Source organism: Siphonobacter sp., assembly GCF_048595215.1.
GTDB lineage: Bacteria > Bacteroidota > Bacteroidia > Cytophagales > Spirosomataceae > Siphonobacter.
Map to the genome: position 1 here is coordinate 1 of NZ_JBMDWJ010000216.1, position 49,119 is coordinate 49,119.

The following is a 49,119-nucleotide window of genomic DNA, read 5'->3' on the forward strand; positions in this document are numbered from 1 at the left end:
GGATTTTTCAACGACCACTTTAGCCTCTTCTGATCCCGTAGCGGCTAGGCCTGCCAGTTTTTTGGTAAACGAAGGAGCCAGGTATTTACTGTTTACATAGATCAATGCCGGTGGTACCAAAATGGCCAGAACTGCCAGGATCAGGTGAGGCGTATCGTACTGTTGCCGATAAAACATATCTACCAAACCCGCCAACCAGGCAGAGGGGACAGCGTAGTACCACGTTCGAATGGTATGCTCCGCTTCCATCACTTCGCCGAAACGAATCATGCGAGGCATAATCTGATAGCCCGCCGTAAATAATATCGACATGGCAATCTGGATGTAACTGATGATGTCTTTGACTCGTTCCTGACTCGAAAAACGCACCACCAGCATATAGAGTAAGGTCGTTAGAAAAACGGCAATCAGAACGGCCTGTAGACTTAATAACACAAAAACGGGTACGATTACCCATCCATATTTAATGCCTACAAATACAGTCGGCAACAAAATAATGCTTAGCGTCAGCAGGGTAATATAACCCGTTAGGTGTACCAGTCGGGCCATCCAGACGGTACGGTCGCTTACGGGTCGAGGTAATAAAATCAGATTATCCGTTGTATCGAGTAACAATTCCGAATAATCGGTAATGAGGGTAAGGGCCACCCAGGCAATGACGTAGCCCAGTACGATGGTCAGAGCCAGCAGTAATGAAGGAGCGATGAATAGGAAGGAACCGATGAGTCCACCCAACAAAGCATTGATGCCGTACACCATCAGCAGCCGCTGACTGGACTCTTTTTCCTGGTAGCGTTTGCCTAGCGAAGCGTGATTCCGGCGGTTATCCATCGTAAACTTAACTTCCACGATGTTTCGCATCATCGCATAATCCACGCCAAGCATACGGAACAGCCCCTGGAGTCGATCCAGTAACCAAAGTATAGAAGAGGTCATAAGGGATCGGGTTATTGTAAGGCCTGTAAGAATTCGGAAGCCTTGCTTTGCGTGGTATCATCGCCGGTAAGTCCCTGGAAAATACGTTCAAGCGAACCCGAATGAGCTTGGGCTTTCAATTCTTCAAAGCTGCCGTTGGCAATCACCTGCCCCTGATTAATGATGACGATGCGATCGGAAATCTTTTCGACCACGTCCATGATGTGTGAGGAGTAGAAGATCGTTTTTCCAGCCGTTTTGAGCTGAGCCAGAATTTCCTTAACCAGGATCACGGCGTTGGCATCCAGTCCGGATAAGGGTTCATCCAGAAAGATGATTTCGGGATTATGGATGAGGCCGGAGATAAGCAGTACCTTCTGCCGCATGCCCTTGGAGAAGGTACTCATGCGACTGTTGATATGGTTGGACAGGCCGACCAAATGCAGTAGATCCTCCGCTTTTCGTTGAATCACGGCGTCGCTCATGCTGTACAAGCGACCAATGAAGGTGAGGTATTCCACGGGAGTCAGTACTTCGTAGAGAGCCGCATTTTCGGGTACGTATCCAACTTGCTTCTTGATTTCCATCGCCTCCGTCCGGATGTCCTGTCCGAGCACCCGTACTTCGCCGGTAAAACTGGGAATCATCCCCAGCAGAATTTTGATGGTCGTGGATTTTCCCGCCCCGTTGGGGCCAATGTAGCCGATGATCTCTCCGGCTTGTACTTCCAGATTAATGCCTTTTAGTACGAGCTGGCCGTCGCCGTAGGAGTTTTGCAGGTTTTCAATCGAGATAACGGTGGACATAGCGTGGGTTTTGGTTAGGTATTCGTTGGTTAAGCGTTCGTTTTCTATTTCGTTTCACTTGAGGGATGAGCCTTTTATCACAGTCGATGCCTACAAACAGAATACCTTTCGTCTTCCAATCCATCAGCCCCTACGGTACTACCTTTCGCCCGCCCACTTTTTCATACCTGAACTTACATCAAACTTCAAACCCGATATATCCCTTTTTATAGCAACCGGCGTTTCCATCGTAGGGACGGTCATTCCGTAGTTCGAGCGTTTCTTTTTTCCGCTTATGGTTACCAGAACGAACACCAGCATCAGGAAAGCCAGTACTGCCAGTAATACTTTCCAGAACGATACGGGCCGTTTACCGTCAATGCTTCCTGTTTGGCCATTAATGAGAAACTGGTACGTTTTCCCATTGTACTGGTAAGCACAAATCCAGAGCGGGAGAATCAGGTGTTTGAAGGTTTGGTTAGAATACTGCGTACGCACGCTCAGGTTTCGGTACGTATCGTCGGATAACAAGTCCGCACAAGCCGATTCAATGCGTTGATCCACCTGTTCTTTCGCCACCGCAAAGCCTTCTTGCGGATCGACTTTATATACCTCCGATTCCCAACCCAGCAGTACTTTAGGCTCGTAATTAACGACCTGATCCAGCAGAAAAGGATACACGCCCTGGATGGTTTGCTGGGGTAATTGCCGCGAAGCCAGAATCAGGACATCGTCAAAAAACTGGTCGTAGGTGCCATTGTGGTACCACCAGCGGGTGCGGCGTACCTGCTGCGTTCGAACGTTTCCGTTCGGATCGCGTACGCGTTCGGTCTCGTAGTAGTAGGTACCCGCGTCTCCCTCCCATTCCGAATGCGTCTGCACATCGTAAGTCCAGAAGGGAATGTAGATGCCGTGCAGTGTATCAAGGCGGGCCAGATTTTTCAGGTCATTCGGTGCCCAGATGCTCTGACCGATCCATTTTTTAAAGGATTCCGAAGCCTGATTCCGGGAGATTCGAAACGGTACAATCCCCTGCGGCTCAAACAGCCGGGTTTTCGTAGCTTCGGGGTTAACGTTTTGCGAACCACAAAAACCGCAGCTAATCGTTGGCGTGTCGTAATTGACCACTGTTTTGGCTCCGCACCGCTGGCAGGAAAATAACCGCCGTTCCACCGTATGCTCCGTATCCGTACGGGCCCGGTTGAAGTCCAATTCTTCAATCCGATCGTTGGCCAGGGTCAGTTTTTCGGTATAGCCGCAGTGCTTGCAGGCCATGGCTTCTTTTTCGGCACTGTACTGTAACTGGGCACCGCAACTGGGGCAAGGGCAATGAAGAATATCGTCTAGTTCGCGTTCCATAGGGGAAAATGAGTGTTTCGTGCACGTTTCAGACGTTTCTAACCCGCCACTAATCCGAACACTCAACGTATTTATCTTCCCGAAAAAACGCATTTTTTCGAAATCCTTTTAACAGTCAACCTAATTTTCCCGGATTCTGTCAAGTCCTGCATCCGTTCGTATGAATGCATGGGGTATAAAAAGGCAGGATTGTGGACCTTTGAAAGCAAGAAAGCAACACTGGAAAGCGTAGCAAGCGTGCAGGATCAAAATTTTAAGTAGAAAAAAGGCTGAGATTGCTCAGGAATACTACCTTGCCAGTCAAGCTTCATAATTTTACTAACTGGAAATGCTATGTCAGAAAATAAAGGTTTAGGCCGTAAGATTTTAAACATCTTTTTTGAGGAAGCTCCCGAAGCGGCGAAAGGAACACCGGTAGCTCCGGCCACGCCTTCGCAACCCGTTCCAGCTCCAATTCCGAAATCCGTGACACCCAGTGGTACTACCGATGCTAAGTTCATCGATCACTTTGCTTCCGTACTAGAAAAGAATAATCTGCCCGGCCCCGATTATTTCGAATTTCGGGCTACGCTGAAAAATCTGACCAACCTCGGACTGAGCGAAGAACAACAATTTCAGGCGGCCTGGGCCAGTTTCAAAGCCCTCAGTGGCGGTACCGATCCTTCCGGACTGGTCACCACGGCCAATCAATACCTGAGCGTCCTGCAAAAAGATCGGGAGGCTTTTTTAAAGAGTGTCGATCTGGCGGTTACCGAAAAAGTAGGCGGCTTACAGAACGAACAAAAAACGCTGGAACAGCAAAACGAAGCCCTAGCCAAACAGATTCTCGATATTCAGAATCAGATCAACGCCAATAAGGAACGGCTAACCCGGATCAGCGGCGAAGTGGACGAGCAGAGTGGAAAACTCACGCAAAACCGGGCGAACTACGAAGCGACCTTCCAGCAATTTACCGAGCAGATTAAAAACGATACGCTAAAAATTGGTCAGTATCTAAAATCATAACCTCAAAAACGCTACACATTCATGGCTGATTTCTCACAATTGGGCGGTGGTACCGATGATGCCGCCAAAAAATCATTCTGGAGTCGTCCGGAGGGAGTCGTCGGTTTTGTTTTCCTGATTGCCCTGGCCGGATTTGGACTGGTATATTTCAACCGCGTGGTTGAGTTTCTAATCAAAGTGACGGAAAATACCTTGTACCTCGCGGCTCTACTGGCGGTGCTGGGCGTACTGATTTTTCTTTTTACCAGTAAAGACGTTCGTACGGCGGTTTTCTTCCTTTACAAAACCATGATGCGTAAAATCACGGGTCTGGTGATTCAGCTCGACCCCATTGCCATCATGAAAATCTACGTGCAGGATCTGAAAGATAAACGCCGGAAAATGCAGGGTCAGATTGATCAGCTGGCGGGACAACTGGTGAAGCTGAACCGGAAAATCAACGAAAACAACGAAGCCATCAAGCAGAAGTTTGCGGAAGCGAACAAGGCTCAAAGTCTGGCCGATAAGCCTGGGATGAAGGAGGCTGCTTCGCTGGCGACGATTGAAGGAGCGGGTTTACAGGAAATGAACGAGAAACTGCTGCCCCTGCAACGCAACATGAAAACTGTATTGGCCTTTATGGAAAAGGTCAATACAAGTGCGGATTACATCATTAAGGAAACGGAAATCAAAGTAAAGCTGAAAGAAGCTGAATACCAGATTGTCAAGGAAAGTTCGAACGCCCTACGGACGGCGGTGAGTATCTTTAAAGGGAATCCGGACAAGAAGTTTTACTTTGATGAATCCATGGAATACATTCAGGACGACATGAGCCAGAAACTCGGCGAAATGAAACGGGCTATGGACCTGTCGATGGACTTCATCAATTCGGTGGATATTCAGAACGGCGTTCTGTCCGACAAAGTTCAGGCCATGCTGGAAGCCTATAACAAAGGTGACTTCAAGCTGATCCAGTTGGACTCTCCCACCCCAAGTTCGCCCAGTAACCGACCGATTAATCCTCCCAAGGATGAAGGCTACCGGAGCCTGCTGGAATAATTTTCATTACCCATACAACCGATTCTAAATTTCAACTTATCCCTTTATTCTTATGCAACGACTCACCGTAACGGGCCGACTGCTCATTACCGCCCTTATCCTGGCTGCCATTTACTTTGGCTTTAAGTACGTAGGCGGAGTTGATTTACTCAAATCGCTTCGCAAGGAAAATACGGAGGAAACCACCAGCCGCTCCTCGAATGAAGGTTCCGAAAGTGCCTCCTCCGAAGGAGTTGACGAAGAGCGTACTTCTACGACTTCTTCCTCGGCTACGCAATCCAATAAGCCCGGTTTCGATTACGAAGCTCCGGTACCCCAGGGTGGTACACTGAAGGGCGTAGTAGAATTGGGAGCCAGCGGATTTAACTCCTTCATTATTCGGATAGACGATCAGAAAAACTGGAAACTCGAAAAAGCTGAGTTTGGCAATAGTTTAGTCATTGAAAACATGGCGACTGATGACGACGTACGGGCCGGCCTGAAAAAGTACATCGGCGGGATGCTCGACTTCGGCGTGGGTGGCCGTGATATTCACTTTGTGGTGAGTTCAGGAGCCGTCAAGGCGGACGTGACGCAACGCATCATCCGCGTATTGAAATCGCTCAATTACTTTGTGAACACCGTCTCAGCGGAACAGGAAGGTAGACTGGCCCTAAGAAGTGTGCTCCCAACGGAATTTTATGACTCCGCTTTTGTGGTAGACATTGGCTCAGGGAACACGAAAATCTCCTGGAAAGAAGGAAATAAAACATCGGCTCTGGAAAGCTACGGTTCCAAGTATTTTCAGGAAGGTAAAAGCGATAATACGGTTTACAACGAAGTGAAAGCCAAAGCCAAGCAAATACCGAGCAGCCACCGCAAAACCTGCTTTATCATTGGTGGAGTGCCGTTCGAGCTAGCGAAAGCCGTTCGCAAGGGCAAAGAACGGTATACCGTACTGGATGCTGCCGACGCTTACAAACTCGACAATGCCAAAACTCGGGCGGGTTTGAATATTTACAAAGCCATTGCGGATGGTACGGGTTGTGAAAAATTCGTATTCGACTGGGATGCCAACTTTACGATCGGCTTCCTGCTGGATTTGCCGAAGTAGTTTGAAATACGTTTGAGGTAGGTTTGATCGTTTCAAAAGGTTTGAAGAGCCTTGAGGTTTGAAGAGCCTTGAGGTTCGAAGGAACGTTTAAAATGGTTTAACTTGCTCAGGTGGCCAGGGGTTTGACTCCTGGCTATTCGTATTAAACCCCTCTGGGGTTTTAAGATGGGCTTGAAATTTACGTTACTAGTAGCCTAGTAGTTAGCCCATTACCCTTCTGAGGATCCAACTTTCAAACCTGTTCAAACGTTAAACACTATTTATTCAAACTTCTTTAAACCTGCTCAAACCCAATACCCGTTCAAACGTTAAATACTATTCAAACTTCTTTAAACCTGCTCAAACCATTCAAACCTCCTAAACCCCCTTCCACTTCCTATCCATGACGCTTCAGGATTTGTTCCGATCCGTTTCTCAGCAGCCGGGACCTTTTGCCCTGGTATTGATGTGTATTCCGTTGCTGGCCTTACTGGTCAACCTCTGGTCGGGGCGAACGCCGGAGGAGATTTTGCGGTGGAAGTATGCGTATACCGTACTGGTCTATGCGGCGGCAATTCCGGGCGTGTTTGCCTTTACGCTAAACATTTACCTCTTTCTTTTCGAACGGCAGAGCGTCTGGACGATGAACCTGATTACGCAAGTCTTACCGATGATTAGCATGGGAGCTATCCTCTGGATGATCCGGCAGAAAATTCCGTTTTCGTACATTCCTGGTTTCTGTAAACTGTCAGGATTTCTAACCCTCATTGCTGCATTGATCGGGATTCTATTTTTCCTGGATCGGCTGCATTTTTATGCCGTTACGTACGTTCCGTTTGCCTACTTGCTGATAGGCTTTGTGGGGGTACTACTCCTCATCCGCTTCGCCTGGAGTCGTTTATTTTAGCAACAAAAAAGCCCCGAAAGAGCATTCTTTCGGGGCTTTTTAATGATAGTATGAAAATGGAACCTTTACAGTTTCGCCAGTAATTCCGCTTTTTTCGCCGTGAATTCTTCTTCCGTTAGAATACCGGCGGCTTTCAGATCGCCCAGTTGTTTGAGTAAGCCCATAATGTCTTCCTTCGACTGATTCGGTTGAGCGGGCTGCGAAGCAGGAGCTACCGCTCCGGCCATCATGCCCCCCAGGTTCATCCCTACGATACTGGCCGCCGTTCCCGAGTTTTCCGCTGCTTTTTCAATCGACATCCCCGCCTGAAACTGCTGGAACCGGGCCATATCCCCGACCATATTCATCTGCGTGGTTTTGTCTAGGAAGGCCTCTACTTCGGGTGGTAGAGAGGTGTTTTCGATGTAGAACTTGACAATCTGGAGACCGTACTGATCGAAATCGTTCCCCAGTAAGGGTAGCAGCTTTTCGCCGAGTTCGGTATAGTTACGGGCCAGATCCAGTACCGAAACATTGGCTTCGGCAATGGCATCGGAGAATTTGGAGAAGATCGCTGAACGCAACTGTTCTTCAATATCGCCGACCCGTACCTGCGGATTGGTACCGGAAAATTCCTTGAGAAACTTTTTCGCTTCGTTGACCCGGAACGTATACGTACCAAAAGCCCGAATCCGTACCTGCTTGAATTCAGCATCACGAACGATGATCGGGTTGGCCGTACCCCACTTCAGGTTAGTAAACTGTTTCGTGTTCACAAAGTACACGTCCACCTTGAAGGGCGATTCGAAACCGTATTTCCAGGAACGCAGTGTCGTCAGAATGGGCATGTTGGCCGTGGTCAGCTCGTGTCGCCCGGGCTGGAACACGTCGGCAATCTGACCCTCATTCATGAAAATGGCTACCTGACTTTCGCGTACGGTCAGTTGAGCCCCATATTTGATGTCATTGCCCTTGTCGGGAAATTTCCAGATGATGGTATCCGACGTATCGTCGACCCATTCAATGACATTGATAAATTCATTTCGGATGAAATCAAAAATACCCATAGTGCACAAAAGAAGGTTTAAACTCAGTGAATCAAAGCTATTAAAAGTTGAGGCTTTCCACCAGCCTTGGAAGTGATTTCTGCGGATTTTTTAATTTCGTAAAATCCTTCCTTCATGGATTCATTTTCTTTTCTTTCTAAAACTTCATCACCGAAATACTGGCCTTTTATAAAGAATTTAATGCGAATGCAGGTTGCTGATTTTCAGTATTTTAGTTTTATCTTTTGCAATTTTCCAAGAAATAAAATAAGGTTTTCCATTGGAAGATTTGTCAATATTGTCAATCTGACACATCTTGCATTATATTTCTCTGCTAACACATGCTTCTTCTAGGAATTGACGTAGGTACCTCTTCGATTAAAGTCTCGGTTGTAGACGCCGATAGTCAGCAGGTTGTGGCTTCAGCTTCATATCCTGATCTCGAAAATCCCATCTCTACGCCCCAGCCGGGCTTTGCCGAACAGGACCCGGCCATGTGGTGGAATTGCGTCCAACAGGCGATTCTGAAAGCCAATGCCACGGGAGCTTATAACCCAAAAGACATCGGGGCCATCGGTATTGCCTATCAAATGCACGGGCTGGTTGTCGTGGATCGTAACGAACAGGTACTCCGGCCTTCTATCATTTGGTGCGATAGCCGGGCTGTTTCCTACGGAGAAGCTGCCTTTCAAAAAATAGGCTCGGAAAAAGCTCTGAGTCATTTGCTCAATTCACCCGGTAATTTTACGGCGGCCAAGCTAGCCTGGGTGAAAGCCAATGAACCGAAAATTTACGGTAGTATTTACCAGATTATGCTGCCCGGCGATTACATCGCGATGATGCTGACGGGTTCCATTACAACCTCTAACTCGGCCTTATCGGAAGGTATTTTCTGGGATTTCCAGTCGAATCAGGTTTCCGAAGATGTTCTGGATGCCTTTGGCTTTCCCAAAACGATCTTACCCGAACTGCATCCTTTGTTCTCGGTACACGGGGAAGTAAAAAGCTCCATTGCCGATTTACTGGGTCTGAAAGCAGGCATTCCGGTTACGTACAAATCAGGCGACCAACCGAACAATGCTCTTTCTCTAAACGTACTCGATCCCGGTGAATTTGCGGCGACGGCGGGGACTTCCGGCGTGGTATATGCGGTAACTGATCAGGTTAAATACGATCCTCAGAACCGGGTTAATACCTTCGCTCACGTCAACCACCAGCGGGATGACCAGACGCGACTAGGTATTCTGCTGTGCATCAACGGTACGGGAATTCTGAACCGCTGGGTACGCGATCAGTTTGGCTCCGGTCTAACCTACAGCCAGCTCAACGAACTAGCTGCTACCGTGCCAGCGGGCAGTCAGGGGGTACAGATCCTTCCTTTTGGGAATGGAGCTGAACGCGTACTGGAAAATCGTACGGTTTCCAGTACCATTTCCGGGCTGGACTTCAACTGCCACACGCGAAGTCACGTGTTCCGGGCGGCTCAGGAAGGCATTGCCTTTTCGCTTAAATACGGGATGGATATCATGGCTACCATGGGTAGCCCGGCGAAGGTAGTACGGGCGGGCAAAGCCAACATGTTCCTGAGTGATGTCTTTACGGAATCGTTCGTGAACGTTACGCAAACGCCCGTGGAACTGTACGATACTGACGGTTCTAAAGGAGCGGCTCTCGGAGCAGGCGTGGGTCTGGGTTACTTCCAGGCTCCTAAAGAAGCGTTCAGTCGTTTAACGAAAGTCGCTACGGTAGAGCCGAACGCATCGCAGGCGGATCAGTATCAGGAATTTTATGCGAACTGGCTTTCGCTGTTGAAAAAATATTTGCAGTAGCTATTGGCGAATCATTCGCCGCATTGAAACCATACACTCATTCATTACTCACTTTTTAAACGCTTTTACAATGGCCGTTTTACTAGGCGAAAAGGAATATTTCCCGGGCATCGGGGAAATCAAGTACGAAGGTCCGGAATCCATGAATCCGCTAGCCTTCCGTTGGTACGATGAAAACCGTATCGTAGCGGGAAAAACGCTGAAAGAGCATTTCAAGTTTGGTATGGCGTACTGGCATACCCTCAGTGGCGACGGTTCTGATCCCTTTGGCTCGGCTACGCACCTGCACCCCTGGGATCAGGCAGCGGACCCCATCCAACGCCTGAAAGATAAAGCGGATGCTGCTTTTGAATTTCTTACCAAACTGGGCCTGCCCTATTTCTGCTTCCACGACGTAGACGTAGCGGATTACACGCCTAATGTTGAAGAATTCGAGGCTCGCCTGCAAGCCTGGGTTGATTACGTGAAACCTAAAATGGAACAGTCAGGTGCTAAACTGCTTTGGGGTACGGCCAACCTGTTCTCACACGTTCGTTATATGAACGGTGCCGCTACTAACCCTGATTTTGCCGTATTGGCTCACGGTGGTGCTCAGGTAAAAGCGGCTATCGACGCAACGATTGCTCTGGGGGGTGAAAACTACGTATTCTGGGGTGGTCGTGAAGGATACATGACCCTGCTTAATACGGATATGAAACGCGAGCAGGAACACCTGGCTCGTTTCCTGCACGTAGCGAAAGATTATGCTCGTAGTAAAGGCTTTAAAGGAACGTTTTTCATCGAACCTAAGCCGATGGAACCCACCAAGCACCAGTACGATTACGATGCGGCTACGGTGATCGGTTTCCTGCGTCAGTACGGTCTGATGGACGATTTCAAACTGAACCTGGAAGTAAACCACGCTACGCTGGCGGGTCATACCTTCGCTCACGAATTGCAAGTGGCCGTAGATGCCGGTCTGCTGGGCAGCATTGATGCGAACCGGGGTGATTACCAAAACGGATGGGATACGGATCAATTCCCGAACGATATTTACGAACTGACGGAATCTCTGCTGGTGATTCTGGAAGGCGGCGGATTGCAGGGTGGTGGGGTGAACTTCGATGCCAAGCGTCGTCGGAACTCTACGGACCCCGCTGATCTGTTCTATGCTCACATCGGAGCCATGGACGTATTTGCCAAAGCCATGATCATCGCTGATCAAATCCTGACTTCTTCGGAGTACAAGCAGATTCGTGCGGATCGCTATGCTAGCTTCGACTCAGGCAAAGGCAAGGAATTCGAAAACGGTACACTTGGTCTGGCGGATCTGCGTGATCTGGCGATTGAACTGGGCGAACCAGAAGTTCGTTCAGGCCGCCAGGAATACCTGGAGAATCTAATCAACCGTTACATTCTGTAAGGATCGATCTTCTATACGAAAAAAGCCACCTGTAAAGGTGGCTTTTTTCGTATAGGTTAATTCATTCTACGGTTTATACTTGATCGGACTGGCGGCTTTGCTCGCGGTCCCGATTTTGATCTTGATTTTGTCCCTGGCGACGGGTCATGTCATCTTGTTGCAGGTTTTCCTGATCCATGCCTTGTTGACGGCCACCTGATTGTCCAGACTGTTGCGATTGTTGGTTGCCTTGGTTGCGATCCTGTTGCTGCTGGCCACCTTGTTGGTTGCCCTGCTGCGAGTTTGATTGATTCATCATGATTTAAATAATTGAGGTTTTGTTGCATAGTAGACGATTACTCGTCAATAGTAATTATCAAACATTCATGCCACAGCATTTTTCCATGAAAAAATATATCTTTTCATGGAAAGAAGACCTCAATCTTTCCAGTTTTTGTTCGGCACTACTCAATCTTCCTCAGGTTGTTATACAAAAAAAGAGCCCGAATCATTCGGGCTCTTTTCTATAATCGGATTATACTAGAGGAATATCACGTTCGGGGCGAGCTTGGTCGCCAGCGAGTTCGTCGTCTTCTGGATAGCGTTCTTCCAGATCCTTGTATCTCCGATCATGGGTTGCATTCGCATCGTTCAAAAAAGCCTGCGTTTTATTGGCATCTTCGCCGTAGGCAGGCTCTTCAGTAGTTTCCTCCGTATTCCGTTCAATAGTGTCGGCATCCTGTTCTGGATCATAAGGGCCACCCACTGGTTTTTCGATGGGTTGCGTAATCGTGCTATTACGACCCGCTTCGGCTGAAGAACCTTGGTTGTTTACTAAGTTTGTATCTCTAGTCGCTGAGCCCAGGCTGGTACCCGCGTGTTTTTCGTTATGGCGATTAAACATGATAGTATTGTTTAGTGGTTATGGATATGCCTGATAGGTAAAAAAAGCAGTGCCACCCCTTTTCCATCGCCGTATTTTTGTCGCATGTTATACGAATTAGTAGTTGCTCATTACCAGGAAAATCTCAACTGGCTACGGAAAGTACCGTCCGCCATTCACCGAACGCTGTATCACAAAGATTCAGCTCATACGCAGCCTGCCGGGATTCTTCTGCCTAACAAAGGCCGAGAGGCTCACACCTACCTGCATCATATCGTTGAACGGTACGATTCTCTGGCTGAAATCACGGTTTTTAGCCAGGGAAAGCCCTTTGACCACGCCTACGACTTTCACGCGACCCTCCGAAAACTGACCAGTAATTCAGAACCCATCCGACCTTTTGAATGGTTGGGACACCTGATTGATACGGACGATTGGGAGGGCCTGCGGCTCTTTCAAACCTGGAGTAAAAACGAGGATGGTCGCGGGCTGGACTTAAAAGGATTTCACCAAAAAGTATTGGGTACGGATGGCCCGGAACGGTATACCTTCGTACTGGGGGCTCAATTCATCATTCATCGGGAAATTATTCAACAAAAGCCGAAAAGTTTTTACCAGAATGCCCTCGAAGTATCCATTCATTTCCCGGATGCGGCCCATTGTTATGAGCGAAGCTGGGACAAAGTCTTTGACGTTCAGGGAATTCCCGAGGAAGTACTCCAGGGAAGGGAGACGGTTTATCTGAAGCCGATGAAAAATCAGGGAATCATTTCATGAACAAACCCCGGCAGTACTCGTGTCTACCGGGGTTTGTTTTTACTTCTTCGGAAAAGACTCCAGTACCATTTTAATAAATCCATCCAAAGCTTTCTGATCAATCCAACGGGCAACTACTACCAGCTCGTGTTCGGGATCGACGTAAATAATGTTTGTTCCGTTGCCCACGTGCGTGAACGCCGTAACTGGAGCACTGGGCAGATATTTGCCCTCCGTATTCAGAAACCAGTTCATGTAACCGTAGGTGGGCTGAGCAGTCGTGGGCGTGCGGGCCTGACTTATCCAGTTTTCCGAGAGGAGCTGCCGATCCTTCCAGCGGCCTTTGTGCAGGGTCAGTAGGCCGAAGCGAGCCATATCGTAGGCGTTGATGAACATGCCCCCACCCCAGTGACCGCCACCGCTTACGGACTGTACGGGCTGACCGTCGAGTACGATCCAGGCATTTCGGTAACCCGTCCACCGCCAGGTATTGGATGCACCAATGGGATCCATGATCTGAGTCTTGAGCACTTCAGGTAGCGGTTTACGCCATACACTCGTAGCCGCCAGAGCTAAGGCATTGACCCGAACATCATTGTATTCGTAGACACTGCCTGGTGCATGTCGTTTCCGGTTTAGCCACTCGGAGACCTGAGCGGCCGGGCGGTCGGCCCACTCGGGCTTGCCCCAGAGCGTACCTTCCCAATCGCTCGTCTGCCGAAGCAGATGGTCCCAGGTAATCGTACGGTTGTGAGGCGTATCAAAGGGCCGCAGTAATTCCGGTTGACCCAGTTCGTCCGCGGGTCGTAACAGAGGTTGTCCGTAAACTTCAATGGGAGGTACGTAAGGAGCTACGGTGTCGTGTACATTACGAATCAGTCCCTGATCGACGGCCAAACCAACGACAGTAGAAAGGAAGCTTTTCGTAACACTGTGCGTCATATCGCAACGCAGCGGCTCACCCCAGTTTCCGATCAGGTATCCTTTATGGATAATCAGTCCGGTAGGTTCCCCCCGTTCGGCAAAGGGTCCAATTGCAAACCCGTACGGTTCTTTCCCAAAGCTTTGGTAATGGGATTGTTCCATGCTACGGGGATTTTTACTTTCATTAGCCTTCGCAAACGCTATAGCTTCCTGCATTTGGGCCGCATCCAGTCCCAATTCCTGCGGCGTTCGGTGTTCCCACTGCTGAGCCGTCGGGAAATACGGAGCTTCGGAGGTTTTCTTTTTCTGGGCAAAAGCAGCCCCCATGCTTAAGCAGAGCAGAGCCAATAGAAGTCGGAACATACGCTTGTTTATATTTACGGACGAAACTACTCCTCGTCCTTTCTATTGCAGCAGGTTTAAGATTAATAATGAAAAAGCGTAGATCAATTCGTCACCTCAGAAGTTGAACTCTATTTAGATGATTCCTCCGGGAAAGAGAGTAATAAGAACCCTTCTTACGGAAGTATTGGGTAATTTTTTATTACTGCTTCACTGAAAACCCAGAAAAAAGCTCTATACTTGAGCCATAGTAAGCGTCCGCCATACGCTTCACGATTGACCGCCACTACTCGTGAGAAAAGGCATGTAGCTTTGTGCTACTTGCTCCCGATATCGTAAGGTATTGGGAGTTTTATTTCCAATACTCTCTCCTTCCTACTTTTTTACGCTGAATATTGTCTTCTGCCTCAGGTAGTAGGCTTTTTTTTGTCAGAAGTACTGCTTTGCCTAAAAGAGATTAATCTAAGTCTTTCGTTGAGAGCACTGGCCTGTAAGATTCGTTAGAAACGTTTATTCTCCCCATAAGGTACGGTCTGGCGACAAAAAATAAGGCTTCTTCTGAAGAATCAGAGGAAGCCTTACCTGAATACATATAGGTAGGTGGATAAGAAAACTCGTACTAAAACAAACACACTACTTGCTCAACAAGGTCTCTCTGGCTGAAAGTTTATGAATCATTTCAATCATTCCTGAATAATCCATTCCTGAATAATCTTAGAGAACCAAGGCTACTGCCACTAAAAGCTCTCCTTACCTGAAAAGATAGATTTCTATACAGCTCTTCTGTAATCAAGACGCAACAAATGTAACGGTTGTAAATATACGACACAAGACTTAATTCTATTAAAAATGAACCCTAATTTTTTAGGGTATTTCGTTGATAATTGGAAGGGAAAGTGTTCTTTTCAACTTCAAACCGTTAAGACTGGGCAAGCCAGTAGTAAGCAAAATCAGGTTTGTATTTTATGACCTGATCTAGACTCTGGTACAGCTTTCATAACGATAGAATCCGTTTATATTCGTCGTTGAATTCCGTCTGATACATCCTTGAACTTATATGTTTCCGCCCTTACGAACCGTCAGTAAAGCGTCCCTTTGCTCTATTCTTTTCGCCCTTTTGCTACTGGCAGATTCCTGTAGCAGAAAGCCTCTGGTTACACCCACGAACGACCGTACGCTGCCCCTGCAAGCTTATCTGGGGCTTCCTTCCCGACAGTCGGGTAATCTACCCAATGATAGTTCGGAGTACCTGCTCTACAAACCGGCGTTTGTTGTTTCTTATCTGCCTGAAAAAGGCATTGCTCGTTGGGTAAGCTGGCATCTACAAAAGAGTGATTTAGGTACTACCGATCGTCAGGATGATTTCAGACCTGACGAGGATTTACCCCGTAACTTTCCCCCGATCAAACCTACTGATTATACCAATAGTGGATTTGACCGTGGCCATTTGTGTCCATCGGGCGATCGAACGGCTACGCAAACCGCCAACTCCGCTACGTTTGTCATGTCGAACATGATTCCTCAGGCCCCTAGTTTAAACCGGGGCATCTGGAATGATTTAGAGGAGTATTGCCGGACCAAAATAAAACTAGGCTACGAGGCCTACCTCTACGCGGGTGGGTATGGAGCGGGTGGTAAAGGCTCTAACGGATCAGCCACGACGATTGCCAAAGGGAAAGTAAGCGTGCCTGGTCGCTGCTGGAAAGTGATTCTGATTATGCCGGAAGGCGAAAATGATTACGCTCGCCTGGAAAAGGAGTCGGTCGAAGTAATTGCCGTTGATATGCCCAATTCTCAGGACGTCGCCGGTACGGGTTGGCGACGCTGGCAGCTATCGGTTCGGCAACTGGAAGAACTAACGGGCCTTGATTTCTTTTCGGCCCTTCCCCGTTCCACCCAGGACCGAATTGAAAATCATACGCCAACCTTTTGAATTTAAGATTAACGTATCATTTCATTGAAATTCATTGGTATTACGCAGGTAGGGTAACTTACGCTTCGTAATACCAGTGGGCATTACCGTTTCAGTGAGAAAGCAAAAATCCCTCTTAACCACCTGACGAGCAAGTAACTAAGAGGGATGACCAGTACCCAGAGCCGGAGTCGAACCGGCATGTCCGTGAAGACAATGGTGTTTGAGACCATCGCGTCTACCGATTCCGCCATCTGGGCAACTCGCGTATTCGCGTTTGGGAGTGCAAGTATACACCTTGGAAAGGCCCTTTGGCAAGTTTTCCAGAGAAAACTTTTTGCTTTTTTTTAGAACCAGCTGACGTCCAAACGTTTAAAATGGCTTGCGGTTTCGGCTTTATTCGTATCGCAGGGCTTCAATTGGGTCGAGGCGGGAGGCTTTCCAAGCGGGATAAAATCCGGAGAGTAAACCGACGATGACACAGACGACAATACCAATGATCATCCAACCCCAGGGAACAATGAAACTGGCAGTACCCTGACTGATCAGTTGTGAGACCACGTTACCAAATACCAGAGCCAGTACCAGTCCGGCCAGTCCACCCAGTACGCAGATGACAATGGCTTCAATTAAAAACTGCTGACGAATGCGTTTGGGCGTTGCTCCAAGCGATTTACGTATACCAATTTCCTGGGTACGTTCGGTAACCGATACCAGCATAATGTTCATTAGGGCAATACTGGCACCCAGCAAGGTAATAAAGCCAATCCCAACACCGCCCAGGGTCAGTTGCTCGTTGATTTCCTTGAAATTCTGGGATACAGCATCAGCCCGTTCGACCTGAAAGGAATCTTCCTGCGTAATGGCATCTTTCCGGATGAGTCGCATCAGGCCTCGGGCTTCGTCCATGAGCAGCTCCACCCGGTTCAGGCCCGGTACGCTGGTGGTGATGCCAAAGGACAAACTGCGAGTACCTGCCAATTGGCGAGCCGTTTCAATGGGAATAAACACCTGACGATCGTCCCCGCCACCGGTGAGATTACCCTTTCGTTCCAGCAAACCGACAATCCTGAATTTCGAACCGAGTACACTAATTTCTTTTCCGACCGGCTTGGTCGTCCCAAACAAATTCGTGGCAATCTCCGCTCCCAGAATGGCTACATTGGTTGAGTTAGAAATATCGTTCGCCGAAAAATTACGTCCATCCTGAATCTTGTAACTCTTCACCGCAAAGAAATTTTCATCCACGCCCGTAACCGACACGTTTGGATTACTCTTCTTGCTTTCATACTTGATTTGGGCGGTTCCCGTAACTATGGTCGATAGGGATACCGTGGCACCAAAACCAAAGCGTTGCTTGTACTCCTGGGCTTCCCGGTACAGAATAGGGCCAAACACTTTTCGACGGCGTCCACCGATCCGAATGCCCATTTCTTCCCCCTCCGTTATATCAAACGTGTTCGCTCCCAGTCCGGCAAAGCTATTATCAATACTACTTTGAATGCCATCAATCGCCGTCAGGATTCCTACCAAACTACTGATTCCAACGGCAATGATGAGCGAGGTCAGTACGGTCCGGAGCAAATTAGTCCGAATCGAACGCAGGCCTTCGCGTATGTTCTCAAGAAAATCCATGAATTAATGGTAAGTAATCGCGTTGAAGTTCCTCGTACTGGTCCGCAATTTTAGCAATGTTGATTCTGAAAAAATTGATTAAATTGAGGATTCAACTTTTCATCAATCATCCTGTTTTGGACGATTAAAATTTCACTAAACAGATCAATACGGCTGATACTAACGTTACTTTCAAACTACTGATCAAAGTTCGTGGCTGTTTTTGAAAATTACTGCACCAATGAAACGACTAATCCTTCCGTTTATCCTTTTCCTGCTGGTTTGCGGTTCAGTACGGGCCTCTCAAATCCTGATTCCGATGGACGAGTCCCAGAAAAATCACCTGAAAGCCTATGGACTGACCTATTGGGTTCTGAAAAGCTACGAAACGGAAGTAGAGTGGCTCCTAAACTACCGAGGCGGCAGTTTCCTGTTTCCCGAAAACCAGAAATTTCAGAATGAACTGGTCATTCGGGGCATTTCCTACGAAGTCATTTCGGACGGACAGGCTCAGCAGATCCGGCAGGAACTGCAGCAGCCCGACGTGAATATGGACGTTGTCAAACTACAGAAAGCTCCAAAAATTGCCGTATACAGTCCAAAGGTTAGTCAGCCCTGGGACGACGCCGTAACGCTGGTACTGACTTATGCTGAAATTCCTTACGAGACGGTTTACGACGACGAGGTCATGAGCGGAAAATTGCCGACCTACGACTGGCTACACCTGCACCACGAAGATTTTACGGGCCAGATGGGCAAATTCTGGCAGCACCGGAATTACCCCTACTACCAAACCCAGAAACGGGAAGGTCAGCAAACCGCCAGTAAGTACGGCTTACAAACGATTCCTCAACTGAAATTTAACGTAGCTAAAAAGATTCAGGAATTTGTATCCGGTGGGGGCTATATGTTTGCCATGTGTAACGCTACGGATACCTACGATGTGGCTTTGGCTGCTAATGGAGTCGATTTTGTGGATGCATTTTATGATGGTACACCGGCGGACCCGAACATCAACCAGAAACTGGATTTTTCTCAAACGTTCGCATTTAAGGATTTTAAAGTGATCCTGGACCCGTACCAGATTGAATTTTCAACCATCGATAGTCAGCCCGATGAACGCCGCCTGATGGAATCGAACGATTACTTCCAGTTGTTTCAGTTCTCCGCCAAATGGGACGCGGTACCCACGATGCTTACGCAAAACCACGAAACGACCATCAAAGGATTCATGGGCCAAACGACGGCTTTCAAGAAAGAATTTATTAAACCCGAAGTACAGGTCCTGGGCGAAAATCGTTCGGTTGGCGAGGCTCGCTACATCCACGGTACGTACGGCAAAGGGTTTTGGACCTTTTACGGCGGTCACGATCCGGAGGATTACCGGCACGAAGTGGGCGAAGAACCCACGGACTTGAACCTCCATCCGACTTCACCCGGCTATCGACTCATTTTGAATAACATTCTGTTCCCGGCGGCCAAGAAGAAAAAGATGAAAACCTAGTCGTCTGGCACAAAAAAGGTACGGATGCTCACCGTACCTTTTTTTTGTGCTATTCTTTCCCTACTATTTCTCCCGACCAAACCAGGCTTTCACATCGTGCTGGGCTTCGAATTTGGCCTGTTGTGCCTTAGGTAATTTTGCGAAGAAATCGATCCCCGTTTTCTTTTCCACTTCATCAATCGAGGTGGTAAAATCCTGCATATTGACGTTTACCCAACCTTTATTCCCAATCAGAAACGCAATAGCTTCCTCCCGCTTCGGATCATAAATGAGCTTGTAGTAATATTCCGGTACGGCGATGTCGGTACTCTTGCCAATAGTCGGCAATCCTTTGCGTAGTACGGGTCCCGTTACAATCACTAGATCACCACGTTTCTTCGTCCAGCTGCGTACCCGTTGCTCGATATGGCTCCAGATACCCGTATTGAAGTCATGGGCCTGCGGCGACATATTACTCATGTAAAAGCTTTCATTTTTCAGCTTCTGATCGTAGTTGAAATCTCCCGCCGGAGCCAGATGTCCACGATCGTAACCCGTATTGGTGTAATCGTTCGGCAAAGCCGTTTTCGTTTCCACCAGCGGATCGGGCTGAAAACTATCCGCCCGGCGGGCATTTCCTTTCTTATTCAACAGAAAATGAACCACCCACGCGGCTTGTTCGTACGATTCCTCGTAATCAAGAATGTAGCCTCTCCGGCGAATAATCTGGGCGTTTTTGTCGTAAGCGGGCAGGTAGTCCTCCAGGCTTCCCAAAGAAGTAGAAGCCGAACCCGTATTCTCCTGGCTGTCGCTGGCTTCTGAATCATAGGACTCATCCGACGAGCGTTTCCGACGAGCGGCTCTTTCTTCGTTTGACTCAGCCGTAGAAGAACGTCTGGGTTTCTTAATGCCGACCAGCTCGTATAAATCCGCCTTGATCATTTCGAGCGGATGCGGCTTATTACAATACCTCAGAACCAGACCGATTCCGATTAAAAACAAAAGAAAAACAAGGCGATTATTACGCATCCCTCTGGTACGTGGCATCATGAATGGGTAAAAAGTGTAATTAAAAACGACGCAAAGATGAGTTGATTTTATGGGGTTCGAGTAAAAATAAGAGATAAAATGCAGGCAAGTTTTTTTAGTCAGGGCTCGTACTATCTTCGCAGAAACCCTTTACTCCATTCTATGACGCTCGAAGCCATTCAGGAGGCCAGTCAGGCCATCCGCAATCAATTCCCTGATTTTCATCCCAAGGTAGGGATCATTTTAGGTACGGGCCTGGGCCATCTGGCCAGTGAAGTTCAGGTTCTGGGAGCGATCCCTTATGATCAGATTCCGCACTTTCCTTTGTCCACTGTCGAGTCGCATTCGGGTAAGCTACTACTAGGTACGCTGGCGGGTCAATCCGTCGTTTGTTTACAGGGACGCTTTCATTATTACGAGGGGTATTCCATGCAGCAGGTTACCTTTCCGGTTCGGGTAATGCACGCCCTGGGCATTCGGCATTTGCTCGTTTCCAATGCGGCGGGTGGCTTGAACCCGGCCTTCCGTACCAGCGATCTGATGATCATCGACGACCACATCGCTCTGTTCTTACCCGAAAGTCCGTTGCGGGGTTTCAACCCACCGGAGTTTGGTCCCCGTTTCCCGGATATGAGTGCTCCTTACGATGCCGCGTGGATTCAGCAGGCGAAAACGATTCTCAATGACCTCGGCCTGCCGCCGCATGCGGGTGTGTATACCAGCGTACAGGGACCGCAACTCGAAAGCAAAGCCGAGTACCGTCTGTTGCGTCAACTGGGATCGGATGCCGTGGGTATGAGTACCGTACCCGAAGTACTGGTGGCCCGACAGATGGGCATGCGGGTATTCGCCTGCTCCGTAATCACGGATTTGTGTATTCCGGAAACGTTGAAAGAAGCCAAACTCTCCGAAATACTGGCCGCCGCGGCGAAAGCAGAACCGCATTTGAGTCAGCTTTTCAAACGGTTGATTGAACAGATGGACTGATTTGCAAAAATTAAGGTTTTGTCATTCCAACGCTGGTGGTTTGGATGGGGTCATTTGTAGACTGGAAAAGTTCTGTAGCCCAGTAAGCTCGCCTATACGTTAGAAACGCTCACGCAAGCTTTTTAAAGGGACAAACTTTAAGCCGGACTTCTGTACTCAACCATACAAACCTTTTTACGCATGAAAAACTGGTTCGGATTACTGATCTTATCTATCCTGTTTCTGGGTTGCCAATCCAAGGAGAATTTACCGAAAGAAACATATACCATATTACCTAATCATTACATCGATCTTTGGGGGCCCGATACCCTCCGGGGTAGCTCGTTTTTTATCCTTGAGAAAGCTCCTACCTACGTAGCGTATTACAACGCTGACGATTACGATTTAAAGAATTGCTACGATTGTGGTTCTCCGGTTATTGCTTTTGAATTTGATCCGAGTCTTTTGTCCTTTCGTTATAGTACCACCCGTGAGTTAAAAGCTGCTAAGGTTATTTCAGGTTGGAATGGCGGGATCAGTGGTCCCCGCGGATTTCGGGTTCAAACTGGCACCATCACCGGCCAAAAGCAAGGTCCCCATCAATGGATCATTTCTATGGATCTGCCTGCGGATTCATCTATTTACTTCAAAGGTTTCAAGAAAACGGCTGTATATAAGGTACGGTAATATCGCGTATAGAGGCTTAAAAAGTAAGTGGAGTCCCGCTCATCCGAACACTCTGTGTATATTTGACTCAAAGCCTTTGGCTTTCGTCTTATATCTCTAGCCTCTATGAACCGAAGAACTTTTCTGGAAAGCACGTCCAAAGCTTCCCTGGCCTTCTCGGCTACGCCCCTGCTTTCGTCCTTTATCCGTACCGAAAAGTACAAGACTGCTCTCATCGGCTCGGGCTGGTGGGGGATGAATATTCTGCGTTGTGCCGTTCAGGCGGGGCAGTCGAAAGTGGTAGCTCTGTGCGATGTCGATACACGGCAGATTAAATCCGCCCAGCAGGAACTCAGCAAACTGACCAGCGATCAGCCCAAGGTCTACCGCGATTACCGCGAAATGCTGGCGAAGGAAAAACCAGAAATTGTGATTGTCGCCACCCCTGACCACTGGCATCCGCTGTGCTGCATTGCGGCGATCGAATCCGGGGCTCACGTGTACGTGGAGAAACCTATCGGACATACGCTAATGGAGGGCCGGGCGATGATTAATGCCGCCCGTAAGCACAACCGTATCGTACAGGTGGGTACGCACCGGCGGGTTTCGCCGCACAACGTTTCCGGAATGGATTTTCTGAAATCCGGTAAGGCCGGCAAGGTGGGTATGGTACGGGCCTTCGTGCATTACGGCGGTGGTCCCGGCGAGAAAACGCCCGCCCAGGAGCCGCCGAAAGAACTCGACTGGGATTTCTGGTGCGGACCCGCCCCACTCGGCGAGTATCACGCCAGTATGCATCCGAAAGGGTTCCGGTTACACCTCGATTACGCCAACGGACAATTGGGCGACTGGGGTATCCACTGGCTCGACCAGATTCTTTGGTGGAGCGAAGATCCCTTCCCCAAACAGGTGTACTCCACGGGAGGCCGGGCCATTCGTCGCGACGACACCAATGCTCCCGATCATCAGGTAGCCGTCTGGAAATTTGATGATTTTACGGTGGAATGGGAACACCGCCTCTTCGCCGGTAACGAAGCCGAAAAGGCCAATGTAGGCTGCTATTTCTACGGTACGGAAGGCACCTTCCACATGGGCTGGACAGATGGCTGGACGTTTTATCCATCGAACAAAAACAAGCCCGTCATCCATCAGGACCCTTCCCTCGATTTACCCGATCAGCAGAATATTGCCGGACTCTGGCGTAATTTCCTCGATTGTATTTCCACGGGTAAACGTCCCGTTTGCGACATCGAAATCGGGCATCGCTCTACCAATATGGCCCTACTCGGTATGCTTTCCTATAAACTAGGCCGCAGTATCAACTGGGACGGCCAGAAAGAACTCGTCCTCAACGACGACGAAGCCAATAAACTACTCCGCCGCGATTACCGGGGGCAGTGGCAGTATCCTTCGGTTTAGTTGAGGGTTTTTAGTTGTTGGTTGTTTGTAGGGAGTCTTCGGTAGGCGTTAGCATTGTAAGCCTCAATAGCCCCCCTACAAATAACCAACCATTCCTATCGGTACAAGACCACTCACCAACAACTAAAAACCATCCACCAACAACTAAAATCACATTTCCCACTCATCTATCCAGCGTTGCAGGGCTCCTTTCAGTTCGCGTAAAGCGTGAAAGTCTTTCGCCTGCTCGGCCTGATGAATGCCTGCTTCATAAATCGCTTTGGCTTTGTCTTCCTCACCCGCCTCGGCCCAGAATTGTCCGGCATGGTAATACGTGGGAACGTATCCAGGGAAATCCCGTACTAATTTATCGTACCCCTCGCCTGCTTTCTGAGGGTCGGACTTCTGGTATTCGAGCGTTAAGGCATACCAGTTAAAGGGATCATTCGGTTCTTCTTCACAAAACGCCAATAATTGTTCGAGTCGATTCATACAATCTTTCTTATAAATTAGTATGCTTGCATACGTTTATTCAAAAACAATTTTAACTTCGCATTCGATAGAATCGTGTTTGTTTCCTATCAAAACCTCTTTTATTACAAATAAGCTATGAAAATTCTGGTTTGTCTCAGTATCGTTCCGGATACGACAGCGAAAATATCGTTCACCGACGGTGACACCAAGCTGAATAAAACCGGCGTTCAATTTATTGCCGGACCTTACGACGATTACGCCCTGAGCCGGGCCGTTGATTTAAAAGAACAACTAGGCGGTACGGTAACCGTACTTAATGTAGGCGATGCCGACGGCGAACCCATCATTCGGAAGGCTCTCGCGGTTGGAGCCGACGACGCCATCCGCGTAAATGCCGAACCCCGGGACGCCTATTTTGTGGCTGAACAAATTGCCGCCATCGCCCAGCGTGAATCTTATGATCTGATTCTTATGGGTCGCGAATCCATTGATTTCAACGGTGGTCAGGTACACGGCATTGTCGGCGAAATGCTGGGTTTGCCCTCCTATTCGCCCGTCATGAAACTGGAAATTACGGGCAATACAGCCCAGCTTACCCGCGAGATTGAAGGTGGTAAGGAAATGCTGGAAGCTCCCCTCCCGCTGGTACTCGGTTGTCAGGAGCCGATTGCCGAATGGAAAATTCCCAATATGCGGGGCATTATGACGGCCCGTACCAAACCCCTCAACGTAGTGGAGCCCACGGGTCAGGATTCCCTGACGCAGGCCACCCGTTTCGAACTACCCCCAGCCAAAGGAGCCGTAAAAATGATTCCGGCGGCAGAAGCCGAAACGCTCATTACCTTACTTCGTACGGAAGCGAAGGTGCTGTAATTGGTTTTTTGGTTGATTGTTATTGGTTGTTCGTTGGAGTATTCGGTTTAGACGATCTTAATTACTTACAGTGATGTCATGTTCAATAGGCTGCAAGACCAGGAACTACTATTCTCCACCAGTGAATACCCAAATGGTTATCCATCAACAACTAAAAATCAACAACAACCAACTAAACCTATCCTAAACGCTAAATATTCATCCCTATGTCCGTCCTCATTTTTGCTGAACTAGATCAGGGCGAGGTCAAAGTGGCCTCCCTGGAAGCGTTATACTACGGGGCTAACGTAGCCCAGCAATTGCAGACCACAGCTACGGCTCTGGTCATTGGTACCACATCAGCAGACTTAGCTTCGCTGGGTCAGTATGGCGTTACGAAAGTGCTGCACGTCAGCGATGAAAAGCTCAATGCAGCGAATGCCCTGGCGTATGCCAGTGTACTGGCCGCTGCCGTCGAGGCCGAACAGGCGGCCGTCATTGTCATTGCTAAATCGTCGTTAGGAGATACGCTGGCGGCTCGTTCGGCGGGTAAACTCAAAGCGGGGTTGGTATCAAACGTTACCGAATTCCCCGACACGAGTAATGGATTCTGGGTAAAACATAGCATTTACACGGGGAAAGCCTTTGCCATTACCGAAATGCGGGAGGGCCGAAAAATCCTGACGCTTAAGAAAAACGTCGTTTCCCCCGAATTAAGTCAGGCTACGGCCAGCGTCGAAAAGTTTAGCCCTTCGGTTCCGGAAACTGATTTTGTAGCTAAAGTCATTCAAACCGAAAAGGCAACCGGTGAGATTTCGCTTTCGGATGCGGACATTATCGTTTCCGGAGGTCGCGGGATGAAAGGGCCCGAGCATTGGAAACCCCTCGAAGAATTAGCCGAAGCTTTGCATGCAGCAACCGGCTGTTCCAAACCGGTATCTGATCTGGACTGGCGGCCGCACCACGAGCATATTGGGCAAACGGGTCTGAAAGTCAGCCCGAACGTCTACATTGCCTGCGGTATTTCCGGAGCCATCCAGCACCTGGCCGGGGTCAATGGTTCGAAAGTAATTGTCGTGATTAATAAGGATCCGGAAGCCCCTTTCTTCAAAGCTGCCGATTATGGCATCGTGGGTGACGTTTTTGACATACTCCCCCGCCTGACAAAAGCGGCCCGAGAACAATTGGTATAGTCTTTTCGTTAGCATTCTGGTAGTCCTTTTAGGGCTTTGTCGGGTAATAAGGCTCGTCCGGTTTCCAAAACTCGACGGGTCTTCTTACTTTTGCCTACCTTTCTAAATAGAGGTCGTATACCAGTGGAAAAAATCAAGTTAGAGATTTTAGGTCTTTCTCCGAGTCAGTCACAGACCGGATCATTTGCGTTGATATTGGGCGAAGAATTCGGAAACCGCCGATTACCCATCATCATCGGTATGTTTGAAGCTCAGGCGATCGCCATAGAAATTGAGAAAATTACGCCTAACCGACCCATGACGCACGATTTGTTCAAGTCGTTTGCTCAGGGCTTTCACTATAAAGTCACGGAAATTGTCATTTCGGATTTGCGGGAAGGTATTTTCTTTGCTCAGATTGTTTGCACCGATGGACTGAAAGAACGCGTAATCGACGCCCGCCCTTCGGATGCCATTGCCATTGGCCTGCGATTCAACGTTCCCATTTATACCTTCGAAAACTTACTGTCAGAAGCGGGCATCGTAGCCAACGAAGGCAGTAGCACTGAACGTTCTTCTGAATCAGCGGCTCCTTCCAGTACCGGTAGCAGCAAATCTAAGCCCTTCCCCGATCAACTGAAGGATAACTCCATGGAAGATTTGCAGCGTATGCTTGATCAGGCCCTCAGCAACGAGGAGTACGAAAAAGCCGCTCAGATTCGGGATGAAATCAGTCGGCGTAACTAATAGCAGTAAAGGATACTTTCTTTATGCTTCGCGGGTTCCGTTAAAAACCCTTAAATTCTCTGTTTCGCTGCTCTTCGTATTCGGAAAGCTCTATTTTTGTACTGATTGTTTCGTATGGCCACTACTCAACGACGAAAGAAATACTTACCCAATCTGACCGTTACTGTCAGTCTCACGATTGCCCTGTTTCTAATGGGCTTATGTGGTTTATTGACGGTGATGGGACGAAAGTTGTCAGAGGTAGTCAAGCAGAATATCGAAGTTCAGGTATACCTGAATAAGGATCTGACCAATGATCAGGCGGAACAAATTCGGCGAACCATCGTGGCAAAGCCTTACGTAGCTACCCGCGAGGGAAAACCTCAGGTAACGTACGTTTCCAAGGAAGAAGCCGCTGAAAAGTTTATTAAAGATACGGGCGAAAACTTCAAGGATTTCCTCGGCGAAAACCCACTACGGGACGGCGTTTTTATCAAAATTCAGGAAGATTACTTTTCTGAAGCCGGCCTGAAACAAATCAAGCAGGACCTGCAGAAAATTCCGGGGGTATTTGAAGCTACCTACGTAGAGAACTTTGTTGAAGATGTGAATAAAAACATCACCAAAATCTACCTCGTACTCTCCGTCTTTGTGGTTTTATTGCTGATTATCATTGTCGTACTTGTCAATAATACCATTAAATTAGCCTTGTATTCTCAGCGTTTTACCATTCGCAGTATGCAGTTGGTTGGGGCTACCAACGGATTTATCCGGAAGCCCTTTCTGTACCGAGGCATCGTCCAGGGGCTGTTAAGTGCCCTTTTTGCCTGCGGCTTACTGGCGGTCATTGTCAATCTGGGTTTCAAATACATTGATGGCATTTACCTACTCCTGGGTGACTGGAAAAAGCTAGCTACCTTAGCCGTATCACTAGCCTTTATAGGAATGCTCATTGGCTTTATCAGTACCTTTCAATCGGTGGAACGGTATTTACGTTCTTCCGTAGATCGGTTGTATTGAGTGATTTTTCATACGTCTGGCCCGCGTGGCTCATAACTAATTTTAACTTATGGCAACAGAAACGAAAGTAGCTCCCAGTGTGAATCCTTACACGACTCCCGCTACGCCCGTAAGCCCCGCTCAGGCCATGCCTTTTCACCGGAGCAATTACCTGTGGATGATCATTGGCGTAGTGACCATTCTGGTCGGCTTTTTGATCATGAATATGGATAAAGAGCCTTTTGGTTTTGGTTTTATGGGCCTGACCCTCGGGCCTCTGGTTGTAGTAGTCGGTTATATCATTGAGTTTTACGCTATTCTGCAGAAACCTAAAGCTTAAGTTTTTCTTAGAATTAACTTTCCAGTACTAGGAGCCCAGTGTTCCTAGTACTTTTCTTTAGTATCTTTCCGCCCTTTCCCATCAATCAACCTGTTCATGTCCATTCTTCACGCCATTATTCTGGCCATTATTGAAGGTCTTACTGAATTTCTTCCCATTTCTTCAACCGGACACATGATTCTGTACTCTTCCTTCGCCGGAATTGCTTCAGAGCCGTTCGTGAAACTCTTTACCGTAGCCATTCAGTTTGGGGCCATTTTATCGGTACTGGTGTTGTATATCAAGCGTTTTTTCCGGAGTATTCAATTTTATATCAAGCTTTTCGTCGCCTTTATTCCCGCGGCCGTATTTGGACTTTTACTGAGTGATGTCATTGACAGCCTACTAGAAAGTGCCATGGGGGTAGCCGTTTCCTTACTCATTGGTGGGATCATTCTGCTGTTCGTGGACAAATGGTTTGATCGGCCCCGCATCGATGATTCGGAAGATATTGATCTTTGGAATGCTTTTAAAATTGGTCTTTTCCAGTGTATCGCCATGATTCCGGGCGTATCCCGTTCGGGGGCCTCCATCGTGGGCGGTATGAGTCAGGGCATTAGTCGGAAAGCCGCCGCCGAGTTTTCATTTTTTCTGGCAGTACCTACCATGTTTGCCGCTACCGGTAAGAAAATGCTGGATTATTTCATGGATGGCAATACCCTGACCACCGAACAGTGGCAGTTATTTGCCATCGGAAACGTGGTTGCCTTTATCGTCGCCATGCTGGCCATTCGCTTTTTCATTAGCTTTTTAACGAAGTACGGCTTTAAAGTTTTCGGCTGGTACCGAATCATTATGGGATTAATCATCATTGGCTTACTGCTGAGCGGTATGCAAATGGAAGTAGTGTAACAATGACGAATGAACCAACAGAACCGGTTGCTGATCCCGGCGAAGTCCTATTGATTGATAAGCCTCTGGGCTGGACTTCCTTTGCGGTCGTGAAGAAGCTGAAGTGGGCAGCCCAATACAAGAAAATCGGTCACGCCGGTACACTCGATCCCCTGGCTACGGGCCTGCTGATCTGCTGTACTGGAAAAATGACCAAACAGATTGAAAGCTATCAGGCGGCCGAAAAAGAATATACGGGTACGTTTGTGCTGGGCAAAACCACGCCTTCGGTGGATTTAGAAACACCATTCGACGCGGAATATCCCATTGAACACATTACAGCCCAGATCCTGGAATCGGCTCAGCAGGCATTGACCGGAGCCATTTCCCAAACCCCTCCGATCTTTTCTGCGGTTAAAGTGGATGGGAAACGAGCTTATGAGCTGGCTCGTAGCGGACAGGAAGCAGAAATTAAATCCAAAATTATTACTGTATCGACCTTTGAAATTGATCAGAGCCGATTTCCTGAACTGGATTTTCGGATTGTCTGTTCCAAAGGCACGTATATCCGTAGCCTGGTCCGGGATTTCGGCGTACTCTGTCAGTCTGGAGCATATTTAAAAAGTCTGCGTCGTACCCGCATCGGGGATTTCAACGTCGCGGACGCGGTCTCCCTCGAGCAGTTCGTGGAGACGCACCGCCCCGGTAGCACGTTGTACGAACCCCGCATCAGACCCCTTTAGAATCTATGCAAGTACATCATGGGATTGAGCACTTTCGGAGACTTTCGAACGCCGTAGTGACAAGTGGGACATTCGATGGCGTGCATCTGGGCCATCAGAAAATATTACAGCGATTGATCGAGTCAGCCCGACAGTCGCAGGGCGAATCGGTGGTCCTTACGTTCTGGCCCCATCCCCGCACGGTCGTTGCGGCCGACAGTGCCGATCTGAAGTTGCTGAATACGCTCGAAGAGAAGATTGAATCGCTGGCGGCGTCGGGTATCGATCACTTAGTCGTGATTCCCTTTAATCGGGATTTTTCGCTACTCACCTCGGACCAATTCATTCGTAACATCCTCATTGATACCATCGGTACCAAACGTCTCGTCATTGGGTACGACCACCGCTTTGGGCGGAATCGCGAAGGGGGTTTCGACTACTTACAGGCTCACGCTCATGACTACGGATTTACGGTCGAGGAAATCCCTAGCCAGGATGTGGAGCACTTGGCCGTTAGTTCAACTCGCATTCGACAGGCCTTGCTCACAGGCGACGTAAGTACCGCCGCCAACTTCCTGGGACGCCCCTATACGCTAAGCGGTACGGTTGTTAAAGGGCGGCAGCTGGGTAGGCAACTGGGCTATCCCACGGCCAATCTGGAATTACCCGAATCCTATAAACTAGTACCCGCGGATGGTGTATATGCCGTTCGCGTACGCTGGAGAAACGACTGGTACGGCGGCATGCTCAGCATCGGTACAAATCCAACCGTAGAAGGAACGATTCGAACAATCGAGGTGAATATTTTCGATTTTGATCAGGAAATTTACGGGGAAAAGCTTACGCTTGAATTCGTAGCCTGGTTACGGGGGCAGGTGAAGTACGAAGGCCTGGAACCCCTCATTACTCAAATCGGACAGGATAAGGTTGATTCGCTGGCGATTTTACACACCCATTCCTATACCAAGTAAGGTTTAAAAGACGACGCCGTAACGCTATCTTTACACTCAGATTTCAAAAGCCAATCGCCCGAACGTTCCTAACGTTCGGGCGATTGGCTTTTTTGCTAGTATTGAATGGCTTAAGTCTACTAGTCTACCAGCTTTACGTAACTACCCAGCCACTTGATTTCGGATTGGATCTGCCGAAAAATCTTTTGCACCTTGTCGTCTTTCGCGTGTCCTTCGAATTCCATCAGGAACCAGAAGCCAAATCGATCACCCTGCCGACTGGGATGACTCGCCAGTTTCGTTAGGTTGATGTCGTACACCTCAAACTCCCGCAGGAATCGGGAAAGCGTACCCGATTTATCTGAATTCGGGAACTGTACAATTACCGTCGTTTTATCATTTCCCGAAGGCATGGTATCGAATTCTTTGGCCAGAATCAAAAAACGGGTACGGTTGACGATAGAATCCTGGATGTTATTAAACAAAACGGGTACGCCATAAATCTTTCCGGCAATATCCGAGCAGATCGCAGCGGCGTAAGGATCTTCCGATGCCATTTTGGCAGCTTTGGATGTTGATTCCACCGGGATAATCTCTACTGAATACCCGCTGAAATAGTCATCTAGGAATCGCTTACACTGCCGGAACCCAATATCCTTGGAATAAATCCGCTGAATTTCGCTCAGCTTTTCGGCCTTCGTAGCGAATGCAAAGTGAATCGGCTTAACGATTTCGGCCGCAATACGCACGTCTTTTTCGTTGAGGTTATCAACGGTTTCAAAGACTAAGCCTTCCTGATTGTTTTCAATGGGAACGATGCCAAATTTCGCCCGTCCCGTCTCTACGGATTCGAATACGGAACGAATCGTGGGCAGAGCATCATACTCACTCATGGCCCCGAAGCGGGATTCGGCGGCCTGGTGGGTAAAACTTCCTTCGGGACCCAGGTACGCAATTCGCTCGGGTAATTCGATATTACGAGCAACGGCAAAAATTTCCTGGAAAATGGCTTCGATGGCATCCGAACGCAGCAAGCCATCGGATTGATGGGCCAGCCGGTCTACAATAGCCTTCTCCCGCTCGGGGCGGTAAATCAGGGCCTGCGATGATCGTTTGAGTTCACCAACCTGCTGCACAACGTTCATCCGGGCATTCATCAGAACCAGCAACTGATTGTCGATGGCATCAATCTGATTCCGTAATTCTTCTAAAGTCACAGTACATGAGGGTTTATTCGGTCTTACTTCAAGCCACGTAGCTTCCGGGAAATGTCAAGCTGCCGTTTCGTTAGGATTTTTTCCTTGAACAAATTCGTCCAGGGTTTCCGATACGTTGCCGGATCGTATTTAACCGCTCGCATCGTATAGCGTAACCGCGGCCAGAACTTCGTCTCGAAATCTACGGTATCGGGCAATAACCAGTAAAATTCGGCCATCGTTTTCTTAAACCGTTCCGAAAACTGGTAGCCGGTTTCGCGGTCCAGATGTTCGTACATGTTAATACGGTTCAATAAAAAGTGAGCTTCCCAGCGGTGATCAGTATTGCTTTGTCCCCCGCTATGCTTGCGGTATACGGACATCACTTCATCCATATAACCAGCCGGGCCGCGTTGCGTCATCAGAATATTCAGGGGAATATCGCCACTCTTCGATTCTACCATCCAGGCGGGTAGCTTAGGTAGAAACGTTTTCCGCAGGACGATACTGGCCGTAGCCATAAACCAGGTCTCTTTATTACCGATGAGGTCATCGACCGTTACGACCTTCTTCTGCGTATGGTCATTGAGCAGGTACGCCGGGGCACTCCCATCCTGGTAACGAACTTCCGCGTTATGGAAACTCATCGAAAACTGCGGGTGCTGATCCAGAAATTCTACCTGTTTCTGCAGCTTCAGCGGATTGATCCAGAAGTCGTCTCCTTCGCACAGAGCCAAGTATTCGCCCTGACAGGCATCGTACGTATCAATAAAATTGTAGATCGCTCCGCGATTGGTCTGATTCAGTAACAGCCGGATTTTATCCGGATAGCGTTGCTGATATTCCTTTAATACCTCCTGCGTATTGTCTTTGGAGGCATCGTCGCCTACTACGATTTCAAACTCAAAGTTGGTTTTCTGAGCTAAGAAACTATCCAGAGCCTCCGCAATAAAAGGGCCATGGTTGTAGGTGATGCAATAAACACTAAGCTTGGGCTTCATAGAAAAAAAGTCATGAGTAAACAGAATCAGCGACTCTGAAACTCATTGCGAAGAAGGCTCATACCCATCACATCCGTAAACTGACCATTCTTGAACAAGGCCTTTCGGTACAGACCTTCCTGCTGAAAACCGAAGGATTCGTATAAGCGAATGGCCCGATCATTCTCGGGAAGTACGGTCAGATAGATCCGATGCAAATTCAAATCATTGAATCCATGACGAAGGATCTCCTCCGTAGCCAATCGTCCAATGCCTTTCGACTGATGATTTTTTTCACCAATCATAATGCTGTACTCCGCCTGCTGGTTAACCCGGTCTATTTGGGTTAACTGAACGGTACCTATCAACGTGGCGTCGTCCACAATGGCCAGTCGTACGGCCTGATCACGGTGCTGCTGATAATAAGCAAACCAGTTCCGGTCGGCCTCCAGGCCAATGTACCGAAACTGGTTTGTTAGATACTGCATTACCTCCGGATCGTTTCGCCAGCGATTGATGGACGGAACGTCTTCGATGATGATTTCTCTGAACTGAATCATTATTTATTTTCAGCCACTACGTACACACTGCTGCACAGATCTGGATATACCATACCCAGTTGGAAACAGCCTTCCATGTATTTGTCATCGATGATACCCGCTTCGAGGGCTTTATCCAATTGGAAGTTTGCCAAGCCTTTGAAGAAGATACCACCCCGGTGTACGACGCTTAAGCCCGCTTCCAGTACATCTTTTTCCAGGGTATCCAGTGAGTACGTAATGCGGTGACCGTGCTTCACGTCAGCGGGCGTCAATGCGGCATTGTGCGTCAGGAAGCCCATTTTCACGGCAATCTGACGAGAGCCTGCGTTGGCGTTAGGTACAATCAGGAACAAACGTCCCGTAGGAGTCAGGAACTGACGTACACGAGCCATGATTTCAACCGGATTAATCAGGTGTTCCAGTACGTGCATGATAAAAATGGCATCGTACTTCTCATCCGATTCAAATGTTTCAAAAAGTCCGTTGATGAACTTTACTTTATCGCCTACCCGACCTTTGGTAATTGCCAGAAACTCCTCAGCGGCGTCTACTACCGTCAGATCATCGAAACGCTTGGCAAGAATGCTGGTAAACTCGCCGTACATGCAACCCAATTCCAAGGCCTTTCCTTCCCGCATGAATGGTTCCAGGGTACGCATCATATAATGACGCATCCGGCGGTCAAATTCATAATCGTCGTAATCGGCAGTGATTTTATTCAGGTTTTCGTACTCAGCCTGCAGCGTCTGATCCATAATCGTTGGTTGAATTGTTTAAATGAGAAACCCTTTCCAGCAGTTGCTGGAAAGGGATTGGGTTTATTTTACTTCCGTATGTTGATCCGTCGGTCTTTCCAGGAAAGGTACTTACGGATGATTCACTTCTGAATTGGCCTGCAATTTAATGCAATTAACCTTGTCCTGGAATATATAAACGTTTTTCTGGTACCTGATACCACTCATCCAGGTCGGCAGGTACGCGGGAGTTATAGCCCAGCAACTGTTTCACCAGCGGTGAGAAGGTAGCCGTACGCTCGTAGCCAAAGTAGCGTGAGTAGTCAAACTGAGGTTTGAAGAAAGGCTTAGTAAACATCGGCGTCAAACCACGACGAATCTGATCGGTCTGGTTCGTACCGGCCGCGTGCCATACGTTCGAGTTGAACAAAACGATACTACCTTTTTTCGCTACCGCCTGTTCAGCTACCGCGAAGAATTGTTCATCCGTAGGCTTTTCGGCGTATTTATGGGAGCCGCTCATGAACCAGGTCGCTCCGTTTTCGGGCGTAAAGTCGTCGAGCATCACCAGCATATTCAGCATCAGATGCAAATCGCCGCTCCAGGTACGAATATCGCGGTGCACATTTCCTACGTACGAAGAAGTTTCGGCTTTAAAGTTCATAACCCCCCCGAACGAGTTAAGGATGTATGGACCGTTATCGAAATAAGCCGTCATGTACTCGTGCAGAGGCATCTGCTCAAGGAACTTCATGAACGCACCTTCAAAAACTACCAAATGGTGCGAGGTTCCGGCCGTGCGGTTTACAACGCCATTTTTAATCTGAATCTGACGGCACTCTTCCGTCGCTATATCCTGAGCTTTGATGAGCTCTTCACGGAAGTCATCTTCCAGTACTTCATTAAAAATTACCCAGCCCTTGGTGTCCATTTCTGACCGAAAGGTGTCCAGGTCCATAAGCTTGGGTTCTGTAGCTAATGCATTGTCCATGACAGATTGGATTTGGTTTTCGCAAAGATAAACGGGATCAATTGTTGAAGGGGTGCCACAAAGTCATCCCATTAAAAAATAATTATCAGTTTTTTAATGACCTGCTGAGTATAAAGACTCTGCTTCGGCCGGTTCCTAGTACCAATCTCCGCGAATTTTAGCTCGTTCATGCTTGCTACTAAACTTGAATGCAATGCGGTTTGTTTCGGAAAAACAAAAACGCCTGATGAGGAGGTTCTCATCAGGCGTTGAACATCGGTTAGGCTACTTCCAATATTTCCTCGACATCATCTTTTTCGATAATGAGATTATCAATGATGAACCGCTGACGGTCGGGCGTGTTTTTACCCATGTAATAGCTCAACAGTTTCGGAATCGTCGATTCTTTTTCCAGGATCACAGGTTCCAAACGCATGTCTTCGCCAATGAACTTGCCAAATTCATCGGGAGAAATTTCACCTAGGCCTTTAAATCGGGTGATTTCCACCTTACGTCCATTCGTAGAAAGCCGGGCTATCGCTTTCTGCTTCTCGTCTTCCGAGTAACAGTAAATGGTATCCTCGTGCTTTTTCGGATTCCGTACCCGGAACAAGGGCGTTTCCAAAATGTACAGGTGACCATTCCGTACAATGTCAGGGAAGAATTGCAGGAAGAATGTCAGCAGCAACAAGCGGATGTGCATCCCATCTACGTCGGCATCGGTAGCAATGACGATTCGGTTGAAGCGAAGCGTATCCAGACCGGCTTCGATGTCTAACGCGTGTTGCAGCAGATTAAACTCTTCGTTCTCGTACACAATCTTCTTAGTCAATCCGAAGCAGTTCAGCGGCTTTCCGCGAAGACTGAATACGGCCTGTGTCTGTACATTTCGGGACTTCGTAATGGAACCCGATGCAGAATCCCCCTCCGTAATGAACAGGGTCGTTTCCAGACGATCTTCGGCTTTGGCATCCGGCAGGTGAATGCGGCAGTCGCGTAGTTTCTTGTTATGAACGCTAGCTTTTTTAGCCCGGTCGTTCGCTAGCTTTTTGATTCCGGCAATTTCCTTCCGTTCGCGTTCCGACTGCTCGATGCGTTTTTTCATCGCCTCGGCAACCGCCGGATTTTTATGGAGGAAGTTGTCTAATTCCGTTTTCAAAAAGTCAACGACGTGTCCGCGTACGGTTGGCGAACTGGTATCCGGCGACATATTCGTCGAACCCAGTTTGGTTTTCGTCTGCGATTCGAATACGGGTTCCTGTACCCGCAGGGAGACGGCCGCGGAGATACTGGCCCGGATGTCTTCGGGAGCGTAATCTTTCTTGAAAAATTCGCGGGCAGTCTTGACTACGGCTTCTTTAAAAGCCGCCAGGTGCGTACCTCCCATGGTCGTATTCTGACCGTTGACAAACGAATAATATTCCTCGCCGTACTGATTGCCGTGCGTCATGGCAATCTCAATGTCATTTCCTTTCAGGTGAATGATGGGATAACGAATACTATCTGGATCCGTCTTACGTTCGAGCAAATCCAGCAGGCCCCGCTGGGCTATGTACTTTTGGCCGTTAAACTGGATCGTAAGCCCAGCATTGAGGTACGCATAGTTCCAGATCTGGTTTTCCAGATACTGCGGAATGAAGTGGTAATTTTTAAATACCGTATTATCCGGCTCAAACACTACGTGCGTACCGTTGCGTTCCTTGGTTTCAATCGTTCCTTTGGACTGACGGACGAGTTCACCCTTCGAAAACTCAGCCCACTTCGCCTGACCATCCCGTACCGACTGGACCCGGAAAAAGGCCGAAAGAGCGTTCACGGCTTTCGTACCAACCCCGTTCAATCCTACTGATTTCTGGAAGGCTCCGGAATCGTATTTACCACCCGTATTAATTTTAGAAACCACGTCGACAACCTTCCCCAATGGAATGCCCCGACCGTAGTCACGTACTTCCACACGGTGTTCGGCAATTTTCACTTCAATGGTTTTGCCAAATCCCATGACGTGTTCGTCAATACAGTTGTCAATGACTTCTTTTACAAGTACGTAAATCCCGTCATCCGCCGAAGAACCATCTCCCAGCTTCCCAATATACATCCCCGGACGCAGACGAATATGCTCTTTCCAGTCCAGCGAACGAATGCTATCTTCGGTGTAATCTGTTAATTTTTGTTCTGCCATGAGTCAATTTTTCAAGCATTCAATCGTTCATCAAAAATAAGATTTGTTCAATTTCCATCATAGGAAAAATCGTATTTTAGGCAAATGTTAATTCTATGAATGGTAGCTGAATTTAGGAATTTAGTGCTTTACTTTGTGGGCTTGAAGTGATTTTCGATCATCGCTTCAATGGAAACTAGTTAGATATCAGGTAAATTTCCGAGTCCAACCCTTCCGGGAAAAAATCAATTTTAACCAAAAGAGAATCGAAATGTTGCCCTTTGTTCGGCCTAGCGTCTTTAGAACTTTTCTTTTTGTCCCACTCCTTCAATCTGCATCAACTCTGAAACTAACACTTATTTCTGGCTTTTTGCTGTTCACTCAGCTGGTGTGGGCTCAGATCCCTCAGTTACCCTTTCCTCCGACTAGTTTACCTGCTAATATTCCCATGTCGCAGCCTACCATGGCCACGCCGGGAAATACGAATCAGGTAGACAATACTCAACAGCGGCAATACATTCAGGATCAGCGATCTAAAGCACGTGAAGATTCCGTGCGTCTACTCCGAGCTAATACCGAAGAGCCCGGTACGAAAGAACAAAAACTCAAGATTTTTGGTGCCGATATTTTCTCAAATAAAAGCCTGGATATTGCTCCGATTACTAACATTCCTACACCTAAAGGTTACATCTTAGGTGCTGGAGACCAGTTGATCATTAATGTCTACGGGGATTTGTATCGGGACATTAATATTCAGAAAACTATCACCCCTGAAGGAATTTTACAACTTGACCAGGTGGGCCCCATCTTCGTCAACGGCCTGACTATTGAAGCCGCTACCGAGCGGATTCGTGCGAAACTTGCCCGTATCTATCCCATTGGCCGCGGCATGGACATGAGTATCCGAATTGGTAATATCCGAAGCATTCGGGTTAACTTCATCGGAGAAGTAGTTAATCCGGGTACGTATAACCTACCCTCCCTGGCTACGGTCATGAACGCCTTGTATTTTTCGGGTGGTCCGACGGCTTCAGGATCTTTTCGTACCATCAACCTGATTCGCCGCAACCGTTCTGGTCAGGATACCGTATTCCGGACCATCGATTTGTACAAATACCTGACGAAAGGTTTACGGATGAGCGACATCAGTCTGAAAGATGACGATGTCATTCAGATCCCTCCCTACCGTTCACGGGTAGAATTAACGGCAGGCGTGAAAAAGACGGGCTATTTTGAACTATTACCCGGCGAAAAACTGGGTGACCTGATTGCGTATGCGGGGGGCTTGGTAGAAGATGCGTATCGTCCGACGATTACCATTCAACGCATTACGCCCAATGGCCGGAAGTTCATCGATGTACGCGAAGAAGAAATGAATACGTTTGAGGTAATGAATGGTGACCGGGTGGGCATCAATCGCGTACCCGAACGGGAAGAAAACATGGTAGTGATCAATGGAGCCGTATACATGCCCGGATCCTATCCACTGGATCGTAACCCAACGGTAAAAGACCTGATTCGTCGGGCCGAAGGACCTAAACGTGATGCGTTCCTAGGCCGTGCGGCCATCCACCGTCAGAAGGATGATCTGACGGAAGAATTGATTCCGGTAAACTTGACTCGCATTCTGAACGGAAAGGATTCTAATGTAGTGCTTAAACCTCTGGATCGGGTGGAAGTAGCTAGCGTAACCCAATTGCGGGAAGGCATGACGGTGCGGATTTTAGGTGAAGTTAATACCCCCAAAGGTGACTCAGCGGAGAACAATGGCTACTATCCTTGGTTCGAAGGAATGACCGTTGAAGATCTTATCATTACGGCGGGAAATCTACGGGCGGCAGCCTCTCCTAATCACATTGAAGTGATTCGCCCCAAACGTCTGGATTCCGATGATCCCAAACTCATCAATTCAACGCTGGCGGAAACGTTTACCCTGTCTATTAGCCGTGACCTGCGTTTGACCGATGAAGCTTCCAAGTTTCAGTTGAAACCCTATGACGTCGTATACGTACGAGCTTCTCCTAACTTCGAAAATAACCAAGCAGCAAAAGTCGAAGGTCAGGTACGTACACCGGGTGATTACGGTCTGGTAGATCGCGACGAACGTATTTCGGATTTGATCAAGCGGGCTGGTGGCCTTACTGCCTATGCCTATGTGGAAGGAGCTTCACTAATTCGCAAAACCAAGCTTACGAAAGCAGAAATTGATCAGCAGCAGAAAACCTTGAATACGATCAGCAACGATGGCCGGAAATCCGCTCTGCAAGCCGATGTAGTAGCCGAAAATAAAGAAGAAGCCATTGGTATCGATCTGAAGAAAATCCTGGAAAAACCGCATACGGATATCGACTTGATTCTTCAGGATGGTGATCTGCTGACGGTTCCCAAGTTTAACCCGACGATTAAAATTGAAGGTGAAGTGCAATTGCCTACGACAACCCGTTACACAAAAAATGTGGGCGTTGGCGAGTATATCTCACGGGCCGGTGGTTTTACTTCTCGTAGCGTGAAGAAACGTACGTACGTAATCTACGCAAATGGATATGCCAAGAAGACGAAGCGATTCCTGTTCTTCAATTCGTATCCGGAAGTACGTCCTGGTTCTCGTATCATCGTACCCGTACGTACGCAGGCCGACATTACAGCTGCTCAGGTGATGGGTGTGATTGGTACTATTGGTGGTTCGCTGTCCGGCCTCTTGGGTATCTACGCTATTCTCCGAACGTTATAATCGTAACTCCAGCCTTTCATAATAATTATGGTAACAGAAGAATCTCATAAACCCGTACTTACCCCTAATGGGGAGGTGGCCGTTGTCGAGCCAGCTCCCGCTTTCGACCCTCGAAAATTGGTAAATACGGTCACTACCGTATTCAAAACAATCGTCAAGTATTGGTGGTTATTGCTGATATGTGTACTACTTGGCGGTTTAGGTGGTTGGATTTATGACCAGGTGAATGAAGTACCTGATCAATATGAGGCCTCCCTGATCTTTAACCTGGAAAGTGGCTCAGGTAACTCTGAACTCTCGAACTTCGCTAGTGCGTTAGGTATGTCGGGGGGTAGTTCAAGTGCGAATATGTTCTCGGGACCAAACTTCGTTTCTCTGTTTCGCTCCAAGAAAATTGGGAACCGCGTGATGTTGACGAAGGTCACGATTGGTAATAAGACGGACCTGCTCGCTAACTTTTACAAAGACCGTTCGGGAGCCCTGCGTCGAACGAAAAATGAAGAGTACTTGGGTAAGAAATTCCGTTTCCCGGATAAACCCATTAAACAGTACTCAAATGCAGAAATGTCCTATTTGGATATGTTTCGTGATTACGCTTCACAGGACTTACAGATTGAAAACGTAGACCGGAAATCCAGCTTCATGGAGTTGTCCATCAAGACCGAATCCGATACGCTGTCAAAGCTGCTGGTGGAAACCTGGCTCGCTCGAATGACTGATTTCTATAAAGAAACGCAGAGTCAGAAAACGCTAGAGCTACTTGATCTGAACGTTCACCGTCGCGACTCCGTACTGACGAAACTAACGGGAGCTGAACGCAAATTAGCCGCAGCTCAGGATTATAGTCAGTATGCCATTATGCCTTCGGCCCGCGTGAATGACCAACGCCTTTCTCAGAATACGACCTATTTGCAAGGACTGTATATGGAGTCCATTCGGAATATCGACGCCTTGCGTACCTCGCTCATTCGGGAAAGCCCCTTAGTAATGATTATCGATGAGCCGACTTTTCCGCTGCCAGTTACTCCCTACCCCAAAGGAAAAGCCATTAAAATTGGGATTGCTCTGGGCATTGTGCTGTCACTGGCGGCCATGTTCCTGATTAACTCCTATCAAAACATGATGAAAAAATTACAGAATTCATGACCCAGGAAACGATTATAGAACACGGCAGGTCGCAGAAGAACTATTGGTCTGAATTTTGGAAGTCTACCGAATTATTCTGGATTCTTGCCAAGCGGGATATTACCGTTCGGTATAAACAAACGGTTCTGGGCATTGTCTGGAGCGTCGTTCGCCCCGTACTTACTACAGCGGTCCTCTTTTTTGCATTTGGTAAAGTAGCCGGTCTACAATTTGAACCGGGTGTTCCTCCCAAGCTGGCTATTTTTGCAGGCGTACTGATCTGGAACTTCTTTGCTAACTCGCTTTCGCAGGTGAGCCACAGTATATTAAGTAACTCCAACCTAGTTTCGAAAGTCTACTTTCCCCGATTGATCCTACCGACTAGTTCGGTCATGGTAGGTTTCGTTGATTTCCTGGTTGGCTTTGCCTTGATTATTCCGATGTACCTCTGGTACTACTTCAAGCAGGATTTTATGCCCTCCTGGCAACTGGTCTTTTTGCCAGTGTTTTTGGGAATGGCGTACCTAGCTTCGTTTGGTTTCGGTTTATTTCTAGCCGTTATGAACGTGAAGTATCGTGACTTTACGCAACTGACGCCTTTCATTATCCAGTTTGGATTCTATGCGTGTCCCGTGGCGTACTCGTCCATGAACATTCGGCAATACGCTGATCAGTGGTGGTACCCGCTTTATAATATGAACCCCATCGTGGGAATTATCGATGGTTTTCGCTGGACCCTCTTAGGAGGTACAGCTCCGTTCAACTGGGAAAGTTTTATTCCCAGTGTGATCATTATTCTAGTAGTTGTCCTCAGTTCTGTTGCTTTTTTCCGTAAACGCGAAAACGGTTTTGTTGACTATATTTAATCTTCAAAGCTTTTTTTCATCAATAGGTTGGCTGGCTCCCTCCGTTAACCTTCCCTGTTATGAATGCCATCCAGGTTGAAAACATAGGTAAACGCTACTTCATCGATCACCAGAAAAAATACGGTGGTCCATCGGGGTTAAAAGAAACCGTATTCAATAGCTTTCAATCGCTGTTCGGTTCCAAGCCACAGGAGACTTCCGTCAAAGAAGAATTCTGGGCTCTTAAAAATGTAACCTTCGACGTAGCTCAGGGCGACCGAATCGGAATCGTTGGGCACAACGGAGCTGGCAAGTCTACGCTTCTGAAAGTACTCAGCCGGATCACCGAGCCGACTGAAGGCCGGGTAACGGTCCGGGGCCGTATTGCCAGTTTGCTGGAAGTCGGTACGGGCTTTCACCAGGAGCTTACGGGTCGCGAGAACATCTTTCTCAACGGTGCTATTCTCGGCATGAAGCAGTCCGAGATCAAGCAGCACTTTGATGAAATCGTAGCCTTCGCCGGTATCGAAAAATTTCTGGACACCCCCGTGAAACGTTATTCTTCGGGGATGTTTGTACGTTTGGGTTTTGCGATTGCCGCTCACCTTGAACCCGAAATTCTGATCATCGATGAAGTACTAGCCGTAGGTGACGCTGAATTCCAGCGGAAGTGTCTTGGCAAGATGAAAGATGTGTCGGATAGTGGTCGTACCATTTTGTTCGTAAGTCATAATCTCACGGCCGTACAAAGTCTGTGTAATAAAGCCGTATTCATGAATCGTGGCCAAATGGTGGCCGTCGGTGAAACGGGACAGATCATTACCGATTACATGTCGAAGATCAATCAAACCAGTCTGGTACGGGAATGGACTACGCCCGAATCAGCTCCTGGTAATGATCAGGTAAGGATCAAAAAGATTGAATTGATACCTACGTTTAGCGGTAGTCAAACCCGCATTGACGTACGTACGCCCATCCGGGTTCGGTTTGAGTTCTGGAACTTCGTCAAGAATGCCAAGCTCAACCTGAGTATGCACTTCAATTCCATGACGGGAGAAACCATCTTTAACCTGGCTTCTCCGCAACTTGATGCGAACCCTGGGATAATTACGGGCGAAGTAGAACTGCCCGGTAACTTCCTCAATGATGGTACCTATACCATCACGATGATGATTGTAAAAGATGCGGCGACGGTACTGTATCACCTACAGGAATCCATTTTATTTGAAATTGACGATTATCGCGGCGAAGTAGCCTGGTATGGTAAATGGCCGGGTTCCGTTCGTCCCTATTTTCCCTTCACTATCGAACAGGCAGAGGAGGTTAACGTATGAGCGAAAAAATTTTTGTAACCAAGTCCTACCTTCCTCCTCAAGAAGAATATATCGCGTACTTAAACGGCATCTGGGAACGTCATCATTTGACCAACCAGGGACCGCTCGTTCTGGAATTAGAACAAAAACTGCGACAATACCTCGGTCTTGAGCATCTGCATTTCAGCTCTAATGGTACCATTGTGCTGCAAATGGCTTTGAAGGCCCTTCGGATTACGGGCGAAGTGATCACGACGCCTTTTTCCTACTGTGCTACCTCCCACGCCATTGCCTGGGAAAATGCCACGCCCATTTTCGCGGACATCCGGAAAGAAGATCTCTGTATCGATCCGGACTGCATTGAGGCTCTAATTACGCCAAAAACGCAGGCTATTCTGGCTACTCACGTGTATGGGATTCCCTGCCAGATTGAACGTATCGAAGCCATTGCCAAGCAGCATGGCTTATACGTCATTTACGATGCCGCTCATACCTTTGGTGTTCAGTACCAGGGTAAATCCTTACTGAGTTACGGCGACGTTTCGACCTGTAGTTTTCACGCGACGAAAGTATTCCATACGGTGGAAGGTGGCATGATTACGACCCCTAATGCTGAACTCTCCGAGCAGTTAAAACTCTACCGTAGCTTTGGTCACGTAGGAGATGACTATTTCGACATTGGCATTAACGCCAAGAACTCGGAGTTTCATGCGGCTATGGGTTTGTGTAATCTGCCTAAAGTGGATGAGATTATTGCAGGCCGCCGTCGGGTTACGAAAAGCTACGATCAGCACCTAAACTGGGAGAAGCTTACCAAACCCACCATACCCGCAGACGTGGAGTGGAATCACGCGTACTACCCCGTTTTCTTTGAAACGGAAGCTGATTTGCTGAAGGTACGCGATGCCTTAGCCGCTCAGAACATTTTCGTTCGTCGGTATTTTTATCCTTCCTTAAACACGTTGAGCTTTTTGCACGCTCATCAGTCATGTCCGGTCTCGGAGTATATGGCGGTGCGTGCCCTGAGTCTGCCGCTGTATCCGGATCTGCCGGATCATGACGTCGAACGAATTATTTCGATCATCAACGAAAACCTGTAATAGTACCAAACATGTGGGATTGGTTGTACCGCCTACTCTTTCTGATGTTCGTGGGCTTCTGCTTCCGGGTAGCTGCCCAGGTCTCACGAAAGTCTTTAGTAGATGTAATCATCACGGCATTTACGGTCTTTGCCGGTAGTATCATTGTCTCCGGATTCATATTATCGTTTTTGCATAAAACGGCGGATGTACGCTTCTGGGCGGGCATTGTATTCATTCCGCCTTTCATCTTTTATCTCTTATTCTCGAAAGTATTCATTCGGGAATACGAGGATTTCTCCGTGATCAGCCTTTTAGGCAGTACGCTTCAGCGAACCTGGACCTGGTATAAAGAGCTTTCTCTTTACCTGAAAGTGGTCTTTGGTCTAATGATCGCAACGCTGGCAACGGTGTCCTTTATCAGTTTACTCTTGGTGCTGTTTACTGTGCCGAATGAATGGGACAGTATGACGGGCCATTTGGTACGCGTCATGTACTTCATTCAGCGGGGTACGATGGCTCCGTTCTACGGTACTAACTGGAATATTGACACCTATCCCCGTAGCGTGTGCGGCATTCAGATTTACAGCTACCTGATTACGGGAAAAATTGAGAATGCCTTCAAGCTTATCAATTACCTCAGCTACTGGGTCTCCGTACTAGCGGCTTACGGTATTTCTCAATCCATCAGTCGCAATACCACTGCCAGCGTATTTTGTGCCTTGGCGATGGGTCTATTGCCTAACGTTCTGCTACAATCTACAACGACTGATACGGACATCGTACTGATGGGTTACGTTAGTTGCTTGGTGTACTTCTTATTTGCCTACCACCAGACGCATCGCCGTCGGTATTTGTACTTGGCCGGACTCATTTTTGGTATTGGTCTGGGCCACAAGATTACGCTGGTTCTACAATTCCCCTCGTTATTCATGGTGGCCTTGTACGTCTTTGTGTTCGGTGTGCCCAATGTCAAATATTCTCTGGGTCAGCTCAAGCACTTCTTTACCTCGGCGGTTATCGGCGTGCTTCTGTTTACCTTACCCACGGGTTATCTGTCCAACCTTCAGCGGTATAATCACCCGATTGGCCCGCCTACGGCTACGCGTCACCAATCGGTGGAACGAGCTGGGGGTATCTTTAGCCCAAATCTTTACGAACAAGGTACCCGGAATTTCCTGCGGTACGGTTTTGACTTCATGAACCTGGACGGTCTTACCAACCTACCCGGCGTGATTGAAGGACCTAATCAATGGTTCAAAGCTCCCTTTGTTTGGCTGGAAGGAAAGGTACACGCCCGGCTTCGGGAAGAAACCGATTTTACGATCCGACCCTTCAGCTACAACCGGGATTACATTTTCATGAATGGGCTCCCCTACTGGGGCATCATGGGCTTTGCCTTGTTATGGCCGCTAGTATTTCTGGTGCTGTTTGGGATTATTCGCTCCAAACCTCTGCTTTTCCTGGCCGGAGCGGCTCTGTTGCACGCGGCTGCTTTGTCGTATTCGGCTCCCTATGATCCATTTAAAGGTCGGTACTTCATTAGTACAAGCATTTACGTGATTCCTTTCCTGACGGTCCTGTTTACGAAACGGCATTCCTTACTAGGTCCGCGGGAACTGGCTCTGAAAAGCTATATTCTATTCATTGTTGCTCTCGCCTGTGCTTCCGCATTTTTTGCCGTATTGTGGAACGAACGTTGCCTTCCGGTGGCTCACAATGGCCATCCTTCGGCGTTTGACGAAGGTCGGATCGAACGTATGTCTTATGCCCGCGAGGATATTACGCCAGCGTACAAGAATTTTGATCAAATCGTACCCGAACACGCGACGGTTGCTTTGGCGGACATCAACGACGATTACGAATACCCTCTGTTCGGCAAAGACCTGACGCGGAAACTCATTCCCATCAATCCTTTTGAACGCGGGTTACAGCCCATTCCCAAAGAAGCGGAATACCTGTTCTTTGCGGCCAGCGTGATCAAACCCCAGCCCGGCGACATCCGGCTCGGTACGGATACAACAGCTGCCACCCGAGCGAAGATGATCGTTCCGGCGGAAGATTACTGGCTCCGGAAATTGAAATAAAAGCCGGGAAGGAGCAGACGTTTAACGCTCTGCTCTTTCCCGCTTCAGTATCCTTCATACATTCTCTCATTCATAGAGAACAATCAACCTTCTTTTACCTTGAACCCAGCCGATATGACTTTAGCCATCATGCAACCCTATCTGTTTCCGTATATTGGCTATTTTCAGCTGATGAAAGCGGTGGATACGTTTGTACTCTACGATGATGTCGCCTTCATTAACCGGGGCTGGATCAATCGGAATAACCTGCTCAATAACGGCAAAGCCCAGTTGTTTACAATTCCGCTGAAAGACGCCAGTCAGAACAAACTGATTCGGGAAATTTCCATCGATACGCAGCAGAAATGGCGGGATAAATTGCTGAAGACCATTCAGCAAACGTACCGTAAGGCCCCACTGTACGCGGCGGTGTATCCATTACTGGAGGAAATTTTACAATTCCCGGAGGAAAACATCAGTACCTATATCTTTAATAGTCTGGTACAAATCAATGCGTATCTGGGCATTACGACGAAGCTGGTACCCAGTTCGACGATTTACGAGAATCAGGATTTAAAGGCCCAGGAACGCATTCTTGATATCTGCTTGCAGGAAAAAGCGGATCATTACATCAATCCCATTGGTGGGAAAGAGCTGTACAGCCACGAGCGGTTTGACGAACACCAGATCCGGTTAAATTTTATTCGTTCCGAAAAAGCAGAATATCCCCAGTTGGGCGGAGACTTTGTCCCCTGGTTGAGTATCATAGATGTACTGATGTTCAATACCAAAGAGCAAATAGATGAGCTGTTGAAAGCGTACGTACTGGAGTGATCGTGTATCAAACGCCGGATTAGAAGCGGCCCTTTTGTATGGTTGATGTTTCCATTCTGATTATTAATTATAAGTGTGCGGATCTAACGATCGCGGCCATTCAATCCGTTAAGGACTGGACCAAACGGGTCAGTTACGAAGTGATTGTGGTCGACAACGATTCACAGGATCAGAGTAAAGCTCAGGTACTGGAGCAACACCCCGACATTCAGTGGATCGATATGGGCTATAACGCGGGCTTTGCCCGGGCCAACAACCGGGCCATTCAGGCGGCTCAGGGTCGGTACTATCTGCTGCTGAATGCCGATACGCTGCAAAACACGGATGCGATTGATGTGTGCGTGGAACGCATGGATGCTGAACCGGACGTTGCTGCGTCAGCTCCCATGCAACTGTACGGGAATGGCAGCCCTCAACCCTATTTTGAGAGTTTTGCCGAGTTTCGCCGCATTTTCTATATCGTTCCGATCCGCTTACAGGCCTGGGTGGAGCGTATGTTGCCAGCTACGGTGTATACTGACCCCCGTCAGCACGACTGGCTCGTAGGAGCGTTTATGGTGGTACGCCGGGAAGCCGTACAGAAAGTCGGTGCTCTGGATGAGAGTTTCTTTATGTACGGCGAAGATGTGGAATGGTCGTACCGGCTTGGTAAAGTTGGGAAGCTCTTGTACTATAAAGATTTAGGTTTCCTGCATCTCACCAGTGACTCCCCCTTCCGTCGGACGGATGTTTCTTACGTTAATCGGTTCAATGTACAGATGCAGGTCTCAAATCTGCTCTGGTTACGTAAGCAGTACGGCGTGGGGGCATACTTGGTCGTCATGCTGAATTATGCCTTGTTGATTCCAATTTTTACGGGCTGGAAAGCCTTTGTGAATCTGAAGAATCGGCGACCCTTGGGCAGTGAAATGGAAAATCAACGTCGCTTTGCCCGGCGATTTCAAATGTTATTGCGGTATTTTTGGCCGACGGTATTCAACCGTCCGGGTTTTTACAAGATAAAACCGGAAGAAAACATTGCCTGAGTCTGTACACTTATGCCTACTCGTAAAATACTGATTATCACTCCCTACGCAGGTCGAACCGGATCAGAAATGATGATGGGGTATTTGCTGAATCGATTCAATCGGGATCTTTTTCAATTGGGGTTATGTACGCTACAGCCGGGTGAATTACTAAATGACCTCCCTCCGGACGTTCCTACGTTTACGGCTCCGCACCACTTTTCGGTCGTTCAAAAAATACAGAACAAATTCGGCGAAAACCCAATTTTTCGGTACCTCCGGAACGTACAGAAACGGTTTAAAGCTGATATCTGGTATTTGAACACCCTGGTACCGGCCTTCTTATTACCGCTGGCTCAGGAATTAGGGGTGCGGGTGGTGACCCACTTTCACGAACTCCCCCTCGAATACATGGTGTTGAAGGGAGAGTCATTCCGGCGGTTAATTACCGAAAGCGATCGCATCATTGGCTGCTCGGAAATTGTTTGCCAACGGATTCGCGAAGCCGGTGGACAGCGAATCGAACTCTGCCATTCCCTCATCGATCATTCTCGCATTCAAATTCAACCGAACCGCGTACAGCAGCTTCGGCAATCGCTGGGTATTCAGCCCCATGAGTTCGTATGGGTAATGTCTGGACAAAGCACGTACCGCAAGGGGTTTGATCTGCTACCCGATTTCGCGGAGCAGCTAAAGGGCTCTCCTGCTCGTATCATTTGGCTGGGTCAGGTCATTGATGACGGATTCGTAGCGTATACGCAGGAAAAATTAAAACATAATTCGGGCGTCCGAGTTGATGTACTGGGCGTACAACGGGAGGATTATTATCACTATCTATCCCTCGCCAACGGCTTTTTGCTGACTTCCCGGGAGGATCCGTTTCCCTTGGTAATGATTGAAGCGGCAGCTCTGGCAAAACCCATCGTCGCGTTTAATTCGGGTGGTGTGGCTGAGTTTGTGCAGGAAGGAATGGGCGAAGTTGTCGATTCCTGGAACGTTCGGGATGTAGTCACTGCCCTACAGAAAGTAATGAATAAAGAGTTGATTTTCAATGCTGAAAAAGCGAAAAATCGAGCCCAACAATTTGATGTTTCCGTGATTATTTCCCGCTGGGAAACCATCATGCAGCAGCTTTGATCCACGAAAAA

Annotated in this window: 44 protein-coding genes, 1 tRNA gene and 1 pseudogene; 29 read left to right on the forward strand and 17 right to left on the reverse strand. The window is 48.1% G+C overall.

All coding sequences use genetic code 11. The annotated features are described in order from the left end of the window. From ACOJTG_RS13270 to ACOJTG_RS13280, 3 genes and pseudogenes are all read right to left on the reverse strand, one after another. Positions 1 to 936 (reverse strand): annotated as a pseudogene (locus ACOJTG_RS13270) (hypothetical protein); the annotation flags it as partial. 11 nt (positions 937 to 947) lie between these two features. Continuing rightward, complete coding sequence (locus ACOJTG_RS13275; protein ID WP_420154260.1) at positions 948 to 1,721, reverse strand: ABC transporter ATP-binding protein; 774 nt, start codon at positions 1,719 to 1,721, stop codon at positions 948 to 950. A 138-nt stretch (positions 1,722 to 1,859) separates the two neighbouring features. Next, entirely contained in the window at positions 1,860 to 3,059 is a 1,200-nt protein-coding gene (locus ACOJTG_RS13280; protein ID WP_420154261.1) for a hypothetical protein, read from the reverse strand. A 333-nt stretch (positions 3,060 to 3,392) separates the two neighbouring features. On the opposite strand from ACOJTG_RS13280, the gene ACOJTG_RS13285 reads away from it, so the two are divergent. The 4 genes from ACOJTG_RS13285 (at position 3,393) to ACOJTG_RS13300 (ending at position 7,081) form a co-directional block, all read left to right on the forward strand. Continuing rightward, positions 3,393 to 4,064, forward strand: a complete 672-nt coding sequence (locus tag ACOJTG_RS13285) for a hypothetical protein (protein ID WP_420154262.1) — start codon at positions 3,393 to 3,395, stop codon at positions 4,062 to 4,064. A 21-nt stretch (positions 4,065 to 4,085) separates the two neighbouring features. Further along, positions 4,086 to 5,102 carry a hypothetical protein gene (locus ACOJTG_RS13290; protein ID WP_420154263.1) on the forward strand — a complete coding sequence of 339 codons (1,017 nt, stop codon included), beginning with the start codon at positions 4,086 to 4,088 and terminating at the stop codon, positions 5,100 to 5,102. A 52-nt stretch (positions 5,103 to 5,154) separates the two neighbouring features. Continuing rightward, positions 5,155 to 6,195: a hypothetical protein gene (locus ACOJTG_RS13295; RefSeq protein WP_420154264.1), complete on the forward strand. Its 1,041-nt coding sequence runs from the start codon at positions 5,155 to 5,157 to the stop codon at positions 6,193 to 6,195. 382 nt (positions 6,196 to 6,577) lie between these two features. Continuing rightward, positions 6,578 to 7,081, forward strand: a complete 504-nt coding sequence (locus tag ACOJTG_RS13300) for a hypothetical protein (RefSeq protein ID WP_420154265.1) — start codon at positions 6,578 to 6,580, stop codon at positions 7,079 to 7,081. A 65-nt stretch (positions 7,082 to 7,146) separates the two neighbouring features. Here ACOJTG_RS13300 and ACOJTG_RS13305 read toward each other — a convergent pair whose 3' ends face one another. Next, positions 7,147 to 8,127: an SPFH domain-containing protein gene (locus tag ACOJTG_RS13305; protein ID WP_420154266.1), complete on the reverse strand. Its 981-nt coding sequence runs from the start codon at positions 8,125 to 8,127 to the stop codon at positions 7,147 to 7,149. Positions 8,128 to 8,447: 320 nt separating this feature from the next. Here ACOJTG_RS13305 and ACOJTG_RS13310 point away from each other — a divergent pair, with 320 nt between their 5' ends. Beyond that, entirely contained in the window at positions 8,448 to 9,935 is a 1,488-nt protein-coding gene (locus tag ACOJTG_RS13310) for a xylulokinase (protein WP_420154267.1), read from the forward strand. A gap of 70 nt (positions 9,936 to 10,005) precedes the next feature. Next, a complete protein-coding gene (gene xylA / locus ACOJTG_RS13315; RefSeq protein ID WP_420154268.1) occupies positions 10,006 to 11,337 on the forward strand; it encodes a xylose isomerase in 1,332 nt (443 codons plus the stop codon). 73 nt (positions 11,338 to 11,410) lie between these two features. Here the strand turns inward: xylA and ACOJTG_RS13320 are convergent, their stop codons facing one another. Together ACOJTG_RS13320 and ACOJTG_RS13325 are read right to left on the reverse strand one after the other, a co-directional pair. Beyond that, the gene (locus tag ACOJTG_RS13320) at positions 11,411 to 11,635 is read right to left on the reverse strand and encodes a hypothetical protein (RefSeq protein ID WP_094812976.1); all 225 of its coding nucleotides are present in this window, start codon (positions 11,633 to 11,635) and stop codon (positions 11,411 to 11,413) included. A 216-nt stretch (positions 11,636 to 11,851) separates the two neighbouring features. Next, positions 11,852 to 12,220, reverse strand: a complete 369-nt coding sequence (locus ACOJTG_RS13325; RefSeq protein ID WP_102202293.1) for a hypothetical protein — start codon at positions 12,218 to 12,220, stop codon at positions 11,852 to 11,854. Between the two features lie 84 nt (positions 12,221 to 12,304). Between ACOJTG_RS13325 and ACOJTG_RS13330 the strand changes: the two genes are divergently transcribed. Further along, positions 12,305 to 12,976, forward strand: coding sequence for a DUF3431 domain-containing protein (locus ACOJTG_RS13330; RefSeq protein WP_420154269.1), 672 nt, complete (start codon positions 12,305 to 12,307; stop codon positions 12,974 to 12,976). Positions 12,977 to 13,015: 39 nt separating this feature from the next. Here the strand turns inward: ACOJTG_RS13330 and ACOJTG_RS13335 are convergent, their stop codons facing one another. Continuing rightward, positions 13,016 to 14,242, reverse strand: coding sequence for a serine hydrolase domain-containing protein (locus ACOJTG_RS13335; protein ID WP_420154270.1), 1,227 nt, complete (start codon positions 14,240 to 14,242; stop codon positions 13,016 to 13,018). A 1,036-nt stretch (positions 14,243 to 15,278) separates the two neighbouring features. Here ACOJTG_RS13335 and ACOJTG_RS13340 point away from each other — a divergent pair. Further along, a complete protein-coding gene (locus tag ACOJTG_RS13340) occupies positions 15,279 to 16,154 on the forward strand; it encodes a DNA/RNA non-specific endonuclease (RefSeq protein ID WP_420154271.1) in 876 nt (291 codons plus the stop codon). Between the two features lie 155 nt (positions 16,155 to 16,309). On the opposite strand, the gene ACOJTG_RS13345 is transcribed toward ACOJTG_RS13340, so the two are convergent. Further along, positions 16,310 to 16,393, reverse strand: a tRNA-Leu gene (locus ACOJTG_RS13345). A 136-nt stretch (positions 16,394 to 16,529) separates the two neighbouring features. Then, entirely contained in the window at positions 16,530 to 17,768 is a 1,239-nt protein-coding gene (locus tag ACOJTG_RS13350) for an ABC transporter permease (RefSeq protein WP_420154272.1), read from the reverse strand. 220 nt (positions 17,769 to 17,988) lie between these two features. On the opposite strand from ACOJTG_RS13350, the gene ACOJTG_RS13355 reads away from it, so the two are divergent. Beyond that, complete coding sequence (locus ACOJTG_RS13355) at positions 17,989 to 19,251, forward strand: asparagine synthetase B (RefSeq protein WP_420154273.1); 1,263 nt, start codon at positions 17,989 to 17,991, stop codon at positions 19,249 to 19,251. A gap of 63 nt (positions 19,252 to 19,314) precedes the next feature. Here the strand turns inward: ACOJTG_RS13355 and ACOJTG_RS13360 are convergent, their stop codons facing one another. Further along, positions 19,315 to 20,280 carry a DNA/RNA non-specific endonuclease gene (locus ACOJTG_RS13360; protein WP_420154274.1) on the reverse strand — a complete coding sequence of 322 codons (966 nt, stop codon included), beginning with the start codon at positions 20,278 to 20,280 and terminating at the stop codon, positions 19,315 to 19,317. A gap of 141 nt (positions 20,281 to 20,421) precedes the next feature. On the opposite strand from ACOJTG_RS13360, the gene ACOJTG_RS13365 reads away from it, so the two are divergent. The 3 genes from ACOJTG_RS13365 (at position 20,422) to ACOJTG_RS13375 (ending at position 23,310) form a co-directional block, all read left to right on the forward strand. Then, on the forward strand, positions 20,422 to 21,246 hold the full coding sequence (locus ACOJTG_RS13365) for a purine-nucleoside phosphorylase (RefSeq protein ID WP_420154275.1): 825 nt from the start codon (positions 20,422 to 20,424) through the stop codon (positions 21,244 to 21,246). A gap of 180 nt (positions 21,247 to 21,426) precedes the next feature. Continuing rightward, entirely contained in the window at positions 21,427 to 21,912 is a 486-nt protein-coding gene (locus tag ACOJTG_RS13370; RefSeq protein WP_420154276.1) for a hypothetical protein, read from the forward strand. 105 nt (positions 21,913 to 22,017) lie between these two features. Beyond that, positions 22,018 to 23,310 (forward strand): Gfo/Idh/MocA family protein, encoded by a 1,293-nt coding sequence (locus tag ACOJTG_RS13375; protein WP_420154277.1) that lies wholly within the window; start codon positions 22,018 to 22,020, stop codon positions 23,308 to 23,310. Between the two features lie 150 nt (positions 23,311 to 23,460). Here the strand turns inward: ACOJTG_RS13375 and ACOJTG_RS13380 are convergent, their stop codons facing one another. Beyond that, entirely contained in the window at positions 23,461 to 23,781 is a 321-nt protein-coding gene (locus tag ACOJTG_RS13380) for a tetratricopeptide repeat protein (RefSeq protein ID WP_420154278.1), read from the reverse strand. A gap of 117 nt (positions 23,782 to 23,898) precedes the next feature. On the opposite strand from ACOJTG_RS13380, the gene ACOJTG_RS13385 reads away from it, so the two are divergent. From ACOJTG_RS13385 to ACOJTG_RS13420, 8 genes are all read left to right on the forward strand, one after another. Then, entirely contained in the window at positions 23,899 to 24,636 is a 738-nt protein-coding gene (locus ACOJTG_RS13385) for an electron transfer flavoprotein subunit beta/FixA family protein (protein WP_420154279.1), read from the forward strand. 206 nt (positions 24,637 to 24,842) lie between these two features. Next, positions 24,843 to 25,808 (forward strand): electron transfer flavoprotein subunit alpha/FixB family protein, encoded by a 966-nt coding sequence (locus ACOJTG_RS13390; RefSeq protein ID WP_420154280.1) that lies wholly within the window; start codon positions 24,843 to 24,845, stop codon positions 25,806 to 25,808. A gap of 123 nt (positions 25,809 to 25,931) precedes the next feature. After that, the gene (locus ACOJTG_RS13395) at positions 25,932 to 26,534 is read left to right on the forward strand and encodes a bifunctional nuclease domain-containing protein (RefSeq protein ID WP_420154281.1); all 603 of its coding nucleotides are present in this window, start codon (positions 25,932 to 25,934) and stop codon (positions 26,532 to 26,534) included. Positions 26,535 to 26,648: 114 nt separating this feature from the next. Continuing rightward, positions 26,649 to 27,533 (forward strand): cell division protein FtsX, encoded by an 885-nt coding sequence (locus ACOJTG_RS13400; protein WP_420154282.1) that lies wholly within the window; start codon positions 26,649 to 26,651, stop codon positions 27,531 to 27,533. A gap of 49 nt (positions 27,534 to 27,582) precedes the next feature. Further along, positions 27,583 to 27,852 (forward strand): DUF3098 domain-containing protein, encoded by a 270-nt coding sequence (locus tag ACOJTG_RS13405; protein ID WP_420154283.1) that lies wholly within the window; start codon positions 27,583 to 27,585, stop codon positions 27,850 to 27,852. A 96-nt stretch (positions 27,853 to 27,948) separates the two neighbouring features. Further along, positions 27,949 to 28,743 (forward strand): undecaprenyl-diphosphate phosphatase, encoded by a 795-nt coding sequence (locus ACOJTG_RS13410; RefSeq protein ID WP_420154284.1) that lies wholly within the window; start codon positions 27,949 to 27,951, stop codon positions 28,741 to 28,743. A 2-nt stretch (positions 28,744 to 28,745) separates the two neighbouring features. Then, entirely contained in the window at positions 28,746 to 29,465 is a 720-nt protein-coding gene (truB, locus tag ACOJTG_RS13415; protein ID WP_420154285.1) for a tRNA pseudouridine(55) synthase TruB, read from the forward strand. A 5-nt stretch (positions 29,466 to 29,470) separates the two neighbouring features. After that, entirely contained in the window at positions 29,471 to 30,415 is a 945-nt protein-coding gene (locus ACOJTG_RS13420) for a bifunctional riboflavin kinase/FAD synthetase (RefSeq protein ID WP_420154286.1), read from the forward strand. Positions 30,416 to 30,534: 119 nt separating this feature from the next. On the opposite strand, the gene pheA is transcribed toward ACOJTG_RS13420, so the two are convergent. The 6 genes from pheA to ACOJTG_RS13450 all read right to left on the reverse strand — a co-directional run bounded on the left by pheA (position 30,535) and on the right by ACOJTG_RS13450 (position 36,995). After that, positions 30,535 to 31,611 (reverse strand): chorismate mutase, encoded by a 1,077-nt coding sequence (pheA, locus tag ACOJTG_RS13425; protein ID WP_176454351.1) that lies wholly within the window; start codon positions 31,609 to 31,611, stop codon positions 30,535 to 30,537. 23 nt (positions 31,612 to 31,634) lie between these two features. Then, positions 31,635 to 32,591: a glycosyltransferase family 2 protein gene (locus tag ACOJTG_RS13430; protein ID WP_420154287.1), complete on the reverse strand. Its 957-nt coding sequence runs from the start codon at positions 32,589 to 32,591 to the stop codon at positions 31,635 to 31,637. Between the two features lie 26 nt (positions 32,592 to 32,617). Beyond that, positions 32,618 to 33,130: a GNAT family N-acetyltransferase gene (locus ACOJTG_RS13435; protein WP_102202397.1), complete on the reverse strand. Its 513-nt coding sequence runs from the start codon at positions 33,128 to 33,130 to the stop codon at positions 32,618 to 32,620. Then, positions 33,130 to 33,867 carry a class I SAM-dependent methyltransferase gene (locus ACOJTG_RS13440; RefSeq protein ID WP_102202396.1) on the reverse strand — a complete coding sequence of 246 codons (738 nt, stop codon included), beginning with the start codon at positions 33,865 to 33,867 and terminating at the stop codon, positions 33,130 to 33,132. Before ACOJTG_RS13440 ends, ACOJTG_RS13435 begins: the two co-directional genes overlap by 1 nt. A gap of 154 nt (positions 33,868 to 34,021) precedes the next feature. Then, positions 34,022 to 34,837 (reverse strand): phytanoyl-CoA dioxygenase family protein, encoded by an 816-nt coding sequence (locus ACOJTG_RS13445; RefSeq protein WP_420154288.1) that lies wholly within the window; start codon positions 34,835 to 34,837, stop codon positions 34,022 to 34,024. Positions 34,838 to 35,096: 259 nt separating this feature from the next. Beyond that, a complete protein-coding gene (locus ACOJTG_RS13450; RefSeq protein ID WP_420154289.1) occupies positions 35,097 to 36,995 on the reverse strand; it encodes a DNA topoisomerase IV subunit B in 1,899 nt (632 codons plus the stop codon). A 427-nt stretch (positions 36,996 to 37,422) separates the two neighbouring features. On the opposite strand from ACOJTG_RS13450, the gene ACOJTG_RS13455 reads away from it, so the two are divergent. The 9 genes from ACOJTG_RS13455 (at position 37,423) to ACOJTG_RS13495 (ending at position 49,108) form a co-directional block, all read left to right on the forward strand. Continuing rightward, a complete protein-coding gene (locus tag ACOJTG_RS13455; RefSeq protein ID WP_420154290.1) occupies positions 37,423 to 39,705 on the forward strand; it encodes an SLBB domain-containing protein in 2,283 nt (760 codons plus the stop codon). Positions 39,706 to 39,732: 27 nt separating this feature from the next. Continuing rightward, positions 39,733 to 40,851 (forward strand): hypothetical protein, encoded by a 1,119-nt coding sequence (locus tag ACOJTG_RS13460; RefSeq protein WP_420154291.1) that lies wholly within the window; start codon positions 39,733 to 39,735, stop codon positions 40,849 to 40,851. Further along, on the forward strand, positions 40,848 to 41,696 hold the full coding sequence (locus ACOJTG_RS13465; protein ID WP_420154292.1) for an ABC transporter permease: 849 nt from the start codon (positions 40,848 to 40,850) through the stop codon (positions 41,694 to 41,696). Before ACOJTG_RS13460 ends, ACOJTG_RS13465 begins: the two co-directional genes overlap by 4 nt. A gap of 59 nt (positions 41,697 to 41,755) precedes the next feature. Beyond that, complete coding sequence (locus ACOJTG_RS13470; RefSeq protein ID WP_420154293.1) at positions 41,756 to 43,009, forward strand: ABC transporter ATP-binding protein; 1,254 nt, start codon at positions 41,756 to 41,758, stop codon at positions 43,007 to 43,009. Continuing rightward, on the forward strand, positions 43,006 to 44,088 hold the full coding sequence (locus ACOJTG_RS13475) for a DegT/DnrJ/EryC1/StrS family aminotransferase (protein ID WP_420154294.1): 1,083 nt from the start codon (positions 43,006 to 43,008) through the stop codon (positions 44,086 to 44,088). The genes ACOJTG_RS13470 and ACOJTG_RS13475 overlap by 4 nt, the downstream gene beginning before the upstream one ends. Positions 44,089 to 44,099: 11 nt before the next feature. Next, positions 44,100 to 46,154, forward strand: a complete 2,055-nt coding sequence (locus ACOJTG_RS13480; protein WP_420154295.1) for an ArnT family glycosyltransferase — start codon at positions 44,100 to 44,102, stop codon at positions 46,152 to 46,154. Between the two features lie 114 nt (positions 46,155 to 46,268). Continuing rightward, on the forward strand, positions 46,269 to 46,967 hold the full coding sequence (locus ACOJTG_RS13485; RefSeq protein ID WP_420154296.1) for a WbqC family protein: 699 nt from the start codon (positions 46,269 to 46,271) through the stop codon (positions 46,965 to 46,967). Between the two features lie 38 nt (positions 46,968 to 47,005). Beyond that, on the forward strand, positions 47,006 to 47,992 hold the full coding sequence (locus tag ACOJTG_RS13490; RefSeq protein WP_420154297.1) for a glycosyltransferase family 2 protein: 987 nt from the start codon (positions 47,006 to 47,008) through the stop codon (positions 47,990 to 47,992). 12 nt (positions 47,993 to 48,004) lie between these two features. Further along, positions 48,005 to 49,108: a glycosyltransferase gene (locus tag ACOJTG_RS13495; protein WP_420154298.1), complete on the forward strand. Its 1,104-nt coding sequence runs from the start codon at positions 48,005 to 48,007 to the stop codon at positions 49,106 to 49,108. The last annotated feature ends 11 nt before the right edge of the window (positions 49,109 to 49,119 follow it).

Coding starts and splice junctions, on each gene's coding strand:
- ACOJTG_RS13445 (WP_420154288.1), bottom strand. CDS start 34,837: ATGGACAATGCATTAGCTACAGAACCCAAGCTTATGGACCTGGACACC.
- ACOJTG_RS13310 (WP_420154267.1), top strand. CDS start 8,448: ATGCTTCTTCTAGGAATTGACGTAGGTACCTCTTCGATTAAAGTCTCG.
- ACOJTG_RS13330 (WP_420154269.1), top strand. CDS start 12,305: ATGTTATACGAATTAGTAGTTGCTCATTACCAGGAAAATCTCAACTGG.
- ACOJTG_RS13275 (WP_420154260.1), bottom strand. CDS start 1,721: ATGTCCACCGTTATCTCGATTGAAAACCTGCAAAACTCCTACGGCGAC.
- ACOJTG_RS13480 (WP_420154295.1), top strand. CDS start 44,100: ATGTGGGATTGGTTGTACCGCCTACTCTTTCTGATGTTCGTGGGCTTC.
- ACOJTG_RS13490 (WP_420154297.1), top strand. CDS start 47,006: ATGGTTGATGTTTCCATTCTGATTATTAATTATAAGTGTGCGGATCTA.
- ACOJTG_RS13325 (WP_102202293.1), bottom strand. CDS start 12,220: ATGTTTAATCGCCATAACGAAAAACACGCGGGTACCAGCCTGGGCTCA.
- xylA (WP_420154268.1), top strand. CDS start 10,006: ATGGCCGTTTTACTAGGCGAAAAGGAATATTTCCCGGGCATCGGGGAA.
- ACOJTG_RS13385 (WP_420154279.1), top strand. CDS start 23,899: ATGAAAATTCTGGTTTGTCTCAGTATCGTTCCGGATACGACAGCGAAA.
- ACOJTG_RS13280 (WP_420154261.1), bottom strand. CDS start 3,059: ATGGAACGCGAACTAGACGATATTCTTCATTGCCCTTGCCCCAGTTGC.
- ACOJTG_RS13285 (WP_420154262.1), top strand. CDS start 3,393: ATGTCAGAAAATAAAGGTTTAGGCCGTAAGATTTTAAACATCTTTTTT.
- ACOJTG_RS13485 (WP_420154296.1), top strand. CDS start 46,269: ATGACTTTAGCCATCATGCAACCCTATCTGTTTCCGTATATTGGCTAT.
- ACOJTG_RS13365 (WP_420154275.1), top strand. CDS start 20,422: ATGACGCTCGAAGCCATTCAGGAGGCCAGTCAGGCCATCCGCAATCAA.
- ACOJTG_RS13460 (WP_420154291.1), top strand. CDS start 39,733: ATGGTAACAGAAGAATCTCATAAACCCGTACTTACCCCTAATGGGGAG.
- ACOJTG_RS13410 (WP_420154284.1), top strand. CDS start 27,949: ATGTCCATTCTTCACGCCATTATTCTGGCCATTATTGAAGGTCTTACT.
- ACOJTG_RS13420 (WP_420154286.1), top strand. CDS start 29,471: ATGCAAGTACATCATGGGATTGAGCACTTTCGGAGACTTTCGAACGCC.
- ACOJTG_RS13495 (WP_420154298.1), top strand. CDS start 48,005: ATGCCTACTCGTAAAATACTGATTATCACTCCCTACGCAGGTCGAACC.
- ACOJTG_RS13380 (WP_420154278.1), bottom strand. CDS start 23,781: ATGAATCGACTCGAACAATTATTGGCGTTTTGTGAAGAAGAACCGAAT.
- ACOJTG_RS13350 (WP_420154272.1), bottom strand. CDS start 17,768: ATGGATTTTCTTGAGAACATACGCGAAGGCCTGCGTTCGATTCGGACT.
- ACOJTG_RS13355 (WP_420154273.1), top strand. CDS start 17,989: ATGAAACGACTAATCCTTCCGTTTATCCTTTTCCTGCTGGTTTGCGGT.
- ACOJTG_RS13295 (WP_420154264.1), top strand. CDS start 5,155: ATGCAACGACTCACCGTAACGGGCCGACTGCTCATTACCGCCCTTATC.
- ACOJTG_RS13390 (WP_420154280.1), top strand. CDS start 24,843: ATGTCCGTCCTCATTTTTGCTGAACTAGATCAGGGCGAGGTCAAAGTG.
- ACOJTG_RS13440 (WP_102202396.1), bottom strand. CDS start 33,867: ATGGATCAGACGCTGCAGGCTGAGTACGAAAACCTGAATAAAATCACT.
- truB (WP_420154285.1), top strand. CDS start 28,746: ATGACGAATGAACCAACAGAACCGGTTGCTGATCCCGGCGAAGTCCTA.
- ACOJTG_RS13455 (WP_420154290.1), top strand. CDS start 37,423: ATGTCGCAGCCTACCATGGCCACGCCGGGAAATACGAATCAGGTAGAC.
- ACOJTG_RS13375 (WP_420154277.1), top strand. CDS start 22,018: ATGAACCGAAGAACTTTTCTGGAAAGCACGTCCAAAGCTTCCCTGGCC.
- ACOJTG_RS13465 (WP_420154292.1), top strand. CDS start 40,848: ATGACCCAGGAAACGATTATAGAACACGGCAGGTCGCAGAAGAACTAT.
- ACOJTG_RS13360 (WP_420154274.1), bottom strand. CDS start 20,280: ATGATGCCACGTACCAGAGGGATGCGTAATAATCGCCTTGTTTTTCTT.
- ACOJTG_RS13470 (WP_420154293.1), top strand. CDS start 41,756: ATGAATGCCATCCAGGTTGAAAACATAGGTAAACGCTACTTCATCGAT.
- ACOJTG_RS13475 (WP_420154294.1), top strand. CDS start 43,006: ATGAGCGAAAAAATTTTTGTAACCAAGTCCTACCTTCCTCCTCAAGAA.
- ACOJTG_RS13335 (WP_420154270.1), bottom strand. CDS start 14,242: ATGTTCCGACTTCTATTGGCTCTGCTCTGCTTAAGCATGGGGGCTGCT.
- ACOJTG_RS13400 (WP_420154282.1), top strand. CDS start 26,649: ATGGCCACTACTCAACGACGAAAGAAATACTTACCCAATCTGACCGTT.
- ACOJTG_RS13305 (WP_420154266.1), bottom strand. CDS start 8,127: ATGGGTATTTTTGATTTCATCCGAAATGAATTTATCAATGTCATTGAA.
- ACOJTG_RS13290 (WP_420154263.1), top strand. CDS start 4,086: ATGGCTGATTTCTCACAATTGGGCGGTGGTACCGATGATGCCGCCAAA.
- ACOJTG_RS13370 (WP_420154276.1), top strand. CDS start 21,427: ATGAAAAACTGGTTCGGATTACTGATCTTATCTATCCTGTTTCTGGGT.
- ACOJTG_RS13405 (WP_420154283.1), top strand. CDS start 27,583: ATGGCAACAGAAACGAAAGTAGCTCCCAGTGTGAATCCTTACACGACT.
- ACOJTG_RS13320 (WP_094812976.1), bottom strand. CDS start 11,635: ATGATGAATCAATCAAACTCGCAGCAGGGCAACCAACAAGGTGGCCAG.
- ACOJTG_RS13430 (WP_420154287.1), bottom strand. CDS start 32,591: ATGAAGCCCAAGCTTAGTGTTTATTGCATCACCTACAACCATGGCCCT.
- ACOJTG_RS13340 (WP_420154271.1), top strand. CDS start 15,279: ATGTTTCCGCCCTTACGAACCGTCAGTAAAGCGTCCCTTTGCTCTATT.
- ACOJTG_RS13435 (WP_102202397.1), bottom strand. CDS start 33,130: ATGATTCAGTTCAGAGAAATCATCATCGAAGACGTTCCGTCCATCAAT.
- ACOJTG_RS13450 (WP_420154289.1), bottom strand. CDS start 36,995: ATGGCAGAACAAAAATTAACAGATTACACCGAAGATAGCATTCGTTCG.
- ACOJTG_RS13300 (WP_420154265.1), top strand. CDS start 6,578: ATGACGCTTCAGGATTTGTTCCGATCCGTTTCTCAGCAGCCGGGACCT.